The following is a 57,671-nucleotide window of genomic DNA, read 5'->3' on the forward strand; positions in this document are numbered from 1 at the left end:
CACCCCAGCCCATCCGCTCGTCCCGCTGGGGGCAGTCGGTTGGCACCCCCATGAGGTTGGACTTGATCGACCACAGGACGATCCTGTGGATGTCGTTGACGAGCTCGCACGATGTCGCCAGCCCTCCTGCAGGCTCCACGTCGCTGTGCACCACTACCGCCTCTACATCGTCAAGCGAGGGGACACCGGGGTAGCCCGTCACTTCGACGTAGCGGAAGCCATGGTAGGTGAAGCGGGGCTCGTAGACCTCAACCCCCTCCCCCTTCAGCACGTAGACGTCCGTAGCCTTAGCGCCCCTCAGGTTCCTAGTGTCCAGGTTTCCCCTCTCATCGATGAGCTCCGCGTAACGCAGCTGGACCCTCACCCCTCTAGGCCCTCTCACCCTGATTCTCGCCCAGCCGGCCATGTTCTGGCCGAAGTCGAACACGTAGACGCCGGGCGCGGGGTTCAGTACCCTCCTCGCCTTGAGGTAGCCGACCCTCCTGATCGGGGGGATAGGCCCGCTGGGGACCAGCCTACCCGGGTGGTCGACGGTCTGAACGGGCCTCCAGCCCGAGTCGTCGAAGCCGGGCTGATCCCAGCCCTCCTGCTCCCTCGTCGCGTCGTAGACTTCTCCTCCGTAGACGTCGTCCTCCACGATTGGTCCGTCGGAGGCCCTCCAGGACTCGTCGGTCACCACCCGTATGCGGCGGCCATCAGCGAGCTCGATCTCGAGCTGGAGGATCGCCTTCAGCACCTCGTCGTAACCGTAGGCCTTGATGTACCTCCCCCTGCCGAGCATGATCCCGATCGCGTTCCCACCGGGCCGCAGCAGGTCGGTGACGTCGTACGTGGCGTAGAGGACCCGCTTGTTGTAGTCGGTCCAGAGTGGATCGAGTACCCTATCGCCAACCTTCCTCCCGTTGATCCGCAGCTCGTAGTAGCCAAGCCCAGTCACGTGGGCGAAAGCCTTCCTCACGGGAGCCGGCAGCTCGAATTCCCTCCTCAGCAGCTTACCACCAGTGATCCACTTGGCCCTCCAGTCGCCCGGTCGAAGGGCTGTAACGAAACTGGCCACGCGGCTCCACGGGCTCATGTTACCATCCTGGTCCCACCACATCACTCGCCAGTAGTACTCCCTGCTGCTCTCCAGCGGCGGCCCACCGTACACGGCGAAGTTCTCATCGCTGCTCACAACGCCGCTGTCCCAAACGTCTCCAACACCCCTCTCCGCCAGCTCCCGGCTGCTCGACACGATGACGCGGTAGGCCTTCTGCCTAGCCCCCCGCTTCGGGTGGTGGAGGAGCCAAGTGAACCGCAGCCTCGTATCGGGATCGACTCCGACGGGGTCTACGGCGTACTCGCACCTGAGATCGAACGGAGGTGGAACATCCATTCCCACCACCTACAAGCCAAGTTCACCGATCAACCTCTCGAGGAAGGCTCTCCCCCTCCTTAGAGAATCAACAACGTTGCGCCCCGTTTCATCCTCGAGCGCTAGCCAGCCGGTGAAGCCAGCGTTCCCGAGGGCGAGGAGGTAGTCGCGCCACGGCACAAGCCCCTCGCCCACTGTCGCGCTCCCCGTCTGGGGGTTGTGGTCCTTCGCGTGGGTGTGGACAATCCACGGGCCGAGGAGCTCGACACCCCTCACAACCTCCTCCGCACCGAAGCGCAGGAGGTTCGCTGGATCGTAGTTCACCCTGACAGCTGGGCTTCCCAGATCCTCGAGGAACCGCCTCAGGGCGTGGGCTGGCTCCATGCCGGTCTCGATGCAGAAGAAGGACCCTACATTCTCGGCGCACTTCGCGACCTCGAGCACGGCGTTCTTCACCAGCTTGTACGTTGGGTCGGTTCGGTCCTCGGGTATGACGCCCGGATGCGTCGTGACGATGGGGGCTCCCATCTCCGCAGCCATCTCGAGGACCCTGCAGGTCTTCTTCACGCGCTCCTCAAGGCCGTCGGGATCGTCGAAGCCGCCGAACCTCCGCTTGCTGCTCAGCTGCGCGCAGAAGCCGGTGATTTTCAGCCCGTAAGACTCGACGAGCTCGACCACTCTCTTCCTGCACTCCCTGCCGCAGCGGTCCGGGTCGAGAAGGCAGGGCCTCCGCTGCCACCAGCTGCTGGGCCAGGGGCCGTAATCGACGGCCCACAACTGGACACCCTCGACGCCAATCTCCCTAGCGGTGGCGAGCTGCTTCTCGAGAGAGCCCCAATCGGACGTGAGGCCCAGCGACCAGATCGTTACCCCGATCCTCAAGCGCGCCACTGATTGACGTCGAAAGGGGCGTAAAAATAGCTGCTCCCGCAGCCACACTGGGCTAGATCAGCTCCGATGGGATGTTGTCGGGCGAGTAGGCCACTTTCGGCCAGATGCCAGCCCTCCTCAGCTGTGCGACGACGTGCGGGTAGAGGAAGACGTACTCCTCCTCGAACTCCCGCACCAGGCTCTCGTCGATCTCCGCGAGCCTAGCCTTCAACCGCTCAACCGACTGGGGTTCGGAGAACGAGAGCATCGCGGCGGGGTGGGCTGAGACGCCGTAGTCGAGGAGGTGCTCCAGCGCCTTGAGCTGCAGCTCGAAGGCCTCCGGCTTGGCCCCCGTGAGCCGGTGGAACTCCTCAGCGCTCGCCCCCTTGATGGAAACCCTCACGTGCACGTTCGAGAAACGCGAGAGGTCCCTCGCGTAGCTCGAGTCGTGCCCGATCAGGATCCCGTTCGTCTCCAGGATGAAGAGGAGGCGCGAACCCTCGAGCAGCCCTAGGACCTCCAGCAGGTGCTCTCTGCAGAGCGTCGGCTCGTTCCCGCTGATGCGCACCTGGCTGTACCCCCTCCGCTCCGCGATGCCCCTCAACCTACCCGCTACCTCCTCCGGAGTGCACCAAAAGCCAGCGCCGCGCGGGTTGTCCCGCACCTGCCAACCCCAGCAGAAGACGCAGCGCAGGTTGCAGCCCACGCAGTCCGCCGTCGCGATACCCCCGTACCACCTACCGCCGCGGAACCTGTAGTACTTGCGCATGTTTCCCTTGCAGACTACACCCTTCAACCCCTCGGCCAGCTTCACGGGATCGTAGCCAGGCCCCTCCAAGGTTCTCTCACTTCAACCGTGGGGGTGCTTAACAACTTCTCGCTAAGCACTGGGACAAAGTATATTGGTCTTTAGACAGTATTATTGATCAATGGATTGGGATGTGTTGCTCCAGGAAACGCCTTGTTAAGGTAGCGCGGGCTTCGGACATCGCGAAGCTCATCGCTCCCCCTACTCCAGCTGACGAAGTAATGCTGAAGTTCGGGAAGATATTTGAAGAGGAGTACTCGTTCGCGAACTACATTTACCGCAACGCCTATAACCTGAAAAGAGTTCCCCACCTCTTCATCAGAAAGGTCGCGGCGCGGCTGAGGGAGGAGGGAATCTACTCCCGCGAGCTAGTAGTGAAGGCGTACAAGGCCTACTCAGCTTTAATTGCGGCGGGCGTTGTGGGGCTGAAGCCGAAAACGAGGTTCAGAGCCTACAGTTCCATCCGCATTGCGGCTCAACCGGACCTACGATCTTTCGGAGGGGGGACCCTTTATGAGTTTAAGCTCTGCCCGATCGATGCCTACGCTCGAGTTCAGTCCAGCATCTTCGCCTACGTCTGGGAAAGCCCCATAAAGCTGGTCGGATTGGTCGAGGAGGCGGGTCGCTACAGGGTCGAGATGGAGACAATCCCACCCCCTCGAAGCTTGAAGGACTTGGGCATCACGCCGGAGCTCGTCGCGATGGTTGCGCAAGAGCAGCTCTGGTGCACGAAGTGGAACGAGCCGGTATACTACGAGCGCTGCTGCGAGTGCGAATCGGAGTGGATCTTCGAAGAGGACTGGGAAGAAGAGTGGGAAGAGGAAGAGGATTGGGAGGAGTGGGAAGAAGAGGACTGGGAGGAAGAGTAAGCTTCGGGTATCAGCACTGCTTAGCTCGGAGTGCTGACTGCAGCTTCGAGAGTCGCCCTTCTCTCCGCCCCCCTTCCCGAAGCCGGCAATAGGCGCTGAACCAGCAGCTCTCGCACAGCCCCTTGGAGCAGTACTGGGTGTCGTGGACATAGAAGGCTGTCTGCACCCAGCCGGCTACCTCGCCGTAAAGATTGAAGAGCCTGGCCCGCAGGCACAGCGGTGAGCGGGGGCAGCTCTCACAGCTGTACACAGTGCACAGCTCCTTTCTCGGTGGGTAACCCTCGATTCCCAGCCTAGCTGACATTCTGATCGCGTGCCTGTCGATTGGGGCAGCGCTCGAGTCGATGCCGGCGAAGAGCAGGTAGGCGTCGGCGAGCTTGGGGCCCACGTTGGCGATCCTGAGGAGGGCTCTGCGCAGCTCCCACGGGTCTTTCAAGTCGGCGACCTCCGCGTAGCCGCGCAGGGCGCTTCCCAGCTGGCGAAGCTGGAAGCTCTTACCGATGCTGGCGTAGTCCAGCTCCATCAGCTCGTCCAGAGACTCGGCCCTCGCGAAGATCTCCCTGCACCATCTCAGCACGTTCGTTTCCCAGCTCGTGGCCCTGCTCAGGAAAACCGCGACGAAGATCAGGTGGCGGTCGTAGGGGTCGACTGAGAGCCCCAGGTCCCTGTGGGCAGCAGCCAGCAGGGGGGCCCGCTCCTCCACGGCGAGCCTATCGAGCCAGAGCCCGCTCCAGTGCAGCAGCTCCTCCGCGCTGCAGCCCTCGCCCACCACCCACTCACCCTCCTGGTAGACGATGGCCCCCCGGCTCTGCCCCGCCAGCTTGACGTAGGCTGAGCCGCGCCTCTCGAAGAGGGCTCGAACGAAAGAGGGTTTCAGGGTGAGGTCCAGGCTGTAGCCCTTCCAGGCCCTCAACCGGGGCATCAGGGGCCGAGGTACCTCTCGATGCCCAGCCTCTTCAGCCAAGCGCCGACCAGCTCCTCGGCGCGATCCACGTCCCCCTCGTAGACGACCAGCGGGTCGAGCACGGTGGACCTGGGGCAGAGCTGCTTGACGGCTGTGAGCATCCGCTGCAACCCGCCGCCGCCGTGGCTGAAGAAGGGCGCAACCACTTTGCCGGAGAAGTCGTACATGCTCAGGAAGCTGGCGACGGGCGGCGCGATCGTCCCCCACCAGTTGGGCGACCCGACGAAGACGACCTTGAAGGGTTCGATCGTCTCCAGCCTGGACTTGAGCTGGGGCTTGTAGCCGCGCCGTATCTCCTCCCTAGCCTGCCTAACCGTCTCGTCGTAGTCCGCGGGGTACGGCGTGGCCGGAACGATCTCAAATAGGGTTCCGCCAGTGAGCCTGTAAATCGCCTCTGCGAGCCTGCGCGTGTTACCGGACCACGAGTAGTACGCGATTAAGACGCTTCCCGCCATGCAGGCTATGCATGAGCCGCGTATATATGGCTTGCCCGATCAGTCCGCTGAAGTTCGGCCACGGCTAGCCACGGCCTCTCTCATCACCGGACCTCCTCCATGGGTGAGCGAATTTATACCCTTGGCGCGGAGCGAAAGCGATGAAGGCCTACGTTTCGGTCGACATGGAGGGCATGCCCTTTATCGTATCCAGGGACCACTTGTCGCCGGGTAGGCCCCTCTTCGACGAGGCTAGGAGGATTGCAACGTCGGTCGTCTCAACCCTCGCCGAGGCGCTCTACGACTTGGGGTTCGGGGAGGTGATGGTCGCGGACAGCCACGGCGAAATGGTGAACCTGGACGTTGAGAAGCTGCCCGAGTACGTGGAGGTGATCAGGGGCTTCCCACGACCAGCGAGCATGGTGGCCTGCGTCGAGGAAGCAGATGTTGCGGTTTTCGTGGGCTACCACGCGAAGTTCGGGACGGAGAGGGCAGCGTTCGACCACACTTACAGTGGCCGGGTCTACAGGTCGATCCTCGTAAACGGCGTTGAAGCCAGCGAGTTCCTCCTCAACGCGTACGTCGCCGGCTTCTACGGGAAGCCCGTCGTGCTCGTGGCGGGGGACGAGAGGCTGCTGGAGGAGGACGTGGCGAAGCTAGCGCCTTGGGCCGTCCGCGTCCCGCTGAAGAGGAGCTTGGGGAGGTTCTCGGCGAGGAGCTTCAGCCTCGAGCGAGTTAAGCGTAGGCTGCGGGAGGGCGCGGTGGAAGCTGTGAGGAGGTTCAAATCGGGAGAGGCGAAGCCCCTGCGCGCGGCGGAGCCGGTGGAGCTGAAGGCCACCTTCAACTCGACGGCGTACGCCGAGGTAGCCTGCCTCGTGCCCGGGGCGAGGCGGTCAAGCCCCCTCACCGTCGAGTACACGGCGAGGAACATCCTGGAAGCCTACAAGCTCATCGAGCTGTGGGCGCTAGCGGCGTCAGCGCTCGAGCGCTGAAACATCGGCGAAACCGCCTTGAGCGGCGAAACACCGCTCGGGGTTTAGACGCCGGCCCGCGAGAGGGCTTCGAGCAGCGCGGTGAACCTGCGGTAGAGCGCATCGTACTCTGCCCTTCGCGAGGGCTCGTAGCTCCTCAAGCCGAAGGCAGTCCTCCTCAACCCCTCCTCCATGCTGCTGTAGACGCCGGCGCCCTTGAAGGCCGCTATCGCCGCGCCCAGCACTGTGGCTTCGCTCTGCCGCGGCACGGTGACGGGTTTGCCCAGCACGTCGGCTCTGATCTGGTTCCACAGCTCGTTCTTCGAGCCGCCCCCCACGACCCTGACCCCCTTCGCCCTGAAGCCGTAAGCGCGCTCCAGCGACTCGAGCGCCAAGCGGAGCTGCAGCGAGAGGCCCTCGAGAGCCGCGCGGTACAGCTGCCCCCGGCTACTCCCCAGCCTCAGGCCGACGATGGCTCCCGCCACCCCGTACTTCGCCAGGGGGCCCGAGTCGGGGACGAAGCTGGGGATAAACAGGAGACCCCCGGACCCCGGCGCCACGCAGGACGCCTCCTCCACCATCCTCGCGTACTCCCCCGGCCCGAGCTCCGGGTAGGCTAGGCGCTTCAGCCACTCGAGCACCGCGGAAGCGATCATGAGGAGCTGCGGGTTCCACTTGCCCCTCTCGACGTCCGCTTCGATCAGGACGCCCAGCTCGAGCGCCTCATCGTTCGGGTCGAAGCGGTCCATGCGAAGAGCCAGGATCTCCCACGTCCCGCTCGAGAGCACAGCTTCGTCAGCGCTCGCGCCGGCCGCGAAGATCGCGAACTGCGTGTCATGCCCGGCCGCGACCACGGGGACCCCCTCGGGTATGCCAGCGGCCTTCGAGGCCTCGCCGGTCACGTGGCCGATGACCTCCCCCGGCTCAACCCACTCGGGGAAGAAGCCGGGGTCGAGCCCGACGAGCGAGAGCATCTCGCTGCTCCAATCCCTCTTGGCCAGGTCCATCGCCATGGCCGTCGAGGCGCTGGTCGGATCTACGTGGAACTCGCCGCAGAGCCTGTGGGCGATGAGGCCCGGCATCATCAGCCAGGTGTGAGCGCGCTCGAAGGCTTCCGGCTCGTTCCGCCTGATCCAGAGCCACTTGAACAGCGTGTTGAAGTGGATCACCTGGTAGCCCGTCACCCTGAAGATCTCCCTCGGGCTCACCAGCTCGAGCAGAAGCGGCACCACCTCCCGCGTCCTGTTGCACTGCCACGAGATCGCAGGGTAGGCGAGGCTCCCATCCCTCTCTACGAGCGCCCCGTCCGCCCCCCACGTCGTCACGGACACCGCAGCTATGCGCACACCTTCGAGCTGCTCGACGACCCTGCGTGAAAGCTTGCACAGCTTCAACCAGATCGCGTCAACGTCCCAGATGAGCCAGTCCGCGCGCCCCGGCTGGGGGACGGGCCCGTTCGGCTCGCTCGCCTGAGCAACGATCTCCCCGCTCTCGCTGACCGCTGCCACCCTGAGGTTCGTTGAGCCGCAGTCGAAGACGAGGGCTACGCTCACGCCCTCAGCTTTCACCCTCAGGTAAAAGTCGCTTTCGCGGGGGTACCCCCAATCGCGTGGCCAGCTCCTCGAGCTTCCGGATCTGCTCGCGCCGGAAGCCAATGAAGATCCCGCCCTCCTTCCCCCCGACGTACACCACGTCCCGAACAGGTCCCAGGGCTTGGGCGAGCTCGGGGCACTCGACGGCGATCTCCCTCACGGGGCCGAAGCCGAACTCCAGCGGCTCCCGGAACCTCACGCGGAGAGCGCCAGCTTGAGTGTAGGCGGTCGCGTACATCGAAGCGCGAGGCGGGATAGCCTCGTTCAGAACGTCGCTTTCCACATCGAGGTGCGTGACCCTGGCGAGCGAGTACCCCTTGACGTGCAGGTAGACGTCGCAGTCCACCCTCCTCGAACCCAAGTACACTTTGGCCTTGAGAGCGATCTTACCCTCGCCGGGCCCCGTCATCGCGGCAGTAGACCTATGGACGCTATATATGCGAGCGGCCCCCTCCACAGCATCTTAGCGGCCGCCTAGCGCTTCGGCGGGCGTTGCTCGGATCTCACCAGCCGGGCTTGGACTCGGTTCACGCCAACTATCATGATCAGCTTCGCCAGCGCCCTCTCGCTGAGCTCCCCCTCGAGCACGCCTCTCCCCCCGCTGCGCCTCCAGACGAACCTGGTGAGCCCGCTCCTGCTCCTCCACTCGAGCTCCTCGAGCCTATCGACGGCGACCAGCGCCACAAGCTCGCGACGGGTCTCGTAGGTGTCGATGATCCGGTAGCTTCCCTTGATCCGAGCCCTATCGAGGGGTATGGTCCAGAAGATCCCAGCCGGCTTCTGGTGGAGGAGGGAGAGCACGTACTCCTTCAACTCGTACTCGCTGAGGGGGGCCTTAACTCGGAAGATCAACGCCTCCCGCCGCCCGCTCTCTCCGCTCACGCTCTCTCCACCTTAAACCTCTTCTCGATTAAAGCGTTTTCTCGCGCGCTCAGACGGGCCTAAGGGGGCCGATGCGGATGCGAAGCGCTTGACAAAGGGTTAAGAACTGGCTGACGCTTTTATCGACTGTGAGAGAGGAGGCTAAAGCCTGGTACGATGGTTCGCTCGTGGATCTGGAAGAAGCGAAATCCGCTTTTAGGGAGGGGAGGTACAACTGGGCGGTTTTCGCAGCCCACCAGGCAGTCGAGAAGGCGCTGAAGTCGGCCATCATGGTTCTCAGGAGGGAGCCGCCGCCCAAAACCCACGATTTGTCGCGCCTGCTATCGGCGCTCGGAGTGGAGCTGCCGGAGGACCTCAGGGTGGGGGTGCTGGAGCTGTCACCCTACTACACTGTGGCTAGGTACCCCAACGCCGGGCTGGAGAGGCCGTGGGAGAGCATCGATAGAGCGCTAGCCAGCAGGCTGTTGAGGATAGCCGAGGAGGTGGTGGAGTACGTCGGCAGGGCAGCGGGGCTCAGGTAGCACCGGCATTCCTCCCGAGCTCGAGGAGATCCTGAAGAGCTTCGTGGAAAGGGTGGTGGAGCAGCTGGGCTCAGCTCAAGTGTACCTGTTTGGGAGCTACGCGCGGGGCGATTGGCTCAGGGACAGCGATGTGGACCTCATCGTGGTTTCCCCAGCCTTCCGGGGGCTGAACTTGGGCGAGAGGTACCTTCTCGTGAGGAGGCTGCTGCCCGACACGATCTCGGTGGAGCTCCTGCTCTACACTCCTGAGGAGTTCGAGAGGCTCAGGGGGAGGAGCGTGATCCTAAGGGATGCGGAGAAGTACTGGGTGAGGTTGCTTTAGCTGACCGCGCCACATACAGGACCGTTTCTCCTAGACCGCTGGAGCCCCGAACCCCTTAGCGGCGTTACACATTTTACGATGCTTCCCGCAGAGTTGCGCGTGCCCCGGCGCTACCTGCCTCCGGGAGCGGAGTCTGTCGGCATCTACCGCGACGGTTGGATCGACTTCAACAAGAACGGTGTGATGGACCCCTACGAGGACCCCACCAGGCCGGTAGAGGAGCGCGTCGAGGACCTGTTGAGCAGGATGACTCTCGAGGAGAAGCTGGAGCAGCTGAGGTCGGGCTTCGAGTTCGGCCCCTACGGCAATCTCTCCATCATCCTGAGGGGCCTGCCGCCGAGGGAGGGGGCTCAGCTCGCCAACGAGGTTCAGCGCAAGCTGATCGAGGGGACGAGGCTGGGGATCCCCGCCATCATCCACGACGAGTGCTTGCACGGCTGCATGGCGATGCACTCCACCCAGTTCCCCCAGGCGATCGCGCTGGCCGCTACGTGGGACCCCGAGCTCGTCTACAGGGTTGCGAAGGCGATCGCGAGGGAGGCGAGAGCTAGGGGGATCCGCCAGTGCCTCGCCCCCGTGGTCAACCTAGCCCGCGACGTGAGAGCCGGTAGGACGGAGGAGACGTACGGCGAAGACCCATACCTCGCCTCCGTCATGGGGGCTGCCTACTGCAGGGCCCTGCGAGAGGAGGGCGTTATCGCGACGCCGAAGCACTTCGTCGCGAACTTCGAGGCTGACGGCGGAAGGGACAGCCACGAAGCCCACTTCTCCGAGAGGATCCTGCGGGAGGTGTTCCTACCCCCGTTCAGAGCCTGCGTAAAGGCGGGAGCCCTGTCCGTGATGGCGGCCTACAACTCCCTCGACGGTGTCCCCTGCTCCTGCAACAGGTGGCTGCTGACCGACGTTCTACGGAAGGAGTGGGGGTTCGAGGGCTTCGTCGTCTCCGACTACGGCTCAGTCACTGGGATAATCACGCACCACCGCGTCACGGATTCGAGGGAGCTCGCCGCGAAGCTGGCGCTGGAGGCGGGCCTCGAGGTTGAGCTACCCCGAGTGGACGTTTACGGCGACGCTCTGGAGAAGGCTGTGAAGGAGGGTCTCATCCCGATGGAGGTTGTGGATGAAGCGGTACGGAGGGTTTTGAGGGCGAAGTTTTTGATCGGCCTGTTTGACGAGCCCTTCGTCGATCCCGAGGAGGCGGAGAGGGTTGTCGGCTGCGAGGAGCATAGGCGGCTCGCCCTCGAGGCCGCGAGGAAGGCTATCGTCCTCCTCAAGAACGAGGGTGTGCTGCCGATCGATAAAGGCAGGATCAGGAAGCTCCTCATCGTGGGAGGAGCCGCCAAAAACCTGAAGCTGGGCGGCTACAGCGGAACGCCTAAAGCCGTAACGACGCCGCTCCAAGCCATAGCCGAGAAGCTAGAAGGGTCCGCGGCGCGGCTCGAGTACATCGAAGCGATACCCATCGATGTGGGCTTCATCGCGCGCTTCGTAGCACCACCGAAAGGGATGCAGGGCTGGGGGGTGAGGATTCAGATCTTCAACAACCCCAACTTCGAAGGGGTACCGGTTGCCGACTACGTGGGCATGTACTGGGGCGGCTTCAGGTTCGAGTGGGGCTACCGCAGGCCGCACGGCGGCGTTGAAACCGATACCTACTCCGTGCGCTTCACGGGCCGACTGCTGCCTCCAAAGCCTGGAAAGTATGCGCTCTGCCTGGGTGTTTCTGGCGGTAGGGCTAGGCTAATCCTAGACTCGAAAGTATTAGCTGAGGTGGACGCGACGGGGGTCAGCACGTACAAGACTGTTGAAGTCGATTTAAGCGGAGAGCACGACTTCTCCATCGAGTTCTCAAGAACCAGCGGCTACGCAGCTGTAAGGCTCGGCTGGGACCTCGTCAACTCCGAAGAAATCAGTAAAGCCTTGGAAGCGGCGAAGGACGCCGACGCTGTCGTTACCTTCGTAGACATCGTGGAGGGCGAGGAGAGGGATAGAGCAATCCTCAGGCTCACGAGATCTTGGGAGCAGCTGCTCGAACGCTTGTTAGAAGTGAATCCTAGGGTTGTGGTGGTTCTTGTAGCAGGCAGCGCGGTGGTTGGCGAGTGGTTGTACAAGGTTCCTGCTGTCGTCTTAGCTTGGTACCCAGGGCAGGAAGGGGGGCGCGCTATCGCAGACGTGCTCTTCGGTGACTACAACCCCGGTGGTAGGCTGCCTTTCACCTGGCCCCACAATGAGGGCCAGCTACCCCTCTACTACAACCCGAAGCCGTCGGGCAGGGTCTACGACTACGTCGACACGACCGGTGCACCGCTGTTCCCCTTCGGACACGGCCTCAGCTACACCAAGTTCGAGTACAGCAGCCTGAGCATACGCGTGAGCGAGGACGAGAAGCGGGTTGAGATCTCGGTTAAAGTCAAGAACGTTGGCGACAGGGAGGGGGACGAAGTCGTCCAGCTGTACGTGAGGGACCCTGTTTCGAGCGTTGCGAGCCCCCTCAAGCTGCTGAGGGGGTTCAAGCGGGTAACGCTGAAGCCGGGTGAAGAGGCGGAGGTCCGGTTCACGCTCACGCCCGACGACCTAGCGATTTACGACGAGGGGATGCGGAGGGTTGTTGAGCCGGGAGAGTTCGTGGTGATGGTCGGGTCCTCGTCGGAGGACATCAGGCTGACAGGGTCGTTCAAAATCGCGGGGAAGCATGAGGCGAAGTTCGTGCTCGAGAGCTTTGAAGTGAAGCGCTGTGACGGCGCGCTCGCCGTTAGAGCGCGCGTAGCTAACGCGGGCGACGTGACTGACGTGGCTAGGATCGCTGTGCGCGTCGACGGAAGGTGCGCTTGCGTCTACCCAGTGGAGCTGGCACCCGGCGAGCGACGCGATGCCACCATCCTCCTGGAGGGGGTTGAGGGGAAGAGCGTCGAAGCAGTGATCGACGGGAGCGCCTGCTCTACTTGAGGCTCTCGATCAGCTTGACGAGGGCTCCAACCGCGATATTGAAAACCTTTTCCCCCTTTTCTCTCGTCGCGGTTCTAGCAACTCCGAAGACGCCGCTGCCCGTTCGATCGTGCGTGTACTCGGGGAAGTAGGCGACGCCGTCTGTCGGCAGCTTCTTCGGTTCCTCATCGACGGCCGCCTCCATCTTCACGGCTTCCCCGTGCAGGTACAGGTTCAACGACGTTTCCACTGCCGCGGCGTGCCCCAACTCCTCGCTCGGGAAGTACTTCTCCAGCTCGGGCAGCGTCCACCACTGGTACACAACAACGAGAACGCCTTTCTCCCTCAGCTCCCTAGCCAGGGACAAGAGGGCGTGCAGGTTGCCGCCGTGACCGTTCACCACAACGACCTTCCTGACGCCGTGGCTCGCGAGCGAGGCGATCACGTCGCGCACGTACTCCTTGAAAACCTCCTCCCTAACCCAAACAGTCCCGGGGAAACGGGAGTGGTGCACGCTCACTCCAAAGGGGATCGGGGGTAGGACGAGTGTGCTAGTCCTCTTGCCAGCTTCAAGCGCCAAAGCGTAGGCGATCAGATGGTCGGTCCCGAGAGGGTTCTGGGGGCCGTGCTGCTCCGTCGAACCGACGGGGAGGATCGCTACGTCGCTACGCGAGAAATAGGATTCAGCCTCCCTCCACGTTAGGTTCGAGAGGCGGATCTCGCTCACGGTGCGGGGATGCGGGGCCGGATTATTTAAGATGTTAGCTTATCGATGAAGTCCTTCAGCTTCCTCAGCTTCTCGGCGGCCGTATCGAGGTACGCGGCGCCCTCCTCGGTGATCCTGTAGATCCTCCGAGCGGGGCCCGGCCCCGTTGTGTCCCAAGTGGCCACAACGAGGCCGAAGGCTTCGAGCTTCTTCAAAGCCCCGTAGACGGCGGGCCCCGAAACCTCGAGGCCGTACCGCTCCTTCAAGAGCCGCTGTATCTCGCTGCCGTGCAGGGGTTGCTCCTTCAAGATCTTGAGTATGGCCAGGTGCAGCAGACCCCTGACGTGGAGCCCCGGCGGCGGCCAGAAGCCCGGCGGCCCGAAGCCCGGGGGTATGAAGGGCGGGGGTCCGCAGAAGTGCTTATGCCCACATTCGTGCTTGTGCTCCCACTCGTGCTCGTGCATCAAGTTTCTAAGCTAACTTAGTTATTTAAGCATTGTGGTAAACGAGAGCGAAATAAGGCTAACGGCGGGGGGCACGCGTGCTCGCAGCCTCCTACCACGACTTCGGCGTTAAAGCTGTCGAAGCCGCGCGCCGAAAGCTGCTCGAGGGAGGATCGGCCCTCGACGCCGTGGAAGAGGGCGTCAAAATGGTAGAGCTGGACCCGGCGAATCGCACCGTAGGGCTCGGCGGCTACCCCAACTGGGCGGGGGATGTGGAGCTGGACGCCGGTATCATGGACGGGGACTCCCTGAGGGCTTGCGGTGTCGCAGCGGTGAAGCGGGTTCGCAACCCGATCAGCCTGGCGAGGAGGTGCCTTGACCTTCTACCGCACGCCCTCATCGTCGGCGAGTCCGCGACGAGGCTCGCAGAGGCATTGAAGCTCGAAACCGCCCCCGGCTCGAGAGCGGCCCCCGAGCTGCTGGCTGAGAGGGAGAAGCTGGAGGAGAGGGTTGCGCGGGGCGCCGGGGATCTCGCAGCCTACTACTCGAAGCTGTTCAAGGCCGCCGCCCAAGTCTACCACGACACGATAGGCGTCATCGCCGTGGACGCCAAGGGGAGCGTAGCGGCCGGCACTTCAACGAGCGGGATAGCCTTCAAGTTCCCTGGCCGGGTGGCGGACTCAGCCGTCGTTGGCGCGGGCTTCTACGCCGACAGCCGTTGGGGGGCTGCGGTACTGACCGGAGTAGGTGAAGTTGCCTTGCGCACCAGCGCGGCCTTCCGGGCCGTTTTCCTCCTATCCAAGGGCTACACGCCACAGGAGGCGGCCGAGGCAGTCATCGAGGCTGCCGCGGAGGTCGCGCGGCTCGACGGGGAGGCCTACAGGCTGGGAGTAGTCGTAGCATCAAAGAGGGAGATCGGCGCTGCAGCGTTGAACTGGCGCGGTTTCAAGTACGTCTACTGGCTCGGAGGCGAAGTCGAGGTCAGGGAAGCCCGATGGTGGAACGTCTAAGCTCAGAGAGTGCGGAGTACCCACCTCTATTCCCCGCGATTTGCTGCCCAGCTAGTCGATGAGCTCGATCCCCTGCGCTGGGGGCGGCGGTGGGGGAGGCGGTGGCGGAGGGGGTAGAGGCGTTCTCCTCCCGATCCTCACTTTCGTCGCGAGCAGCACCGCTAGCGCCAGGGCAATGGTCACGGCAACGGCTAGAGCCAGCTTCAAGCTCGTTACCTCGGAGAGGAGGCGCTCGTTCTCCTGCTTTATCCTGCCGACCTCAGCTAAGAGTGCGTTGTAGCTGCTTTCGATGTTGACGAGCCTCGACGAGAGACCCCCCTTCTCCTCCCTGACGGCGAGGAGCTCGTTCCTCAAGGCCGCGTTCTCGGCGGTTAGCTGAGCGACTCTGGCGCTCAAGCTGGCGTTCGCGGCTTGCAGCGCTCCGAGCTGCAGCTTCAAAGCGTTGTTCTCCGCGCTCAGCTTCTTCACCTGCTCGCTCAGAACAGCGCAGACCCCCGACGCGTTGGCGAGCTTCAACTCCAACTCGCGGACCTGCTGAGCGAGCTTATCGGCCAGCTGGGCCTTCTGCTGGGCTTCAGCCAGCGCGGCTGTCAGCTCGCTGTACGTCATGCGGGTCACGATCGAGATGGAGGCCTTGTGCTCGAAGAACCGGGGGGTGCCGTCGACCGTGTAGTTGACGATTATGAGCATCTCGAGGAAGGGGTCCACCGGCGGCCTCGGTGCGGGTATTGAAGCTTGGAACTCGATTGCTTGCTGGACCTGGTGGCCGGGCGGCATGTACTTGTCTTTGATGAGCAGAGCGTCGTAGAGCGTGGCAGCGCCCCCTTCGTGGACAAGGGTGATCCTCACCCTAAGCTCCCGCACCGTCAGGTTGGCAGTTGAAGTGACGTCGAAAACCATCCTGACTCTGCTGCTATACTTGACCTCGAGCGGGTAGCTCGCGATGATCTTCAGCTCCCTATTAACGTTCAAGGTGAGGGGGGTGAGCGTCTGAGCAGCAGCGAGCGCGGCTACGAGGGCGATGAGGGGTACAGTGATCAGGCTGCTCCGCATAGCGGGTAGAAGGTGCCTAAGGGCTAAAATGCTTTGCCTTGTTCACTCGCCTAAACTACTACAGGCTCGCGACAAAGCTGAGGCGAGCGCTTCGAGGAAGAGGAAGCCCTCTCTCACCGAGGGCTCGATGTACGACCCTTCGAAGAAGTCGTTCCACGTGTCGATGCGAACCTCACCGCATTCAGCCGCGACCTGCAGGGCAGCCTCGAGCATCGAGGCGAAGCGCGTAGGGTCGCGCGGGATGGGCCACGGCTGACCGAAGCCCGCATCGTGAGTCCTGTCGAAGCCCGGGCTAACGGTGGGGATCAGACACTTCCCCCGAGCCTTCGAGAAGCTCCACCAGGAGTGGAGGTGCTCCCTGTAGAGGCTCTGGTACTCCGCCAGCTCGCTTGGCGAGAGAGCGCGCTGTCCCTGCACGGAGTAGAAGCCGATCCACGACGTGTAGGCGTCCACGTACGCGTCCGCCCCGTCTCCGCGGAGGAGCAGGTTGTCGATGTACCAACGACCCCCCGGCGTCCCGGGAACGAGCTTCTCACCCCGCTGGATTCTCGGAAGAGCATCCGCGATGAGGTAGGGCTCCACGCCCAGCTCCCCCTTGACAAGCTCCCTGAGCGCCCTGTAGGCGTCCCGCCTGTTGTAGAAGGCGGCCTCGTTCCAAACCAGGAGCGCGGGGCGACCTTCAACCCTGTAGTAGTTAGGGTGCTTCATCAGCGGTAGGGCTCTTCGCACGAGGTCGAGAAGGATCCTTGCGTTCAGCTGGTCGCCGAGGTCGATGGAGGGGTAGCCGCTCCCCCAGCGCATGTTCACCTGCGGGCCAATCATGATTCCCACGACCATCCCCTTCTCCAGCAGCCCCCTCGTGACCTGGAAGATTCTCTCGCCGGCTTCAGTGCTGGCGTACATCGTCCAGTCGACCCAGAACACGTGCACGCCGTACCCCCTGGCCAAGTCGATGTGGCGCCACTGCGCGTAATCGTCGGATGCATCGTAGAGGCCGAGCAGCGGCTGATCACCGCGCCAGTCTGATCCCAAGACCTCCCCCATCCTCCAAGGCATGTAAGCGGCGCTAACCACGACTCCCCTCTCCCACAGCCTTGAGGCTAGATCCTCAAACTCCCTCACGTAAGGGACAGTGATCGTAGCCCTCCCCTCGCCTGCTTCCACCGTCACGCTGTAACCCCTACCTCCCGCCACCTCCACGATTGCTGTACAACGGCCACCGCACTCCAGCTCAACCACCCTCTCCCCCTCGCTGGGCGGCTTAGGGTAGCCCGACGGAGGATCGAGGGGCCGGACTGCGATCCTGACCCTCCCACTGGCGTTCAATTCGACGGTGAGGCTTCTAACCCCCGCTACCGCCTTAACGTCTAGAGGCGCCGGCCGCTCGCTCTCACTGGGGGATCGGAGCAGAACGAGCAGCGTTAATGCCAGCGCGAGTAGCGCTGATGCCAGCAGAGCGTAGCGGTACTGCATCGTCTGGCACCCGAAGCCGCACTAGCGGGAAACCTGCTTATTTCAAGGTTGCTGAACGAGCGGCATCAGCGACCAGAAACACGATCACAGTTCACGCGGGGAGTTCACTCATCATCTGCGCGCGGTCAAGCAGCTTACCCTCTCAATCACCTTTCAGTCTGCCATCGGCCGATCATCCCGCAACTCTCCATCCACCCGCGGCTTAAAAGCGAATCGGCGCGATCGCGGAGCCCACCGCTTTGCAGAAGGAATTTCTACGAGTTTTCGGCGACTCCACCCATGAGCAAGAAGGCGCTCATCGCGGCTCTGGGCGTTGTAGCGCTGCTCCTCATTGTTCTGCTCCGCGTCGCGCCCCGAGGCGTAGAGCGTCGGGCTCCTCCGCAGGAGCGCTTGGAGCTGCCGGGACTGCTCGTCGAGGGTAGGGAGCTGGCCAGGAGGGTGGCGGAGGAGGGCGTGGTCCTCCTCAAGAACGATGGGGTCCTGCCGTTGAACCCTAAAGCGAGGATCGCGGTCTTCGGGACTGGGCAGAACGTCACGTGGTGGTACCACGCGGGAGGGTCGTCCTTTGTCCCGCTGGATTCGCGGAGGGTGGTGACCCTTCTCGAAGCTCTCCTCGAGTACGGCCTAGCGGTGGACGAGGAGGTTTCAAGGGCTTACAGCGCTACCAGTCTGCCGGCTAGGACGAACGAGATGCCCTTCACGGAGGATGATGTGAGGAGGTTCGCCGAGAGGAACGATGTGGCCCTAATCGTGCTGAGCCGCTACACCAGCGAGGACTTCGACCTGCCCAGGAGGGGTGGGTGGTTCAGCGCCGGGTGGTGGTTCCAGTACTACACTGAGCAGCTGTCGGGCTCTTACTACTTCAGGGGCTACGAGCTGGAGGATGACGAGCTGCAGCTCATAAAGACCGTCGCAAGGTACTTCGAGAGGGTGGTTCTGATCCTCAACACGCCCCACGCTCTCGGCATAGCGCCGGTCGTGGACGACGTCGATGCGATCCTCTGGGTTGGCTACCCGGGCGAAATGGGTGGTTACGCGGTGGCGAACGTGCTTCTGGGCAGGGTCTCGCCATCGGGTAAGCTGCCCTTCACCTGGGCGAGGAGCTGGGAGGACTACCCCTCGTCCAGGTGCTGGGGGTCGGTGGACGTGGTCTACTGCGAGGGCATCTACGTCGGGTACCGGTACTTCGACACCTTCAACGTCGACCCGCTCTTCCCCTTCGGGTTCGGCCTCTCCTACACGAGCTTCAGGATAGACGTGGAGCGAGTCGAGCTCCGTGGAACAAGGGTCGCTTTAACCGTCAAGGTCGCCAACGTTGGGGGGTACGACGGGAAGGAGGTCGTCCAGGTCTACGTTACTCCACCTGCTGGCAGGCTCGAGAAGGAGCACCAGAGGCTGGTGGCTTTCGCAAAGACCGACTTGCTCAAGCCCGGCGAGTCCCAGACACTCAGGATCTCCTTCGATATGACGAGCGCGGCTTCCTTCGACGAGGAGGAGGGGGCTTGGATCCTCGAGGAGGGGGTGTACCTGGTCAGGGTCGGGAACTCGTCGAGGAGCACCCAGGTCGTCGCGAAGGTCGTCCTGCCCAGGAGGGTCGTCGTTGAGAGGGCTTCGATCAAGCTGGGCTCGGACTACTTCCACCGGAGAGCGAGGGAGCTGGGCGTCGAAGTACTGCGCAGGGGGCCAGACGTTAAGCCGTGGAGCTACCCTGGCGAGCGCGCGGAAATCGAGGGAGCGCCCACGCTCACCCTGGACCCAGGGCTGATCAGGGAGAGGGTGGGCACGCTTCCCCCCTACTTCCCGCCCGAGCTCAGCAGGCCGGACGTGGGGGAGACGATAACCATGAGGCACGTCGTTGAGGGCTCCTACACGCTCGAGGAGCTGGTGGGGCAGATGAGCGTGGAGGAGCTGATAGACGTGACCATAGGCCTCCGCGGTAGCGCGGCGCCTTCCCTCGCCGCCCGCCGCATACCCGAGCTCAGGCAGACCGACGGCCCGAACGGAGCGAAGCTATGGCTACCGGGCAACCTACACGGGACAGCCTTCCCAGGGGCGTCGAGTAGGGCGGCCACGTGGAACTTGGCTCTCGAGTACGAGGTGGGCCGGCAGATCGGGAGGGAGCTGCTCTGGGCTGGGATCAGCCTCTGGCTGGCTCCCGGCCTAAACCTCCACAGGAACCCGCGCTGCGGCAGGAACGCCGAGTACTACTCGGAGGACCCACTCCTCGCGGGCACAATGGCGGCCGCAGCCGTAAAGGGCCTGCAGGGCAACCAGGGGGTGGGGGCGACGCTGAAGCACTTCGTCGCCAACGACCAGGAGGCGTACAGGTACGTCTCCGACTCGATAGTCTCGGAGAGAGCGCTCAGGGAGATCTACCTCAAGGCCTTCGAGATCGCCGTTAGGACGGCCAGGCCCTGGGCCGTGATGACCTCCTACAACAAGCTCAACGGGGTCTACACCGGCAACTACTTCGAGCTCTGCACGGTGGTGTTGAGGGGGGAGTGGGGCTTCGACGGCCTCGTGATGACCGACTGGTGGTCGGCCAGCTACAACTACAAGGCCTACGCGGCGGGGAACGACGCCCTGATGCCTTACACGGAGTACGTACCTTGGGCGCCCCACACCGCCTACAACCTCGTGGTGGGGCAGGTGAAGGAGGCCCTGTGGAACGGGACGCTGACCCTGGGCCAGCTGCAGAGGAGCGCCTACAACATTCTGAGGGTGGCGTTGAGAAGCCGGGCGCTAGCGAACATGCTGAGGATCAGGCAGGAGGAGATCTACGTCTACGAGCCTCCTCCCGACTACTTCGAGGTGGAGCGGATCCAAGGCTGAAGGTGGCCCAGCCCGCCGGCAGCCATCGGTGCTAATCGGCACCCCTCAGCTCTCGCAGGAGCACTCGGGCTGCGACGATCAGCGGGTCCCAGACCGGCGCGAAGGGCGGGGCGTAGCCCAGGTCGGCGAAGAAGAGGTCCTCGACCGTGGCCCCCCGCATCAGGAGGGCGGCGAGCGTGTTGACCCTGGCGAGCACGCCCTCCCGCCCGATGAATTGGCCCCCCAGCAGCCTCCCCGTCTCCCTATCCGCGATCAGCTTCACCGTGATCTCCGCTGCACCTGGGTAGTACGACGACCTTGTGCCAGCCCTGATCTTCGCGGAGACGGGTTTGAACCCCTCCCTCTCGGCGCGGGCCTCCGTCAAACCGGTCCTACCGATCTCCAGGTCGAACACCTTTGTAACAGCCGTGCCCACCGCCCCCGGGAACTCCGCGTAACCCCCGGCAGCGTTCGCGCCGGCCACGTAGCCCATCTTGTTGGCTACCGGAGCGAGGGGGAACCAGTCGGGCTTGCCGGTGACGAGGTTGACCGCTTCAGCAGCGTCTCCGGCCGCGTAGATGCCCTCCACGCTCGTCTCCATCCGCCGGTTGACAGCGATTGCCCCTGTCGGGCCCAGCTTGACGCCCAGCCTCCCGGCCAGCTGAACCTCCGGTGCAACCCCCGTGGCTACGAACACTGCGTCAACCTCGTAAGCGCCCCTGTCGGTGATGACCCGCCTCACCCTACCGTCGCCCTCCAGTTCCCTCACCCCCTCGCTCAAGTGCAGGTCGACACCGTTCCTCCTCAGCTCACCCTCGACGAGGGAGGCCATGTCCCCGTCCAGGGTGGGCATCACGTGGGGGAGGATCTCCAGGATCAGAACCTCCTTGCCGAGCCTGCGCAGGTTCTCCGCAACCTCAAGCCCGATGTAGCCGGCGCCGATCACAGCCACCCTGCGGGCCTCCAGGACGTGCCTCCTCGCCCTCTCCGCGTCCTCCAAGGTTCGTAGGGTCAAGACCCCCTCCAGGTCCAACCCCCTCACCGGGGGTAGGCGGGGCCTGGCGCCGGTCGCGAGGATCAGCTTGCCCCACTCGTATACCCTCTCGCCGTCGTTGAAGCGGACTCTAACGAAGCCCTGGCCCGCCTCCACGACCTCGGCATTCGTGTACACGTCTATCCCCCGCCGCCTGAACTCGTCGACTGTGTAGTGGACGAGCTTCCCCAAGCTGTCGACGAGCCCACCGATGTAGTAGGGGGTGCCACAGGGGGCGTAACTGACGAAGCCGCTCCTCTCGAAGACTGCGACGCGGGCGTTGGGCTTCAACCTCTTGATGCGCGAGGCAGCGGTCATCCCCGCGGGCCCACCGCCGACAACGACGTAGTCGTACCTCTCTGTCACTGTCATACCGCTACCTTTACGGCGGCCTTAAATAGCTTTCCCATCTTTAGATCGAGCATAGAATAACAAATTCCTTAACAATTTAAGCTTAAACCCTCTACTTCAGCTCAATGGAGCCGAGCTGGTAGAAGACGAGAGGTTTCTCGTCCCTCAGCTTCTGGGCGCAGACTACGCGGCCCACGGCGAGGATGTGGTCGCCAACCTCCACCAGCTTCTCCAGCTTGCACTCCAGCGCCACGATGGCGTCGGCGAGCACGGGAGCTGTAACGCACTTGGCCTTGGCTAGTTTAACCTTGCTACTCTCGAACTTGTCGGTCGTCCTTCCAGAAACTGAGCCGAAAACCCCGAACGCCTCTTTCTCGAGGCTCTTGCCAATAACGTTCACCACGAACTCCCCCCTCTCCTTGATGAGCTCCAGGGTGTACCTGGCCGGTGCCATCGCGACTGCTAGCAGGGGCGGGTCCCACGATACTCGCGAAACCCAAGCCGCCGTCATGCCTCCCCTACGTCCAGCCCTCTCCGGGTCTCCCGCTGTGACGATCACGAGCGGTTGGGGTAGGTAGTCGAGAGCCTCAAACGGATCTAGCTCCACGCGGGCTCAGCCCGTGGAAGTTAAAAAGGGTATCCTCGATCAAGCATCGAATGATCGTTGACGCAGCCCTGTACTTCGCAACGGTGGGGTTGAGGCGCTTTCCTCAGGCCGCGCTGAGCTTAGGGGCGGCATTGTGCTTGAGGTCTGCACGGTCGAAGAGCCTCGTCAGGCTCCCCGCGCCAGCGGGACTGACGGTTTACGCAACCACCGACATCGTCGACTCGGTGGTCAGGAACATGCTGCACATATTCTACTTCAGGGATTACGAGGCGTTCCCGGGCTTCGAGCCGAAGCGTGACTGGGTTGTCGTTGACGCCGGTGCCTACGTGGGGCTCTACACCCTCAGGGCGGCTAAGCTCGTAGGCCTTGGGGGGCGGGTGGTGGCGATCGAGCCGCAGCCCGAGGCGTACCGCCTCCTCAGGCTCAACGTGGCTGCGAATCGCCTTTGCAACGTGAGCACGCTGGGCGCCTGCCTGGCGGGCCGCTGGGGCGTCGCGGAGCTCCTCGTACCACCCTCACCGATCAACGCCACCCTCTACAAGGAGTACGCTGAAGCCTACGGGGGGCCTTTGAGGAGGGTTAGGGTGCGCTCAGTCCCTCTCGATGCTGTGCTGAGCAAGCTTGGGCGCGTTGATCTGCTGAAGCTGGACATCGAGGGGGCTGAGCTGGAGGTCGTGGAGGGGTCCAGGCTCCTGCAGCCCAGCGCCGTGGGACGCGTGATCATTGAAGCTCACCCGCCCTTAACTGAGCCGGGCGAGCTCGCGAGCCTCCTCGAGGAGAGGGGTTACAGCGCGGCCGTGTACCTCCCCGACGAACCTCTACACCAAGCCTTCGTCTACGCATTTTAAGTGAAAATTGACCATAGAGAAATCTTAAAAAGTGAGCGGACGTTGGGTTTGCCGTGCCTGTGGAAGCTGAGGACTACCTGGCGCTCCTGTACCGGCTTCAGGAGCTGGGTATTGAGCCGCGGTTAAGCATGGTAGCGCGCGAGCTCGGTGTCAGACCCGTCACCGCCGCGAAGGGGTTGGCGAGGCTGAGCGCGAAGGGCTTGGTCGAGAAGAGCGGCTTGGGGTACGAGCTGACGCCGCTCGGCTTCGAGAGGGCTATGCGCGTCGTGAGGAACCACAGGATCATCGAAAGGTTCCTGGCCGACGTGATGCAGGTGGACTCCTGCAGCGTCCATGAACTGGCCCACTCGCTGGAGCACGTGGAGGGCTTCGCAGAGATCGTGGACGATAGGCTCGGAAGGCCCACTCTCTGCCCCCACGGCAACCCGGTGCCCGGGCGCGCCTCCGTCGAAGCCCTCCCACTGAGCAGGGTGTGCTCAGGCGTTTACCGGGTGGCCCGCATCGGCGAGCTCGGGGGCTCTCTACGGTGGGCGTGCGCAGTCGGTTTGAGGCTCAACGACCGGATCGAGGTGGAGGGCTTCTCCGGCCGCAGCGTGGTAGTGCGATACGGCGGCGCCAGGTACGACCTACCGTTGAGTGTTACGAGCTTCATCTTCGTCCGGAGGGTGTGACCAGCATGGTGACACTTCTCGACGTACCCGAGGGGGGTAGGGCGGTAGTAAGGGGGATAGCTGGGGATGGGTACGGGCTGAGGAGGAGGCTGCTCGAGATGGGCCTCGTACCCGGCACCGAGGTCGAGGTACTGAGCAGCGGGTGGGGCCGCGTGGTCGTGCGGTTCCGCGGCTCCACGGTCGCGGTCGGCCGCGGGTTGGCTCGGAGGATCATCGTAGAGGTGGTCAACCATGCCGGCTCTCCCCCACCGGATTAAGCGGCTGCTTGCTGCGGCCTGCCACAAGCGTTCGCGGGAGGAGGACCGCTTGAGGAGGGGTTTGAAGGTTGCGATCGTGGGTAGCCCTAACGTTGGGAAGTCGACGCTCTTCACGCGCTTGACGAAGCAGATAGCGCACATAGCGAACTGGCCGGGCACAACCGTGGAGAGGAAGGAGGGTTTGCTGCACGCTGAGGGTCGCACTCTGATCCTGGTTGACACCCCGGGCGTCTACTCGCTCTCCGGCGTCAGCGTCGAGGAGAGGGTTACGAGGGACTACCTCCTGGAGGGCGATTGGGACGCCGTCATCGTCCTCGTCGACTCTCTCGCCCCCGAGAAGACGCTCTACCTGGCGCTCCACGTGCTCGAGATAACGGGTCGGGTTGTGGTGGCTCTAACGAAGTGGGATGCCGCACACGCAAGGGGGGTCCACATCCACGTAGACGAGCTTGAGCGCGCCCTGGGCGTACCGGTGGTTCCGGTCTCCGCGGTTACCGGTGAAGGGCTGGACAGGCTAGTGAGGGAGGCCCTCAGGGTGGCTGAAGGGGGGCCGGATAAGCCCCTCAAGCTCGACTACGGGCCGCTGGAGAGCTCGATAGTCGAGCTTGAGGGGTTGCTGGAGGGGGCAAGGCTCAACCTCAGGGCGCCGCCCCGCTGGATCGCTGTGAAGCTCCTCGAGGGCGACGCCCACGTGGCGGAGCTGGTGAGAAGAGCGGGTGCTACTCGCGCCGTGGAGCGCGCTGAGGAGCTGAGGGATGCCGCCCGAGCGCGCGGGTGGGATGCGGAGGAGATGCTGGTTTCCGCCCGCTACCGTTTCGTCGACGCCCTCAGCAGGAGGGCTGTCGTGAGGCTCGCGGTGGCGGAGGGGAGGGGGTTGCTGGAGAGCGTCCTCCTCTCCCCCCTGCTAGGTCCGGTGCTGTCCATACTGATTCTCCTCTCCCTGTACTTCCTGGTCTTCACGCTCAACACGGGCTTCCCGCTGAACGTCGTGTTCGAGGTTCTCGGTTTAACCTGGGCTGCCGAAGTGCTCGAGAGGTACACCCTGGCGGGCGCGATCTCCAGCCTCTTTGAGTCGCTGGCCGCCTGGGTGGGCTCTCTGGGCCTGCCTGAACCCCTGGCCCTGGTTGCGACAGAGGGGGTCATTCCGGCGCTCGCGCTGGTAGCCTCCTTCCTCCCCCTGATCTTCACCGCGCTGCTGGTCCTATCCTTCCTCGAGGACAGCGGACTCGGCCCTTACGCCGCTGCGTCTCTGCACCGGATGCTGCAGAAGCTGGGGGTTTCGGGGCGCGCGGTGTACCCGATGCTGATCGGGCTGGGCTGCAACGTTCCAGCCGTCATGTCGGTTCGCGCGGTCCCTGAGGAGGCGGAGAGGAAGCAGCTGTACGCGGCTGTCCCCTTCATACCCTGCCAGGCCCGCCTCGTCGTGCTCCTCGCCTTCGCCTCAGCCTACTTCACCGGAGCGCCGCTGCTGGCCGTGGGCGCTTTCTTGCTCGTCTACGGTGCGGAACTGGCTCTCTTCGCGCTCACCTCGAGGACCCTCAGGAGGCTATCCGGGGTTGAGGAACCCCCCGCGCTCATCATCGAGTTGCCGCCCATCCACCTGCCGGCACCGAGGGTGTTGTGGTGGATCAGCTGGGAGTACACTGCGCACTACCTGAAGAGGGCGGGCATCGTAATCTTCAGCCTAGCGATCCTCCTCTGGCTTTCGACGCACTTCGGCCCTGCAGGCCCCGTCGGGGCCGTCGAGCAGAGCTTCGCTGCTGCTATAGGTAGAGCCCTAGCACCCCTCATGGCCCCCTTCGGCCTCAGCGGATCCAGGGCGGAGGTGCTTGCCTTCGCGGCGGTGGCCGGCCTGGTAGCCAAGGAGACTGTAGTGCTCGCCGTGGCTGTGTACATGGGCGCGCACGACCCTCTCGAGGCCCTCGCGTCCCTCGAGCTCAGCAGGGCGCAGGCTCTCTCACTGATGGTCTTCTTCACGGCCTACATGCCCTGCATCGCCACTGCGGCTACGGTGTACAGGGAGACAGGGAGCGTTAAGTTCGCGCTGGGTGCTACAGCCTGGTCTATTGCCTCCGCCCTACTGCTGAGCTCAGCCATCTACAGCCTAGCCAGCTTTCTCTAAAAGGGTTCGCGCTCCCCCTCCCCGCGTTCAGCGCGTGCTCCGTGCCCCACTCAAGTTTTTACCGGAACGGGGTTTGAGGGGTTTAAAAATTACTAGGAGTAATCCTTATAGAGTTTATGGGCGTCTTTAAAGAGGGAATCGGTGAAAGCTGATCGTTACCTCTCGAGGAGAGCATCGCTGATGCGAGCCTCGCAAGTCAGGGAGCTGCTCAAGTGGATCGGCCGAGACGTCATATCGCTCGGCGGAGGGATTCCGGATCCAGCCAGCTTCCCCCTCGAGGAGCTCAAACAGATCATCTGCGAGGTCATCGACACGAAGGGCTCCATCTCGCTCCAGTACGCTCCCACGGAGGGCATTGATGAGCTTCGCCGCGAGCTGGCCGCTTTCATGGTGAAGCGCGGCATCAGGGCGAGGGCGGAGAACGTGATGGTCACCGCTGGGAGCCAGGAGGCGCTCGAGCTGATCGGCCGGGTGTTCATAGACCCCGGAGACGTGGTGGTCTCTGAGAATCCGACGTACTTGGGGGCTCTGCAGGCGTTTGCAGTCTACGAGCCGCGCTTCGTGGGCGTGGAGATGGACGAGGAGGGGCTGATAGTCGAGAGGCTCCAACAGCGGTTGAGGGAGCTGAAGAGCCGCGGTGAGCGCGTGAAGCTCTGCTACCTCGTGCCAACCTGCCAGAACCCGACTGGGAGGTGCTTGAGCGTGGAGAGGAGGAAGGCCCTGCTCGAGCTGGCTGAGGACTACGACTTCCTGATCGTTGAGGACGACCCGTACAGCTACTTCTACCTCGACGGCGTGGAGCCGCCCTCGATGAAGGCTCTCGACCGGAGCGGGCGCGTGATCTACGTGTCAACGATCAGTAAGGTGCTCGCTCCCGGCCTCAGGCTGGGCTGGATCGTTGCCGAGGAGGAGTTCGTGGATAAGCTGGCGGTGGCCAAGCAGGGTGTCACTCTTCAGTCACCCACGCTCAGCATGCACGTGCTGTACGAAGCCCTGCGTAGGGGGCTCGTAGAGAGGCAGCTGCCGAAGCTCAAGGAGATCTACGGCGTGAGGAGAGATGCCATGCTGAAGGCTCTGGAGGACTACATGCCGCAAGGCGTGAAGTGGACACGCCCGAGCGGTGGCATGTTCGTCTGGATCGAAGTTCCACCCCACATCGACATGGACGCCCTTCTGCCAATCGCCTTGAACGTCTACAAGGTTGCCTACGTGCCCGGCAGCGGCTTCCACGTCGATGGGGGCGGCAGGAACACGGCCAGGCTGAGCTTCTCCTACCCGCCGCTCGACAAGATGCGGGAGGGCGTAGCTAGGCTGGCGAAAATGATCGCCGAGCACGCCCCCGCGATGAGCGCGCTGGCGGTTACGGCTTAGAGTATCCTCCCGCCCCTCTCCAGGGCGCTTCGGATAGCCTCCCAGTTTTCTTGGATGTCCATCTTCAGGAGCTCCAGCAGCTGCTCGTTCTCGGGGCGGAAGAGGTGCGCGAACCTCCCCTGCCTCTTCAAGTACTCCTCGAGCGGCTTCCTCCGCGCGGGGTCGAGCAGGGATGCACTCCTCCCGGTCAACCTCAGCACGCCGTCCTCGATCTCGTAGAGCACCCACGCCCCCGTCTCGACCGCAAGCCTGCCGATCTCGACGGTCTCGCTGGGCGGGAAGCGCCAGCCGGTAGGGCAGGGAGCGTGCAGGTGGATGTACTTGAAGCCCCTCTTTGAGACCGCCTTGCGAACCTTCTCCACGAAATCGAGCGGGTAGGCGATGGAAGCTGTAGCCACGTAGGGCACCCTATGGGCTGCCACGATCAGTGGAGCAACCTTCCTCCGCTCGCGCTTACCCAGGGGCGTCGTGGTGGTCCAAGCGCCGGGCGGCGTAGCCCCGCTCCTCTGGATGCCCGTGTTCTGGTAGGCCTCGTTGTCGTAGCAGATGTAGAGTATGTCCTCGTTCCTTTCCGCTGCACCGCTCAACGCCTGAAGACCGATGTCCACCGTCCCACCGTCGCCGGCCCACACTACGACCGGCACGTCAATCCCTCTCAACTCCAGCGCCGCCCTCAGCCCCGTGGCCGCTGCGGCGCTAGCGGCGAACGCGATGTTGAGCAGGGGCACGCGGGAGGGCGTCTTAGGGTACATGCCCTGGATCACCGTTGTGCAGCCCGCGGGTACGACGAGGACGAAGCGCCCCTCGAGCGCTTTGCCCAGCATCCTCAGCCCCAGCGAGGCGGGGCAGCCGGGGCAAGCGGCGTGACCGGGCAGCCAGTACTCCTCCCTCGGTAGCTGCTTTACCGTTACCATGGCGTCACCCCCCTCAAGCCGATCCAAGTCACTTCTTCCGGCCCCTCTTTGAGCGAGCATTCGACGATCCGCTCGAAATCCTTGGGCGAGACGTCTCGACCGCCCAACCCCGCTATGAAGCTTCTGACAACCGGCCTCCGCTTCGCGTTGAAGAGCGCGGATTTCACCTCAGCCGCGAGGACGCTCGGCAGGCCGGGCGACAGGCTGCGGTCGACGACGGCTACAGCGCTCATTCCCTCGACCGCATCTCTCAGCTCACGGGCGGGGAAGGGCCTTGTCACTCGGAGCCTTACAACGCCCGCTCGAACCCCTCTGCTCCTCAGCCTATCGACGGCCTCCTTCGCGTCGCCGGCCCACGAGCCGATGAGGACTATACCCACATCGGCGTCGTCGCACCGGTAGGCTTCGAGAAGACCGCCCCAGCTTCTCCCCGTTAGCCTCCCCCACTCCTCGTCGACCTCCCTGATTACTCGGGCAGCCTCGTCCATCGCCCTTTGCATCTTCCAGCGGAACTCCATGTAGTAATCGGGGTTGGCGATCGTCCCGTATGACATCGGCTTGTCCACATCGATCCGGTAGGGTGCAGGCGTCTTCTCGGGTAGGAATCGGTCGACGGTCTGCTGCTCGGGCACTTCGACTGGCTCGTACGCGTGGGACAGGTAGAAGCCGTCGAGGTTCACCATGGCGGGGAGCAGCACCCCCTCGTCCTCGGCCACCCGGTAAGCTTGTATCACCATGTCCATTGCTTCTTGCGCGCTCTCAGCCCAAAACTGTATCCAGCCGGCGTCCCTCACGGCGAAGGCGTCGTTGTGGTCGCACCAGATGCTCCATGGAGGGGCGATCGAGCGGTTCACAACGGCCATCACTATCGGTAGGCGCGCGCCGCCCGCCCAGAACACCATCTCACTCATGTAGAGAAGGCCCTGCGACGAGGTAGCCGTGAACGTTCTGGCGCCACCCGCAGCCGCACCGATGCAGGCAGCCATCGCGCTGTGCTCGGACTCAACGTTGATGAACCGGGCTTTCAGCTCCCCCTTCTCGACGAGCTCGGCTATCTTCTCAACGATAGTCGTCTGCGGCGTGATCGGGTACGCTGCGACCACCTGCACCCTGGCCAGCTTGACGGCGAAAGCGACAGCCTCGTTGCCCGAGACCACTACGCGCGGCACAATCTCACCCCTCCTCCACCATCGTGATGGCCTTGGTGGGGCACTCGCGGGCGCAGATACCGCAACCCTTGCAATAGTCGTAGTCGATGGCGACGCTGTCGTCCTCGCCCCTCACCACGGCCGCCTCGGGGCAGTAGAGCCAGCAGAGCAGGCACTTGACGCACCGGCTCTGATCCAGCACCGGCCGCTCCGTCCTCCACGAGCCCGTGAGGCCGGCTGAGCCCTTCACGGGCGAAGCTATCGAAGTCAGAGGTAGGCTAGCCAACTCCCCTCACCTCCTCGTGCGCCCTCTCTGCCGCCTCCGCGTTGAGCTCACCGAGCCTCCCGCCCCACGTGCTCTTTATGGCCTCCTTCACCGATTCCAGGGAGATTAGAGGCCACACCCTGGTCAAAGCCCCCAGCATGGCCGTGTTAACGACGGGCCAGCCGGCCACTACCAGCCCCAATCCCTTCGCAATCGCGGTTGCGTCCACCCAGTAGACGCGTTTAACGGGGACCTCGGGCCTTGAGGGCGCGTTCGCGAGGAGCATACCATCGTCCTTGACCTTAAACGGGATCGACCTGAGGAGCGCCCTATCGAGGACGACGAGGATGTCCGGCTCGCTAATCTGGCTCCTCAACCGGACGGGTTTATCGGAGATCCTGGCGAAGGAGTAGACCGGCGCCCCCCTCCTCTCCCCGCCGAAGAGCGGAACAGCCTGCCCGTGTAAGCCCTCTGCTGCCGCCGCGTGGACTAGCAGGCGCGCCGCTACGACGGCGCCTTGCCCTCCCCGGGCGTAGAAGCAGATCTCCTGAAGCATCATGCTCGAGAGGAGAGCCAGACTTAATAAGGTAAACTAGTGGCATTTGTTTAACGTGGCAAGCGGAGGTTTAGCTGCATTCCTTAAGCCCGGCAGCGTAGCTGTTGTAGGTGCTTCTAGAGAACCCTCGAAGATAGGGCACAGAGTTCTACGCAACATCCTTTCCTCCGGTTTCCGGGGTCGGGTTTACGCGGTGAATCCTAATGCTTCGGAGATTCTGGGTGTGAAGTGTTACCCGAGTATCCTGGATGTCCCGGAGCCTGTCGACCTCGCTGTGGTTACTGTGCCGGCGAAGCTCGTACCCCAGGTGGTCGAGGAGTGCGGGAGGAAGGGTGTGAAAGCGGTAGCCGTCATCTCCAGCGGATTCAAGGAGGTGGGGAACATCGAGCTCGAGAAACAACTCGTCGAAACAGCAAGGAAACACGGAATCCGAATCCTCGGACCCAACATCGTCGGCGTCTGGGATACCTCCACGCCCATAAACTACAGCTTCATCGACGCGTCCCCGCTCCCCGGTTGCATAGCCTTCCTCTCGCAGAGTGGTGCTCTGATAACGTCGTTAATCTGGTGGACGAGGGAGAGAGGTATCGGATTCTCCAGCCTCGTTAGCTTGGGGAACAAAGCGGACGTGGGGGAGAGCGACCTCCTCGCCCTACTGAGGGAGGATCCGCGGACCAAGGTGATCGCAATCTACATGGAGGGGTTGAACCCCGGAGAGGGGAGGCGCTTCCTCGAGGAAGCGGCGAAGACCGCCTCCGTTAAACCCATCGTGGTTTTAAAGGCCGGAAGGACGGAGGCAGCGGCCGAAGCGATAAGGTCCCACACAGGCTCCCTGGCGGGCTCCGATGAAGTCTACGACGCGGCTTTCCGGCAGGCGCGCGTGCTCAGGGCTGGAAGCCTAGCCGAGCTGTTCAACTGGGCCCTAGCTCTAGCCCTCTCCCCTCCGCCCACCGACGGCACGGTGGTCGTGCTCACCCACGGCGGTGGCGCGGGTGTGCTGGCGGCTGACGAGCTCGGCGAAGCGGGAATCGAGCTGGAACCGCTGCCGCCCGACCTGCAGGAGAGGGTGAGGAAGTTCATGCCCCCCTTCGGCAGCTCACGCAACCCGGTCGACCTCACTGGCATGATGACGGGTGAGAGTTTGAGGGGGGCTCTCACCGAGCTGCTCAAGGACGACAGGGTTGGGAGCGTGCTCGTCTGGGCGGGCCAGGGCGCGCTACCCACCCCCGGGGAGCTTCGAGACGCCGTGCTCTCAGCCGTTAGGGAGGCGGGGTTGAAGAAGCCGCTCGTCGTGTCGCTCACGGGAGGAGCTGAGTGCGATGCGGCGCTCAAAGACCTCATAGCTGCGGGCGTGCCAAGCTACGAGTCGCCCGAGATCGCCGCTCGCTCCCTAGCGGCCGTCCTGAGGTACTACAGGTTCAAGGCTCCGCCGGCCGGGAAGTTTGAGGTGAAGGGGGATAGGAGCGCAGCGGGCGAGATCATCGCTAGGGCGGTCAGCGAGGGGCGGAGGCTCCTAACGCCGATGGAGGCTTTCCGCGTGGCTAGAGCTTTCGGGATCCCGGTCGTGGAGGCGAGGTTCGCCCGAAGCGTTGAAGAAGCCATCGAAGCTGCGAGAACCATCGGCTACCCCGTTGCGCTCGCCGTCGAGACGCCCGACGTAGCTCACAAGACGGAGGTCGGCGGCATACTCTTGAACATAGGCTCGGACGAGGAGCTGCGCGAAGCTTACGCGAGGGTGCTCCGGACCTTCGCTGAGAGAGCCCACGGAGCCCGGCTGCTGGGGGTTTCGGTCAGAAAGATGATGCCCCCAGGGGTTGAGGTCTTCATCGGGGCGAAGCGCGACCCGATCTTCGGGACGGTCGTAGCCTTCGGCTGGGGCGGCATCGCCGTGGAGCTCATCAGGGACGTGTCGATCCGCGTTGCTCCGCTAAGCGTGAGAGAGGCGGAGGAGATGGTGCTCGAAACGAAGGTTGGGAAGCTCCTCCGCGGCTACAGGGGGGCGCCCCTGGACGCCGGCACCGTAATTGGGCTGATACCGAGCGTAGCGGGGATTCTCGAGGCTTTCGACGCCGTGGAAGCCGTCGACGTTAACCCGATCTACGTTTACGAGAGGGGGGCTGTTGCGGTTGACGTAAAAATCTACCTCAGGGCTTCACCCTGAAGTTTCTAGCGTCTTTTTCACAGCGATCCGAAAGCGTTCGCGAGCGCCAGGATTGCCAGCGAGACGAGGGGTACAGTTATGTTGTCGTCTAGGGGTTTCAGCTCAAAGTGCTCAACGACGCTCGACGCAAGCCCGGCCAGCGCCCCCCAGAGGCCAGCATAAACGTAGCCAATGGGGATGCAGACAGCAGCCATCGCAGCGTTGCCGGCCCAAGCCTTCGTCCTCCTCCTGTAAATCATGTTTCTCACGACGCCTGTGACGGAGTCGCCGAAGGACATGAAGGCTGTTGGAACAACTGCGTAAATCAGCGTGCCGAACAGCAGCCAGCTGAGAAGTAGGCTGAGGCCCCAAGTGATGCAGAAGTGAACCTCGTAGATGTTCTCCGGGTCCTGGAACCAGTAGAGCAGCTTACCAGTCCTATGCGGTAGGTAGGTGAAAACGGCCAGTATCATCGCGAACACGAAGGGCACGAAGGGCGTCTGAAACAGGTACGGCGCGAGCAGGGCTACAACGCCGCCCGCGCCGACGTGAATGATCTTCCTGTTGTAGTAGATCGCGACGTTGTGGGTCAACCCCTTCGAGCGCATCGCATCGTACGTTTTCTTCGTGAGGAGGGTCACGAGGAGAACTATCCAGATGAACAGCACGGCGGCGTACATCAGCTCCACAGGTCTGAATAGCTCGGCTGTCACGATTGGCTCTGTTTTTAGCCGTAAAAAAGGGATGCGATCGCCTTAACGGTCAGCTCGTTTGATCAAGAGCGAGAATAGATCCTTAGGATCGGTGACCGTTGGGAGAAGATCGAGGTCGCGGCCGGCACCCCGCCTCTCGGCGAGCTCGTAGAGGAGGGTGAGAGCAGCCCAGTCCTCGACAGCTACTCCGACGGAGTCGAAGACCGTCACCTCCCCCTCGCTTGTTCGGCCCGGCTTAAGGCCGGAAACCACCTCCCAGAGCTCGGCGTAGACGAACTCTCTTCCAACGTTCTGCACCTCGCCCTCGATAAGGGCCTGCTCGAGGAGCTCGACGACGACCTTAGCCCCCTTGAGGATCTCCGGGTCCAGCTCCGTCTTGCCCGGAGCATCTCCCCCCACGGCGTTGATGTGGACTCCCGGCTTCAGCCACTCCCTCTTCACCACCTGCCGCCTACCTCTCGCCGCTGTAGCAGTCACGAGGATATCCGCACTCTCCGCCACCTCCCGGCCGCTTGAGGCTGCCGCGAGCTCGAACCCGAAGCCCTCCATGTTCCTCCTGAACTTCTCCATCGCCCTCGAGTCAATGTCGAAGTAGGTGATCCGCTCGACGGGTGCGACGCGGCTGATCGCCAGGCAGAGGAACTCCGATTGCGCACCGGTCCCGATGATTCCCAGCACCCTGCTCCCCCTCCTAGCCAGGTGCTTCGTCGCGACGGCGCTCGCCGCACCCGTGCGGAGGGCGGTGAGGAGGGTGGCGTCCGCGACCATCACCGGGTAACCGGTGTCGGCATCGGCGAGAACGGCTACAGCCGCCACCGTCAGCAGCCCCCGCTTCGGGTTGCCGGGGTGGCCGTTCACGATCTTCACAGCATACCACCTTTGATCGCTCGCAGGCATCACCTCCATCACACCGTTCGGGTAGCTGAAGCTGACGCGGGGGACCACAGTGAGCTCCCTCCACCTTCTGAAGGCATCCTCAACGCGGTGGATGAGCTGGTCCAAGAACCGGTCCAACCCTTCAGCCCTAACCACCTCTGCCACGTCAGACCAGGTGATGACGCGGACTGGCATCGGAAGCCCCGGCCTGCGCCAGCTTAAACCTTGGTGGTGAACAAGCATTTTTACCTCCCCGATTAGATCAAGCCGTGAGCGTAAACCGTAGGATCCTGCACGAGTTTGAGAACCCCCTTGTGGTCGGGGTGAACCGCGAACCCCCTCGCGCGGCCTTCCTCCCCTGCCCCGATCGCGAGTCGGCCCTGCGCAGCGGCTTCCTCGAGTCCCCGTGGAAGCTCTCGCTCAACGGAAAGTGGCGCTTCAAGCTCGTCGAGAACCCCGGTCGAGCGCCGGAGGGCTTCTACGAGCCGGCGTACGACGATTCCGGCTGGGACGAGATCGAGGTGCCCAGCTGCTGGCAGCTTCTCGGCTACGACAGGCCGATCTACCTGAACGTCCGCTACCCATTCGAGCCGAACCCGCCGTACGTGCCGCAGGATTGGAACCCAACGGGCCTCTACCGGCGACGCTTCACGCTGGACGCCGACCTAACCGGTAGGAGGGTCTTCCTCGTCTTCGAGGGGGCCGGTTCGGCCTTCTACGTGTGGGTGAACGGGCGTTTCGTGGGCTTCAGCAAGGACTCCAGGACGCCGGCCGAGTTCGACATCACACCTTACGTCAAGCGGGGCGAGAACCTGGTAGCGGTTGAAGTCCTGAGGTGGAGCGACGGCACCTACCTGGAAGACCAGGACTTTTGGCGGTTGAGCGGCATCTTCAGGGACGTCTACGTCTACACCGCGCCCGAAGTGAGGGTGCGCGACTTCTTCGTGAGGACGAGGTTCGACGAGAGGTACGTGGACGCGACGCTGGAGGTGCTCGTCAAAGTGAGGAACTACTCGCTGGAGGAGAAGCGGGGCCTCGCGGTAGAGCTGGAGCTCCTCGACGCCGACGGTAACCGCGTGCTCGGCCCCCTGAGCCAGCCAGTTGACGGGGTGAAGCCGGGCGGGGAAGTCTACCTCAACTTCCGCGCCGAAGTGAAATCCCCCCGCAAGTGGTGCGCCGAGGACCCCTACCTTTACAACCTCCTCATCACGCTGAAGGGACCCGACGGCCGCGTGCTGGAGGTAATCAGGGAGTTCATCGGTTTCCGCCAAGTCGAGGTGAAGGACGGGAGGATCCTCGTCAATGGCCGACCGGTGTACCTTAGGGGTGTAAACAGGCACGAAATCGACCCGGTTCGCGGCTACGCTGTCACGAGGGAGCTGATGGAGCTGGACGCTCGCTTGATGAAGCAGCTCAACATCAACACAGTTCGCACGTCGCACTACCCGAACCACCCGTACTGGTACCACCTCTGTGACAGGTACGGCATCTACGTGATCGACGAGGCCAACATCGAGTGCCACGGCCTCGCCAACATAGGGAGGGCGGGCCTCATACTCTGGAACGAGCCTGCCAACAACCCCGAGTGGCTGCCGGCCATCATGGACCGCGTTGTGAGGATGGTGGAGCGCGACAAGAACAGGCCTTGCGTCGTGATGTGGTCGCTGGGCAACGAGTCGGGCTACGGGTTCAACTTCGAGGCGGCGGCTGCCTGGATTAGGGGCTACGACCCGACGCGCCCCGTCCACTACGAGGGCGCGACCCACGTTCTCTGGAACAAGGGGTACGTGCCGAGGAGCGTCGACGTCATCAGCGTGATGTACCCGACGCTCGAGTTCCTCGAGTGGCTCGCAACCGAGCTCCAGGACGATCGGCCGGTGATCATGTGCGAGTACGCCCACTCGATGGGGAACAGCACGGGTAACCTGAAGGAGTACTGGGACGTCATACGGAAGCACCGCAGGCTGTGCGGCGGCTGCATCTGGGACTGGGTAGACCAGGGCTTGCTGAAGGAGGAGAAGGGCGTGAAGTTCTTCGCTTACGGCGGGGACTTCGGAGAGGAGATTCACGACGGAAACTTCTGCATCAACGGCATCGTCTTCCCCGACCGCACGCTCCAGCCGGCTTGCTGGGAGGTGAAGAAGGTCTACCAGCCGGTTGAAGCGGAACCGGAGGACCTCAGCGCCGGGCTCGTCAGGATCGAGAATCGGTTCGACCACCTGAGGCTTGACGAAGCCGTGGAGATCCACTGGGAGGTGCAAGCCGACGGGGTTGTGCTCCAGAGGGGCCGCGTCGAGACGCCGGCTCTCGAGCCCCGCCAGAAGGCCACCGTGAGGATCCCCTACGAGCTCCCGAAGCCCGAGCCGGGCAGGGAGTACTGGCTCGTACTTCGGTACAAGCTCGCGCGCGACTTCCGCTGGGCGAGCAGGGGCTTCGAGGTCGGCTGGACCCAGATGAAGCTGCCGGTGAGAGCCCCTGAGCCGCCCCCGCTCAGAGTCGGCGACATGCCGCCTCTCGCGGTGGAGGACGTGGGGGACTACGTCAGGGTTACCGGCAAGAACTTCGAGCTGGTGTTCGATAAGGGCTCTTGCAGCTTCACCTTCAACTTCCAGGGTAGGGTGCTGGTGAAGGGCTTCAACCCGCTCGAAGTCTGGAGGGCGCCCACCGATAACGACGAGGGGGGCTGGATGGCGAGGAAGGCCGTCCTCTGGCGGGACGCGGGTCTCAACAGGGTTATGCACCGGCCCCTCTGGGTCCGCGCCTACCAGGCGATGCCGCAGGTGGCGGTCATCGAGGCCGGCGTGAGGACGGAGGCTCCCGACACCAAGCTCGGCTTCACGTCAACGCTGAGGATCACAGTCTACGGCAACGGTGACGTTAGGCTGGCGATCGACGTGAAACCCGACGAGCAGCTCCCGCCCCTGCCGAGGGCCGGCTTCACCCTCCAGCTGCCGAAGGAGCTCTCGAGGGTGGTGTACTACGGGCGCGGGCCTCACGAGAACTACGTCGACCGTAAGTTCGGCGCCATGGTCGGCGTCTACGAGACGACGGTGGACGAGATGTTCGTGCCGTACTTGAAGCCTCAGGAGAACGGGAACCGGTGCGACGTTGGGTGGGTCGCGCTCCGAGATGAGGAGGGCTTCGGCCTGCTGGCCATTGCGGAGAACCTGATGGAGTTCAGCGCGCACCGCTGCACGCCTCACGACCTCGAGGCGGCGAAGCACCCACCAGAGATAAGGTGGAGGGATGAGATCTACCTCCACCTGGACTACAGGCAGCGCGGACTGGGGGGTGCTAGCTGCGGCCCCGACACGCTGCCGCAGTACGAGTTCTACCCGGAGCCCTTCCACTTCGAGGTCGTGCTCAGGCCCGTCAAGCCCGGCGACGATCCCGTGCAGCTGGGGAAGCTCAAGCGCCACGCGCTGTAGCCTCCAGCTCGTCCAAGTGCCTGAAGTTCTCCCTTTTTATCGGGTATTTGCCCACCCTCTTCGCGTACTCAACCTCGTACTTCAGCAGCTCTGACGGCACACCAGCGTACGTCTCGCCGCCGTTATCGAAGATGTAGCCTCCACCGGGGGCCGCGTAGTAGATGCACCTCTCTACCTCCACCTCGATGAGCGTTCTGGAGCCTGAGAGGAGGGCCCGCCAGTTGGCGTTCCCGTTGAAAGACACCCTCCCCTTGAACTCCCTCGCGATCAGGCGGATGTCGCTCTCGACGCCCAGGTCGGCGTGGTTCACCCTGTACACGTCCCTCACGATGTCCGCGATGTGGTGCATCGGCGAATCCATGTGCAGGTAGCGGTAGCGGGTTCCGAACCTCTCGAAGAGTCGCAGGTTGTAGGGGAGGGCGAACTCCTCGTACATGCGCCGGTTGAGGTAGCCCGAGTGGTCGTCAGCCAGGTAGAGGCTGCCCGGCTCCGAGCCGGTTACCTCGCAGTGGTACTCGTGCAGCGCGACGAAGGCCTCCTCCAGCTTCCTGAACAGCTTGTGCATCTCGCCAGGGTAGCGGTATAGCCAGGAGTACAGGCGCTCCGGCCCCATCAGCGAGCCGGCCGCGGAGACGGGCGGGTGGATCTGGAGCCCGCCCCAAACCGGGATGTCCCCGTAGCGGTCCCTGACCAGCCTCCTCAACTCCTCGAGCCTCCTGTACACGTCGCGAACAGCGGGGAGGTCGCGGGGATCCGGGACTTCGAGCCGGTCGATGTCGTCGAGGCTCTTTATCTTCGGCACGATCCACGGGCTCCGCCAGGGGTCGCTATAGTCCGGCATAACGATCCTACAGCCGAAGACCACGCCCTCGGCGACGGCTCCCAGGTCGAGGGTGATCGCAACCGACGTTACATCGTCGCGCAGCCAGCTCAACCTCCACTCCAACCCCTTCAACTGCACTTCAGCCATCAGCTTCAAGTCCGTGTAGTAGTCCCTTAGCGGAACCCCGAACAGCCAAGCGTAGTAGGCGCCCTGCACGTTGATCTGGACGGGCACCCTATCAGGCTCCTCAAAACTGAGAGCAGCCTCAACCCTCCTCCTATTCTCCTCCAGCACTCTCTCGTACTTTTCCAGATTCAGAGTCACGTCTCAGCGGGGCACAAGAGGCAAAAAAAGCGTTTACACTCAAGCCTTCCACACTAGTCCCTACGCCTGGGTAAATCGAATGGATAGACTAGCAGCCTCGCCCGCTGAAACCCACGATGGAACTAAGACTTCAACCCCCAGTACCGCGCACTCCCCGGGCTCCAGATCGAGCGGCCTACTCGAGGTTAAGAGGGGAAGCGAGAGCACAAGGCTGCTTTCCCCTGCCCTCCTAGCCAGCCGTAAATTGAACACGCTGGGCCACCCATCCCCTGGCACATCAGCTACTTCGAGCCTAAGGGTGAGCTTTCGATTGCCGATGTTGCAGACGCGCAGCAGATCGCTGTAGCTCGTGGGAGATCCGATGAAGCCGGTGAGCGAGACTGACGTCCCGTTGGCTGCCTCGGTGACAGAAGCGTAGACTCCATCAGCGTCTTCACCTGCCACTATGGCGAGGAAGCTCGCCAGCTCTTCCCGCGTCAATCCCTCTACCCGTCCCACGATGAGCAGAGCGGAGGCTAACACCGTTATGATGAGAAACGCAACGACCGCTGGCCTCCGCCTAGGATTCTCCATAATTCCACGCAATCAACTTGTTTTCTAACCTTAAAAACGGTGTAGTTCTACGGGGCTTCAAGTGCCGTTCACCTCTACGCGGTACACTTCCTCGACTTTCCACTCGAGCTGCCGGTGGTAGCTCGGGTGGGGCTGGAACTTCCTAGCTCTCGACAGCCAGTCCGGTAGCCCTACGGCCTTTATCCTGGCTGGGTCGATGCAGCCGTACCCCCACTCCGACAGGAGGTGAAGGTAGCCGATGTTTCGCGGATCGAACCCCATGAGGGCGGCTGCAGCCGCGTCAACCGTGACAGCGTTTCTCCCGCCGACCGATACGCCGAGTTTCACCGGGGTTCCATTGGTGGGGCCGGCCCCCTCCATCCCCACGGCTCCATCGATGAGAGCCAGCTTCGGCATCATCTTCGTCGCCAGGTAGGCGATGTTGAGGTTGATCGCCGGGTAACCCTGGTGGATCTTGTGCCTGTCACCGGGCATGATCGCTCCGACAACGACGTTCTTGATCGAGAGCGTGACGATGACCGTGTCGTGAGTCTTCGGCCTCACCACTGAGACGAGGTACCTGCTCTTCAGCACGGTCTCCGAAACCCTGACCCGGACCCTCCGCTCCAAGTTCCGGTCCCAGACGTAGAACTCCTCGTAGCTGTCGCCCGAAAGGTCGACCAGCTCGACGCCGTAGTCGAGGAGCCTGTCGTACCCGAAGTTCCTGATTGCGTCCTTGAAGCTACCTATCGTAGGGGCTTCGGCAACTAAAACCCTGCACCTTCCGGCAAGCTTCTTCGCAATCTCCTCCACCGCTTCCACTGGTGTGGCGGAGAGCTCGCGGTAGGCGGAGACGAAGTTGACTTTGACGAGGATCTCACCGGCCTTCAGCGCATCCTCAAGCCCCATCAGGTCGAGCACGCGCCTAACTCCTACGCCTGGCTCCCCACCCTCCGCAGCGTAGATCTCACATGACACAGTCATTGGAGCGGCGCGCCCCCTTTTAACCCTTTAGGGGGGCTACGATTACCGGTGCCCCGTCAACCTCCAGCTCGAGCTCGCCCCCGATCGCTTCGACGACCTCCCGGAGGCCGAAGGTTCGTATGACGAGCGCGCGCTGGCTGCCCAAGCTCAGCTTCACAGTCCTCGCGGGACCCGAAGTCCAGACCACCAGCCTCATCTCCTCCCCCCTCTGGAGCACGAGCAGGTATGCTCCCTCACCCAGCGCGCGGCCCTCCTTGGGCGCGTAGCCGGCAAGCTCCCGGTTGAAGTTGTAGATGGCGTAGTAGGCAGGCTTGATGAAGAACCACTCGGGCCCCCTCACGTGGTGGGCTACGAGGCCGAAGTTGTGCTCCGAGTCGGCGAGCGAGAGCCCGTCGTCCTTCCAGTCGTAGATTATCGTTAAAGGGACGCCCGCCATCAAGTTGGTGAGGTAGATCCTCAGCGAGTAGTGGGCCTGCGTAACCACGTCGACCCGGTTCGCGTAGGCCCCACCCGTCGTGTAGCCCCACTCGCTGCAAATGATCGTTTTATCCCCTACGACGCTCCGGAGCCTCTCGTAGTCGGTCAAAACGGTCTCCGGGGGCCCACCCCTGTAGGGGTGCACCGAGACCGCGTCGACGAGCTCGAGCGCACCCCTCACCGCTAGGGCTCTGACGAACTCCACGTCAACGCCGGAGGTCGCCGGCGCCAGGACGAGGCAGCTGGGGCAGGACTCCTTAATCGCTCTCGAAACTGCCGCGAGCAGCCGGGCGTAATCCGGTGCGCTGGGTTGAGGCTTCCAGAAGACATCGATGTTGGGCTCGTTCCAAACCTCCCAGAGCGCGTAAGCACCGTACCTAGAGGCGGCAGCCCCAGCGTAGCTCGCGTAAGCGGACCTAGCCTCCTCGCTGCGCGGCGGCTGCCCACCATCGTAGAGCGGGTTCCCGTAGCAGAGGATGTAGAGGGGCCGCAGCCCCCGCTCCTTGAGAGCAGAGGTTAGAGCGTCGTAGCCGGAGAAGTCGTAAGCACCCCTCTCCCTCTCCACGGTGCTCCAGAAGAGGTCCATCCTGATCAGCTTGAAGCCGGCGTAGGCGATCATGTCGAGGTCCCTCAGCTCGAAGGGCGAAGGCGCGATGAAGTGGATGTTGACGCCGAGCCCCTCCGGGACGATGAGGCGGGGTAGGCCGCCCTCGGGCGCTTCCCACCGGACGGGTTCGTCGAGCACTGCCAGCAGCCAGGGGTAAGAATCCAGGTTTGTCCGCCTGAAGGGCTCCGTGTTTGAATCGAACTCTCCGACCCCCACCACCCTCAGCGCAGCGCGGTAGAGAGCTGGCTCGAGGCTTGCGGTGTCAACTTCGAACCAGAGCCGCGTCACCCGCCGGGCTGGAGCAGCACCCTCGCCAACCTTCAGCAGCTGTTGAGGCTTGTCGAGCGGGGCCAGGAGGAGCTCCACTTTCAAGTCGCTATCGTTGGGGTTGCTAACCTCAAACTCGAAGGCTGCTAGCTCGCCTCGTCGGAAGAAGTTCCTCTTCATCAACGGGTCGGGGTAGAGCTGGAAGTTGCCCGCGCAACCTTCATGAGTGATCCTGACGTAAAACCTCTGCTCACCCACTCCCTTCGCCCGCTGCTCCGGGCGGAAAAGCATCATCGCTGCTAGAGCTGCCGCAGCTACAAGCAGAGCAAAGGCGATTACGGCTAGCCGCCTACTGTGAAGCACAAGAAAAAGAAAGTAGGAATGGATAAATTTTAATGGATAAATTTTTAGGATAAATTTAGAGGCTGCCTTTGAGCGACCTCAGGAATGCGATTCTCTTCGGTATCGGCGGGTGGGTTGCGAAGAGCTCTTCGAGGCTGACGAAGGGGTCTGCTAGGGCGTAGATGAAGAGCATCTTCATCTTGCTGCTGTCCACTCTCGCCTTTGCGGTTCTGTACCTGCTGTAGAACGAGTCGAGAGCCTGGAGGGCTCCGATCATCGCGTCCGGTGACGTCACTTTTGCCCCGTGGGCGTCAGCGTAGTGCTCTCTCAGCCTCGAGAGCGCTAGAACGACCAGCTGCATGATGACGCTGACCGCCATCAGCGCGATGCCAGCGAGAACCAGGATGAAGCCCCCTCCCTCACTCTTCCTGTTGCCGTCGTAGCGGTAGCGCGACGCGTAGAAGCCCGCGTAAGTCAGATAGCGGCCGAGGAAGTAGATGACGGAGGGCACGAGGCCGAAGAGCAGCATGACCACGTTGTCCCTGTGCTTGTGGTGGCCCAGCTCGTGTCCGATGACCGCCTCGAGCTCCGGCCCCCTAGCGATCTGAAGCAGCCCCTCGGTCACCGCCACGTACCTGCCGAAGAGTGGAGAGGAGTAGGCGAAGGCGTTCGGCTCCTTCATCCTGGTCGCGATCATCGCCTTCGGCGGCTTCATGCCCGACTGGGCGGCGAGCCTATCCACGATCTGCTGGAGGACCGGGTCGGGCTTGCACCCGTAGATCAGGTTGATGAGAGCCGGCGACAGGAGCCAGGAGAAGAGGGAGGGGATGAGCGCGAAGAGGAGCGCCACGGTCATCAGCTGCATCGTGAGCTCTTCACCCAGCAGCGAGGAGAGCCCGGCGAAGACGAGCAGGGCACCCCCGAGTACTCCGGCCATCGTGGCGAGCATAGCTGCCCTCAGCGCGTCAAGGCTTGGGGGCGTCGGGGTGAGGTACCTGCCGAAAAGGCCCGCAGCCGCGATGAGGATGGTCATCGAGATCGCGTAGGCCACCAAGTCGACCAGCCACCAGCCCGCGTAGGGGGTGTAGAAGGCCGGTGCGAACCACGAGAGAGCGACCTGCAATATCAGCATCACGATCGCTGCCACAGCGAACAGCGCGAGCAGGAGCAAGAGTTTCTCCCTCATACCATCACTCCGTAACACCCGTTCCCACAAGGGAGGTAAAAAGTTTCTGTACGAAGGGTTCGCTACCCCCTAAACCAAAAGGGGGCTCCGCTCGAGCGTACCCCCGGCTCCGCCGGCGCGCGGCGCTTAAATGGCTCCACTGCCTGCTCGTACCGATGGCCTCAGCGCCTGCGAGTTTAATCGTCACGTGCAAGCTTGGGATGGAGAGGGTCGTCGCTTCATACGTCAGGGAGCTGGACCCAAACGCCACTGTTACGCCGGCGCCCGAAGGCTTCCTCGGACTAGTACTCGTGGAGGATGCGAGCGACCCCGCGAGGCTGTACGATGAGATCAAGCGGAGCGTACCTGAGGCTGAGAGGGTCTATCTGGCTGAGTGCGCGTGCGAAGCGTCCGTAGCTTCGATCGTGGAGTGCGCGAAGCAGTTGGCCGGGAAAATTCGAGCCGAGGAAAGCTTCGCCGTCTCCACGGTGAGGAGGGGGGATCACAGCTTCACGTCGCTGGACGTGAACGTCGCGGTGGGCAGCGCTGTGAAGGAGCTGACGGGTGCGAGGGTGGACCTCGAGAACCCCGACAAGGTTCTCGTCGTCCAAATCATCAAGGATCGAGCCTACCTATCACTAGTCCCCGGCAGCGAGTTCCACAGGAAGATGGGGCCGGGCAAATACCCGATGTACCGTGTCTTTAGGAAGCTCGTCGTCGCCCACGAGCCCTACCTCGGGCCGCCGGACGCGGCGTACGTGATGGGGACGAGGATCGGGAGGGAGGTGCAGGTCTTCGAGGTGGGGAAGCTGTACGTCACGCCGATCGGGCCCGTCGAGGCCCAACCCCTCTACCACTTCCTGAGGGGCCTCTTCGAGGGGTTGAGGAGCCGGTACGAGCTGCAGAAGAGGAGCTACGGCCGCGAGGTGCACCGCACTCAAGTCTACGTGCAGGACCTGTACCAGTTCCTCCGGTCGAGGATGGGAACCCCTCTCATCATCTGCGAGCCTGAGGGCGAGCCCGTGTCCAGGGTAGCGGATGAGCTAGCGGACTTCTTGCTGGGCAACGTGAAGAGGGGGAGGGAGGTAGCCTTGATGGTTGGAGCAAGGGAGGGCATCCCGACTGGCCTCTTCCGCTACGCCGACTACGTTGTCGACCTGGCCCCGGGCGTAGTCATCTCGACGGAGTACGCCCTGTCTTCGGCCCTCATCGCCCTCGCAACGATCACGCACGAGAAGCTGGTGAGCGAAGCAACCGAGGAGCCGCAGAGCTGAGTCGGGCGGCTAAATCAGGGCATCTTGTGGTCGAAAGATACATTTTAAAGCTGGAAAGCCTCTCATCAAGACAATGGGAGCCGCTTGGGTGCCCCGGCTAATCGCATTGTTGGGGCTGCTAGCTCTCGTCCACTCGCTCACGAGGCCTTGGGCCTCGGTGAGGGTCATCGCCTTGAGGCTCGACTACAAGCCCTGGGAGCTGCTCGAGCAGATGGCGCGGGGCAAGTGGGACCTCGTAAACGAGCTGCTCCGGGTTGCTGAGGAGATCCCGGAAGGCGCGCGCTTCGTCTCGCTCTTCACCCTGCACCTCGCCTTCCTAGTGATCGCCCTCCTTCTCGGCTTCCTCTCCATCATCGGGAACTCAGCTGGCGGCTACGCTTCAACGGCCGTTTTCTCCACACTCTCTGTCGCTGTTCTCGTCTACACTCTCGAGCAGGCGCAGCTGCTCAGCTTCTCGATCGGTTCAGGGGCTCTCCTCTCGATAGGCGCCGCCTTCGTGTACGTCTTGTCCGCGCTGGCGGCGAGGAGCTTCAAGTAGGCTGATTAGTTCTCCGAAATCTTATCGAGGAGGTGCAGGACCAGCCCCAGCCTGGGCTTCGGCTTTGTTATGGCGCAGACCACCCTCCCCCTTACGGGTTTAACAACCATCAACCTGCCATCGGATAGGGCGACGGTCACCCTCTCCACTCCGACGCTAAAGTAGACCCGGAAGGCCTCATCGACGCCCGCCGCTAATGCTGCACCGAGCGCCGCCAGCATGTCGGAGAACCCGTTCGCACCGTTCTCCTCCAGCAGGATCCCGTCCTCGCTCGCGGACACTGCAACCTCAATCTCCCCCCTGCTCTCCTCAACCAGCTTCTTCACACCGTCCTGCCGCAAATACTGGCTGCTCATCGCGCAACCGAAGACTGTCACCTCGAGCCATCGTTAAAAAACATTTAGTTCAGTATCGCCTAAAGCCATCGTAGCTACAGGCTGTAATGTCCAAGACATGCTAAAAATCTCGGTGAGCGCATTCTGTAATGTCATTGACATGATGAATCGCGCTGCCCTCGAGCCGGAGCCGAGGAAATACTGTCAGAGACATTACATCGCCTAACTTCCCGAACTACGAAGTTCTGGGCGAAAAATGGAGAATCCGAGATATTTCATCTGAGATGGGGGAACATTGACAGTTCAAGCCTTTGAACCCCCATTGCTTTGACGGTAGAGAAGCCTCTCCACTCCGACCCGAGAAGCGCTGGGCTGCTCTAGGCAATGAGCGGCCGTGCTTGACGCCGGTTTTCTCCATGGAGCATAGACATCCTTGAACAGCCGGAGCAGATTCGCGGGCAGCATTTGCGGATAGATAAATTCCTCCCTTCAGGCGAAGTATCTGTCAACTAAGATGTGAGAAGCTCCTGGAATGTTTCACATCCATGGGTTAGCTAGCTAGGACGATGATTATCGTGATCGTCCTTTCAGACGGGGCCTGCCTCACGTACACGCAGATTCTACTGAACCTGCCTATAATGTCCTTTCCATTCCTGAACATTTCATTTAGCCATGCTTCAGCAAAATCCACGCTAAGAGTTGCAGGGTGCAGTCTGAGAGTAATAGTGTAATAGTAGTACAATAATGATGGATCTTCTGTCAACGCCGTTCTAACAATAGATTCGAGAACGCTATCCCACTGCAAGCGTGGGTTCAAGCTCCGCAGGGCGCGGTAAACAGCGCTACTGATTTCAGCATCAGTCATCCTCTCACCTTTAGGAAGTTGCGCTGGATCGATAACCTCTACAAGAGGCTCTCCCGCTCGATCAAGAGTAACCTTGTATACAGTTTCTATGCGCCACACATTTTGTTCATTTCTAGAAAAATAGCTCTCGTACTCCTCGTACCTTAAGGGGGGCATTTTCTGATCTAGAACGTAAGTTCTTCCGTTCACTACCACTGCCGTAGCTACGTGTCCGGTAAAGTTTGAGCTTAGATCTAAGATGTATGCTTCACTTAAACCCGACTCAAGTAGAAGCGCAGCAGTGAGCAATGAGTAATCTACACAAATGCCTTTCCTCATTTTTACAGTTTCAGGCGGAGAATAGTAATAGTAAGGTATAGATCTTTTGGCTTTTTCATAATCATAGTTTATATTTTCATCCAACCATTTAAGCACATTCCACACAGTTTCCGCGGGCGTTTTTCCCCTTAGCGTGAACGCTAGCTGGGATACTCCCATTCTGAAGAACTTACTCAGAGCAGATTTAATGGTATCTTCGTCGAAAAACATCCTCCAGTTCCGTAGAGGGTTGGTTCCTATTTTGTGCTCGTATCCATCGAGCAATCCGTCCTTGTCGGTATCGTTGTTCAGGGGGTCGGTTCCTATTCTCAACTCAACCCCGTCCAACAAACCGTCTGCGTCAGTGTCGTTTAGGAAGGGTTTCGTCCCTCGCCTCAATTCTTCTCCATCACTAAGCCCATCGTCATCAGTGTCCCAGCTTAACGGGTTAGTTCCTATTCCAAGTTCAAATCCATCGAGTAGTCCGTCCCCATCGGTATCTGCCTTCAACGGATCGGTAGCTAGCTTTAGCTCCATTGAATCGCTTAACCCGTCCCCATCGGTATCCGCCTTGATTGGATTGGTTCCTATTTTGTGCTCGTATCCATCGAGCAATCCGTCCTTGTCGGTATCGTTGTTCAGGGGGTCGGTTCCTATTCTCAACTCTAATGCATCAATAAGCTCATCCCTATCAGTATCTGCATCTAACGGATTGGTGCTTATTAAAAACTCATAGTCATCGGTGAGCCCGTCATCGTCGGTGTCCACTTTTGAAGGGCTTGTGCCGTGTACCACCTCGTACCAGTCGCTTAATCCGTCGCCATCGGTGTCTTTAGCTAAGGGGTTTGTTCCGAGCCTAAGCTCGTATTCGTCGTCCAAAAAGTCTTTATCGGTGTCTACGTCTAAAAAGTTCAAGCCTCGCTTGATTTCAACCCAGTTCGTGAGTCCATCGCCGTCAAAGTCTGAGTTTAAAAATATAAGAAACAGGATAGACAAGATAATGAGCGCGATAAGGATGGTTATTTTTTTAACCTTTTTTCTCTCAGCTAGAACAGTTTTTTCTGGGGTGCGGCTCTTCAGCGCAACAGACGTTACCTCTGCAGTACGTTCTTCTCTTCCTCTCTCACTCAACTTTGTTCTACTTCTGCTCTCATTATATGTTCTCCAGAACCATACGGTGTACGCGATACAAGGGTGTCCATTCGTGCTCGTCCAATGCGCCCTCACAATTGGGGCTAGATCACGGTAGCGTTCGGGGTTGGCTATGTACTGGCTGAAAGTCGCAATAAGCCTTGGTGTTACGTGCCTTTCGCAGTAGAGCTCACCGCAGAACCCGCACGCCATGAGGACTTTCTCAGAGCAATCACCCATGATGCTGCAACGGGGACATACACCCAGTGAGTTCTTATCGGCGAGAGAGGCGCTTTCCCGCTTAGCCTCAGTTTTCTTCTTAACGGCTTCTACGGATCGTAAAGCGGGCAAAGATTGCCCCGTTAGAGCCTCATACAAATCGCGAACTATTTGTACCACTTCGGGGGGTAGATCGTGCTGCTGTTTTGTTAGCGCTAGCAGACTATCGGCGAACTCTTTCTTGGAAATTCTACCAAATGCTAGTTCTTTTTGAAGCTTTTCGATCTGCGCGTAAAGGTACACATCATTGTATGAGATGAACCGTGATTTTAAGTTGAGAACGTCCACACCGTACTTCTCAATGAGGTACGAGCGGTACTTAGTTAGAAATGGGTTTACAACTTGTGTTGCGAGGATAAACCTGTCCCTCTCCATCTTCACTTTGTAAATCTAATCTTCTTCTTAAATAAATTTTTGCACATTTTCATAATCTCTTTGTGAAGCTTGCGGAGCATTCAAGCATCACCCCTCCCGGTTGTGTACGAGTATGAGATCCGATGGTGGAAGCCCAACTTACTTCACAATGATAACGCATGTATCGCAATGCATCTTTATCAGCCGTATACGTCACAGAGTTTTCGTAGCACCTCCTTTTTTAAATCGACAGCTTGCTCATAACGAACTGTAAGAGGGTTGTAGCAGAAACTCGGTAGAGGGGAATAGAAAGGACAGAACCGGCTTTGAGGAGGCGGAGAGGAGGATGACCCATATGCTGGATTCAGGCTACTCCAACGTAGTTAGACTCGAGAGGCTAAGCAAACTTACGGCATTGGAGGGGGCAATGCTTAAAACGGCTCGCGCGCAGAGAGCGGAGGCTTCGCGTGCTTGAAGCGCGTGATGTTGTGCGCTTCCTCGAGCGGCTTGGGTTGGAGCACCAGCTCGTTAGCCCTCCCAGCATTCCTCCGTTAGGGGGTTTAAGCGGCATCGTGCCGCCCGACCCTCCGCGGGGGCGTATCGCGTTAGCGGTGCCCGATCACACCCGGCCCCTACCCCTCCGCGACGTGCTGAGGGTGCTGGAGCCCCTCCTCAACCGCGCGACTCTCATCTTCGCGACGGGCACCCACAGCATGACCGTTGAGGAAGCCGTGCGGCTGCTCGGCCCTTACGCCGGTAGGGTTAGCTTTAAGGTGCACGACTGCCGGGGCATCCACAAGTACGTGGGAGCGACGAGTCGTGGGCTCCAAGTCGAAGTGGATAGCACCTTCGTTGAGGCGGATTTCAGGGTCACCGTGGGCCTGGTGGCGCCCCACCCGTGGGCGGGCTTCTCCGGGGGCAGCAAGGTTGTGCTCCCGGGGCTCTCCAGCCAGAGGACGATCGTTGAGCACCACGTCAGGTGGTACGAAGAGGGTAGGCCGGCCGTGGTGGAGGGCAACCCCTTCCGAGAGGAGATCGATGAGGCTGGGAGGCTGGCGGGGGTTGACTGGGCCCTCAACCTGGTCCTGGACGGGGATGGCAGAGTTGTTTACGCCGCGGCGGGCGAGCCTCAGAGCTCGTTCAGAGCCTGCGTCGAGGTTGCCGAGAGGCTCTACGTGAGGGACGTCGACGGGCCCTTCGACTCCGCGGTGGTGTTCGCCGACCCTCTCGACATCGATTTCTACCAGGCGACGAAAGCCCTGGAGCACGCAGCACCGGTGGTTGCTGAGGGGGGCTCGATCGTGCTCGTAGCGGGCTGCAGGCAGGGCGTCGGGGACGGCGAGTTCCAGAGGTACCTGGAGATGGGTAGGGAGGAGCTCCTGGAGCACGTGCGGGGAGGGCGTGCCGGCAACATCGTCCCGGCCATTGTCGCTTTGAAGCTGAAGGAGATCGCTGAAGCCTACAACGTTACCCTGCTGACCCGGGCTGAGGTCAGCATACCGCAGGTCAGCCTGACCAGAGACCCCCTCACAGCCCTCAGCCGGCTTAAAGGTAGGGTGCTGGTTTTGGCTAGGGGAGGCTTCACGGTGCCCCGCCTCAGGCATGGCGAGTGAAGCGCGAGCGCTGCGGCTCCCGGCAGCACAGGGCGCGAAAGCTTTAAGCCCCCATCTTCCAGTGCGATTACGGGCCGGTAGCTCAGACTGGGAGAGCGCCCGCTTGGCATGCGGGAGAACGGAAGACCCGTCCCGACGTCCCGGGTTCAAGTCCCGGCCGGTCCACCACCTGGCTTTTCTGGCCCCTGCTCAGCGGCTGAGGCCAAACACTATTCAATCAAGCGCGATTTTTCCCACGATACCTCGTTGCTTAACGCGGCAGGAGCGACGAAGAGGGCGCTGTGCGGTTAAGAACCGATGAAGACCGTGCCGTACCAGAGCGCCATGTCTCCAGCCCGCTGCGGGGGTCTGTATGGATCTTTTAAAGCGGGCGCCGAAGATCCGCCTTCAAGACCTTGTCGCATGATACCATCGCTGGGAGAAGCGTTTCAATCAATGCGGGTGGGGATCGAGCGAGCAATCTGGGGTTACGCTCGCGCGACCCATCCGGGGAACTCATTTTAACGAGGCTTCGCCCGAGGATCGGGCGCCGACTTATGGCTTACCTTGGTGTGGATTACTACCCAGAGCATTGGCCGAGAGAGAGGTGGGATCTCGATATCAGGTTGATGAGGGAGGCTGGAATAAACGTTGTTAGGCTTGCGGAGTTCGCCTGGTGCCGGCTTGAGCCTCAGCCGGGGAAGTACGATTTCTCCTGGCTCGACGAAGTCGTAGATAAGATGTCGAAAGCGGGCTTGAAGGTCATCCTCGGTACACCGACCGCGGCGCCACCGCCTTGGCTCGTCAAGCTGTACCCGGACGTTCTACCGGTCGACCACCAGGGTCACAGGATGCCGCCCGTGATGAGGAGGCACTACTGCCCTAACAACCCGAACTACGTTCGGCTGAGCGTCAGGATCGTGAAGGCGATCGCGGAGCACTACAGGGACAACCCGACCGTGGTAGGCTACCAGGTGGACAACGAGTTCGGCTTTTACGGCGACTACTGCTACTGCGAGCACTGCGTGCGCGGCTTCAGGGAGTGGTTGGAGTCCAAGTACGGGAGCGTGGATAACCTGAACAGGGCTTACGGGACCATCTTCTGGAGCCAGGAGTACAGGGACTGGTCGGAGATCCACCCGCCGACGCCGCCCTACGACGGCTGCAACCGCTCTCTCGCTCTCGACTGGTTCAGATTCAGATCCGAGTCCTTCGTCCGGTACTTGAAGAGGCAGGTGGATGTCATAAAGTCTGTAAGCCCTGAGAAGAGGGTTACCACAAACCTGCCCGGCGCTTTCCCGGCGGACGTCGACTCCTACGCCTTGAGCAGCGAGCTCGACTTCGCCTCCCTCGACTGCTACCCAGCCTTCGGTAGGCTGGACAAGGAGGATCCAGCTTGGACGGCGCTGGAGCATGATGCGTCGAGGGTCATGGGGCGTGGAGTCTACTGGGTTATGGAGCTTCAAGCGGGGTCAACGGACGGATACTTCAACCACCCGATCGGTCGCATGCCTGAGCCGGGTGAGTTGAGGAGGTGGGCGTACCAGGCTATCGCGCACGGCGCTGAGGGTGTCGTGTACTTCAGGTGGAGGACCGCCTGCTTCGGCAAGGAGCAGTACTGGCACGGGATCCTCAACCACGATGGTGAAGTGAACAGGAGGTACCTTGAAGTGAAGAAGCTCGGGGGAGAGTTGAGCAGGCTGCGCGAGGTGCTTGCGGGATCGCGGTTCGAGAGCAGAGTGGCGGTGCTGTTCTCCTACGACTCCTACTGGTCGCTGCAGATCGAAAAAGGCTACTACACGCGGAGCTACACCGATCAAGTGCTGGCCGTGTACAGGGCGCTCTGGCTCCGCAGCATCAACGTGGACGTAATCCCGCCGGACTGGAACCTGTCCAGGTACAGGGTTGTCTTCGCGCCGTTCCTCTACCTCACGGATGAGCAGCTTACAGGCAGGCTGGAGAGCTTCGTGCGAGAAGGAGGCGTGCTGGTCGCATCAGCTAGAACCTCGGTGAAGGACTCGTGCAACAACGTGTACCCAACGGGTTTGCCCGGTAGGCTCGTGGACGTCTTCGGCGCAAGGGTGATCGATTACACGCCTCTGCCTCCAAACGCTCAAGCCCACATCGCAATCGGAGGTGAGAAGCACCCTGCGGCAGGCTGGCTGGAGGAGCTCGCTCCAACCACAGCGAAGGCTATGGGGGTCCACGACTACAAGTGGCTCAGCGGCAAACCTGCTGTAACCGTCAACGAGCTCGGTAGAGGGAGAGCCATCTACGTTGGCTCCTTCCTAACGCCCGAGCTCGCTGAAGCGATTGTCGACCTCGCCCTAGGGAAGGAGGTGGCGCCCCCCGTTCTGAGAAGAGGCGATTTCGCGGAGGTCACAGTGAAAGAGAAGGATGACGGGTCTAGGCTGGTATTCGTAATCAACCACGAGTCGGAGATGAAGAAGGTGGAGCTATTGCTACCAGAAGAGCATGCAATCACCTTCCTACTGCGGGGCGCGAAGCTACGAAGCGATAGATGCACACTCGAGCTGGGCCCATACGACGTGGAGGTACTGCTACTGGAGAAGTGAGCTGACCCGACGCTAAGCTTGAAGAACGCTGGGGCTCCAGACCAGCTGTTCACCGTGAACAAAGCTGGCTACCGCTTGCCGTAGCGATCGCCAACCACCTTCATCCAAGCTTTATCGACCGTTTTCCGTGAAAACCTAACGTACGGGAAGCACTCGGGAATGTGCGAATCCCACACATAGTTCCGCGCCTGGTGCACATCTCCCCCTTCGTGGTTTTCCTCGAGGGGCCCGCCCCCGGCCTCCCCGGCTTTTAGCCGTGGACGGCCGGAGCGGGTCATGGGGCCGGCCACCGCCTCATGGCGGCAGCCTACTCGCCCGCCTCCCGGCACCCCGTCGCCGGTGCGCTTCCCGGCTGCTCACCCCCTCGTCGAGCGCGCGGGCCCCCTGGAGCGCCCCGGGCGGGTTGAGCACGCCAATCGTCATCGAGCTGCCTCGGCAGGATGGAGGTGGAGTCCGCTGAAATCAGGGACGGTAAACTCGTGATCCGGTCTAAGGGGGGAGAGGAGGTAGCTTTAGGTAAGCCGACGGACATGAGGTGGAATCCTCCGAGGGCTGAGAGGTGGTACGGTTTCCCGCTTGAATCCTTCAAGGAGGTTCTCAGGTTCGAGGGGTTGAGGGGGAGGGGGCTGCTGGAGGGGTACGCGAGCCTCGACGTAAAAGGGGAGAAGCTGCACATCGGCGCGTGCGGCCGCGTGTTCTTCGCGCTATTGAGGGGCTGCTCAGAAGAGTTCAGGGTGAGCGTGAAGCTGAGCTATCTAGCGGAGGCGCTGGAGGCCTTCGAAATTGCGGGTTGAAGCTGGGGGGCATAGCGTTCACGCGCAGGGAGCGGCGCGCAGTCTTAATCCAGCTGAGGGGAGGCTTGTTGAAAGCCTACATAGCCGCAGCCCTCGAGTGAGAGGAAGCGGGGTGCTTCATTCCATTTCTAATCTTCTTTCCCCGCTTGACCCCCAAAGGCGGGGGAGCGGTGGGGCACGGCAAGGGGTGAAGAGGGACGAAGATCCTTGAGTTTGACGGGATGTGCTAACTAGTGGGCAATAATTGTTCTCGTTGGATGCAGTGGGCAAGCACTAGGGTTTACGGCTGCAACGATGTGGTGCTCCGTCCGCGCATCTGTTCGAAAAGCGTGCTCTTCCACGCTTGGACAGTATCGGCTAAAGCCGATCTGTAGATGCTGGTTAACCGCTTCAGGTTTTGACCCCTAACGTGCTTTTTACAGGCCTTCTTGAACTTCCACGCTTGGACTGTGGGGTACGTGATAAGACGTAGATAGAGGGGGAGGAGCAAGGCGGCTACTCTGGTTATTAGAATTATCAACAAAAAGAGAATGTAAATAACGGATGCTATTTTCTTAATCTTCATGCTTAAGCTCTACTCCTCCTTCTCCCCTTTTTTCTCGATTACTTCAACCTCCTTCTTCTGGGGTGCTTCTAGCTTCATCTCGCTGATCAGCTTCGGAATCACGTTGAGTATCTCCATCTTCCTCTTGAGAAACTCCTCCGCGTACCTCGCAGCGATGTCCTCCTTAATCCCCGCTTCGATAAGACTCTTATAGAACTTAGCGACCTCCTCGCCGAGAACATCCCCTCTTAACCCGCTCATGAAGGTCTCGATTAGCTCCTTCAGCGTCGGTACCAGCTCCTTGAAGAACTCTCCCATGACCTTCAGTACCTCTCTCAGCTCCTCTACGTCACGGCCTTCCTCCACTCTTTCCTCTCCGCTCATCAGGGTACACGGTGTTGTTCACGAAGCTAAACTTTAAGCTCGTTGAGTGAGCAGAACCAGCCGGATCTATTCGGGGAGGTCGACCACCTTCTCTCTCCCCTTCTCGACCACTTTGAGGAGCCCACTCCTACTCATCTGCTTCACTCTCGAGGCCACGATCCTCCTAGAGGCCGTCCCCCTGTACTTCCTCACTTCTCCTGTCAAGGCGGTGATGCTCATCGGGCCTTTAAGCGCGATGATCTCCAGGATCGCCCTTGAGATCTCGTCGCCGGCTTTCAAGAGGAGCGGTTGAAGCTTGGCAAGCCTGCTTGCCGCCCACGCCAAGTCTACAGCAGCACCACCAGCTTTCACGAGCTTCAACGCTAGCGCTAGGGTGCGGGCTGCGAGAGAATCGCTGCCTGGCTGCTGGGGCTTTGAGACGATTTCCTCGAGCTGGTTCAACCTACTCTCGATCCTCTCCAGCCTTTCGAGTACCCTCTTCAGCAGCTCCTCTACTTTCTCATCCTTCTGGCTCTCCACTCCGTTTAAACTCATCAGGCTCGCGCTTGCAGCTCGTTTACGAGCGCGTCGATATCCCGCTTCAATCCCCTAACGGCTTCGGCGAAGCGCGGCGCCTCCTCAGCGCTCTTCAATACGGATTCGTCAACCTGCATGAAGGAGGAGGCCATGCGGATCTTGCTGGGGATTGTGAGGAGGTAGTCGGCGTAGCGCTCCAGGTGGCTGGAGAGCTTGCTGCAGTCGCTGGCGAGCTCTCTCGCGGCTTCACCTGTGGGTAGCGAAGGCGCTTGCAGCTTCCCTATGACCTTGTCCAGCAGTTTGAGCCAGTCATCGTACCCCATGCCCGTCCCGCCCGCGAAATCCTGCTCAGCGAAGCTCCTGGCGAAAAAGGGTAGGCCGTTGACGAACGTCTTTGAAGCGATTATCGCCTCCTTGACGGCCAGCAACCGTTCTACAATGCTCCCAACTTCCACAAGCCCCGTTAGGGAGCCGGTTAAAATCGGTACCGGTCTCGGGCGGCAGCCTTAAGTGAGGATACCGGCACTGTAAAACGTGCGTGCGCTCAAGCTTCTAGTTGATGAGGCCCGGCTCCGCAGCCGCAGTGACGTGAGCGGCTTGAAGAAGGCTCTCGGAGACCGCTTCTTCTTCATCGGTTTAGCGAGCTTGATCTGGTTCCTGCTGAGGACTGGGACCAAGCCCAGCAGGATCGCCTACCCGTGCCAGAGAGCGGCTCTGGCGAACGCCAGCTTGTGGCTCGCTCTGTACGTCCTCCCCCTAGCCGGCCTGATCAAGCCGAGCAGGCGCCTTCTGGCCCTCTCGCTCGCCGCGCTGGCTGTTGCGGCCGTCGCCGTCTACTTCATGCTCCCCAGGCGTGCGCCGAGCGAGGAGATACAGCTGGAGGTCAGGGAGCGCGTGGCCACTCTCGAGCCGAGCTCGAAGATCTTCGTTGTGACGAACGCGCGCGGCCGCTACCAGGACGTCGTGACGCTGGTGAGGCTCATGGGGGAGCACGGGTTGAAGTTCTACAAGTCGGAGAAGGTCACGGATGTTTCGGGGCCGGACGGCTTGATAGCCAGGGACGACGTGATCATAATCAAGGTGAACAGCCAGTGGGACCAGCGCGGCGGGACGAACACAGACCTGGTGAAGGCCCTGATACAGGTCATCCTCGAGCACCCCGACGGCTTCGAGGGGGAGATCGTGATCGCCGACAACGGGCAAGCCCAGTACGGCAGCCGGGGGACCGGGGGCAGCTTGAACTGGGAGAGGAACAACGCCGAGGATACGACGCAGTCGATGGAGAAGGTGGCCCAGTACTTCGCCGAGCGGGGCTACAGGGTTTCAACCTACCTGTGGGATACGATCACCCTGAAGAGGGTGCGGGAGTACAGCGAGGGTGACATGGAGGACGGCTACATCGTCTACGACAGCCCGGATCCGGACACAGGTGTCATCGTATCGTACCCGAAGTTCAGGACGAAGTTCGGCACATACATCAGCTTCAAGCTCGGCGTCTGGGATCCCGATTCGAGAACCTACGACAGCGCGAGGCTCAAGGTGATCAACGTCCCCGTCCTCAAGTCCCACTCGATCTACGGTGTGACAGCCTGCGTGAAGCACTACATGGGTGTGGTGAGCGACCGCTTGACGAACCACAACCCGCACAACAGCGTGGGCCGCGGGGGGATGGGTACCGTAATGGTGGAGACGAGGATGCCGGTCCTGAACATAATAGACGCGATCTGGATCAACCCGCACCCGCGCATGGGTCCAGCCACCCCCTACGGGGTTGCGGTGCGCACGAACATAATCGCAGCGAGCGTCGACCCTGTGGCCCTCGACTACTGGGCTGCAAAGTACATCCTGATGCGCGCCGCGGCTGAGCTAGGCTACAAGGATCTCTCATCGATGGATCCGGACAACACGCTCTCGGGCTCCTTCGGGCACTGGCTCCGCCTCTCGATGAACCAGCTGGTGAAGGCTGGCTACTTCTCGACGGTCGACGAGGCTAGGATGAGCGTGTACGTGAGAACCTCGGGGGGTTAAAGAAGGCAGCTACTGGAGCCCGTCCTTCGAGAGATCGTTCGGCAGCAGTTCAGCAACCCCGTTTCTCTCCGCCCTTTCTTGCAGCCTTCTAATCAGGAGACGGTAGTGCTCCTTGCAGACGGCCATCCTCTTGCTGTCCAGCTCGATTATGAAGACCGCAGGTTCACCGCAGTTCTTGTAGCCGCAGACGTCAGCCCTAGATCTCGACACGCGCGAGACGTGGAGTAACGGTCTTTAAGCTTCACGCCCCCCCGAAAGCCTCCGCGCGAGCTCAACGACGCGCCTCCTGAAGGCCAGGTAGGCCTCGGTGAACTCGTTCAGCGTTTTCGCGCAAGGCCCGTAGCTCGGCCATTCGTGGGGCCGCACCCCCCTCGATCCGTAGTGGCCGTCGATCCCCGCCTCCTTCAGCAGATCGTTGACCTCCGGCGAAGCCTCGTAGGCCTTCACGAAATCCTCGATCGCCATCAGCTTGCTGAGGAGGCTCCCGTCGTTGGGCCGCTCAATCGTGTCGCGCAGGGACTCCACGCCCTCGAGGCTGCACTGCTGGATTACGCTCAGCTGCTGGTCGGGGAACTCGGTGTTTGTCACGTTCCTCGAGGAGAGGGTGAGGAGAGTGTCGAGGGGCTTCCGCTTCGAGGCTGGGAGCAGGTCGATCCTGTCGAGGACCAGCTCGGCCTGCTCTCTCGTCACCCCCACCCTCCTAACCAGGTACTCGATCCACCTCTCCCTGTTGACCGGCGAGAACAGTATCTCGTAGACGCGCCTCGCCACGAACGTGCCTGCCATCCTGATCGCCTCCTCCAGCTCCGAAACAGCCCGCTCCGCCTCCTCCCACGGGATAGCCCCCATCGCGGCGAGAGCGTCGATGAAGGGCTTGCGGCGCATGTCCCTTCCGAGGACCCGGACGCTGCAGAGGAACTCCACCGCGCTCCTCAACCCCCCGCTCCTCGCCTTGCGCCACTCATCCCAGCTCACACCCAGCTCTACGGCCAGCCTGTCAAGGTGCTCCCAAGCACCCTCCCTCCCCTCGGCGAACCTCAGTAGCAGGCTGGAGGCCGCGACCTCCCTGAGGTGGTCCTCCAGCCTCCCGCCCATGTTCGTGTCGTAGGTCTGGGTGGGGATGATGCCCTTCTTGAGGGCCCTGGCCATCCCCCTCATGGCTGCGACCCCCAGCAGCACCTCCTGGCTGACGGTGTAGCTGAGGGTGATGTTCTGACCGACGCCCATCTCGTTGATGCGCTCCACGATCTCGAGGGAGGCCGGGAAGGCCGCTGCCACCTTGATCACGACGTTCGGCCTCCCCTTCTCAGGCACC

Annotated in this window: 52 protein-coding genes and 1 tRNA gene (1 of these 53 running past the window's edge); 21 read left to right on the forward strand and 32 right to left on the reverse strand. The window is 61.8% G+C overall.

Annotated features, from left to right (window positions below; genetic code table 11):
- The 3 genes from QXF46_05125 to QXF46_05135 form a co-directional block, all read right to left on the reverse strand.
- Positions 1-1,375 (reverse strand): family 78 glycoside hydrolase catalytic domain (locus tag QXF46_05125; GenBank protein ID MEM0226237.1); only part of this gene is annotated, 1,375 nt, incomplete at its 3' end.
- 9 nt (positions 1,376-1,384) lie between these two features.
- On the reverse strand, positions 1,385-2,245 hold the full coding sequence (locus QXF46_05130; protein MEM0226238.1) for a sugar phosphate isomerase/epimerase family protein: 861 nt from the start codon (positions 2,243-2,245) through the stop codon (positions 1,385-1,387).
- A gap of 52 nt (positions 2,246-2,297) precedes the next feature.
- The gene (locus tag QXF46_05135; protein ID MEM0226239.1) at positions 2,298-3,062 is read right to left on the reverse strand and encodes a radical SAM protein; all 765 of its coding nucleotides are present in this window, start codon (positions 3,060-3,062) and stop codon (positions 2,298-2,300) included.
- 191 nt (positions 3,063-3,253) lie between these two features.
- On the opposite strand from QXF46_05135, the gene QXF46_05140 reads away from it, so the two are divergent.
- On the forward strand, positions 3,254-3,901 hold the full coding sequence (locus QXF46_05140; GenBank protein ID MEM0226240.1) for a hypothetical protein: 648 nt from the start codon (positions 3,254-3,256) through the stop codon (positions 3,899-3,901).
- A 10-nt stretch (positions 3,902-3,911) separates the two neighbouring features.
- Here the strand turns inward: QXF46_05140 and QXF46_05145 are convergent, their stop codons facing one another.
- Positions 3,912-4,865, reverse strand: coding sequence for a hypothetical protein (locus QXF46_05145; protein MEM0226241.1), 954 nt, complete (start codon positions 4,863-4,865; stop codon positions 3,912-3,914).
- On the reverse strand, positions 4,823-5,320 hold the full coding sequence (locus QXF46_05150) for a flavodoxin (GenBank protein MEM0226242.1): 498 nt from the start codon (positions 5,318-5,320) through the stop codon (positions 4,823-4,825). Before QXF46_05150 ends, QXF46_05145 begins: the two co-directional genes overlap by 43 nt.
- Before the next feature lie 140 nt (positions 5,321-5,460).
- Here QXF46_05150 and QXF46_05155 point away from each other — a divergent pair, with 140 nt between their 5' ends.
- On the forward strand, positions 5,461-6,291 hold the full coding sequence (locus tag QXF46_05155) for a M55 family metallopeptidase (GenBank protein MEM0226243.1): 831 nt from the start codon (positions 5,461-5,463) through the stop codon (positions 6,289-6,291).
- Between the two features lie 44 nt (positions 6,292-6,335).
- On the opposite strand, the gene QXF46_05160 is transcribed toward QXF46_05155, so the two are convergent.
- From QXF46_05160 to QXF46_05170, 3 genes are all read right to left on the reverse strand, one after another.
- Positions 6,336-7,823, reverse strand: coding sequence for an FGGY family carbohydrate kinase (locus tag QXF46_05160; GenBank protein ID MEM0226244.1), 1,488 nt, complete (start codon positions 7,821-7,823; stop codon positions 6,336-6,338).
- Positions 7,824-7,827: 4 nt separating this feature from the next.
- Positions 7,828-8,271, reverse strand: a complete 444-nt coding sequence (locus tag QXF46_05165; protein MEM0226245.1) for a hypothetical protein — start codon at positions 8,269-8,271, stop codon at positions 7,828-7,830.
- Positions 8,272-8,336: 65 nt separating this feature from the next.
- The gene (locus QXF46_05170; protein ID MEM0226246.1) at positions 8,337-8,744 is read right to left on the reverse strand and encodes a hypothetical protein; all 408 of its coding nucleotides are present in this window, start codon (positions 8,742-8,744) and stop codon (positions 8,337-8,339) included.
- A 128-nt stretch (positions 8,745-8,872) separates the two neighbouring features.
- Here QXF46_05170 and QXF46_05175 point away from each other — a divergent pair, with 128 nt between their 5' ends.
- The 3 genes from QXF46_05175 (at position 8,873) to QXF46_05185 (ending at position 12,533) form a co-directional block, all read left to right on the forward strand.
- Complete coding sequence (locus QXF46_05175; GenBank protein ID MEM0226247.1) at positions 8,873-9,265, forward strand: HEPN domain-containing protein; 393 nt, start codon at positions 8,873-8,875, stop codon at positions 9,263-9,265.
- 43 nt (positions 9,266-9,308) lie between these two features.
- Complete coding sequence (locus QXF46_05180) at positions 9,309-9,587, forward strand: nucleotidyltransferase domain-containing protein (protein ID MEM0226248.1); 279 nt, start codon at positions 9,309-9,311, stop codon at positions 9,585-9,587.
- Between the two features lie 99 nt (positions 9,588-9,686).
- Complete coding sequence (locus tag QXF46_05185; protein ID MEM0226249.1) at positions 9,687-12,533, forward strand: glycoside hydrolase family 3 N-terminal domain-containing protein; 2,847 nt, start codon at positions 9,687-9,689, stop codon at positions 12,531-12,533.
- Here QXF46_05185 and QXF46_05190 read toward each other — a convergent pair.
- Both QXF46_05190 and QXF46_05195 read right to left on the reverse strand, forming a co-directional pair.
- On the reverse strand, positions 12,526-13,239 hold the full coding sequence (locus tag QXF46_05190) for a creatininase family protein (GenBank protein MEM0226250.1): 714 nt from the start codon (positions 13,237-13,239) through the stop codon (positions 12,526-12,528). The genes QXF46_05185 and QXF46_05190 overlap by 8 nt on opposite strands.
- Before the next feature lie 26 nt (positions 13,240-13,265).
- Positions 13,266-13,682, reverse strand: a complete 417-nt coding sequence (locus QXF46_05195; GenBank protein ID MEM0226251.1) for a PadR family transcriptional regulator — start codon at positions 13,680-13,682, stop codon at positions 13,266-13,268.
- Positions 13,683-13,759: 77 nt separating this feature from the next.
- Here QXF46_05195 and QXF46_05200 point away from each other — a divergent pair, with 77 nt between their 5' ends.
- A complete protein-coding gene (locus tag QXF46_05200; protein ID MEM0226252.1) occupies positions 13,760-14,671 on the forward strand; it encodes an isoaspartyl peptidase/L-asparaginase in 912 nt (303 codons plus the stop codon).
- A 51-nt stretch (positions 14,672-14,722) separates the two neighbouring features.
- Here QXF46_05200 and QXF46_05205 read toward each other — a convergent pair whose 3' ends face one another.
- Together QXF46_05205 and QXF46_05210 are read right to left on the reverse strand one after the other, a co-directional pair.
- Positions 14,723-15,724 carry a hypothetical protein gene (locus tag QXF46_05205; protein ID MEM0226253.1) on the reverse strand — a complete coding sequence of 334 codons (1,002 nt, stop codon included), beginning with the start codon at positions 15,722-15,724 and terminating at the stop codon, positions 14,723-14,725.
- Positions 15,725-15,766: 42 nt separating this feature from the next.
- A complete protein-coding gene (locus QXF46_05210; GenBank protein ID MEM0226254.1) occupies positions 15,767-17,197 on the reverse strand; it encodes a glycoside hydrolase family 99-like domain-containing protein in 1,431 nt (476 codons plus the stop codon).
- A 279-nt stretch (positions 17,198-17,476) separates the two neighbouring features.
- Between QXF46_05210 and QXF46_05215 the strand changes: the two genes are divergently transcribed.
- Positions 17,477-20,029 (forward strand): glycoside hydrolase family 3 C-terminal domain-containing protein, encoded by a 2,553-nt coding sequence (locus QXF46_05215; GenBank protein ID MEM0226255.1) that lies wholly within the window; start codon positions 17,477-17,479, stop codon positions 20,027-20,029.
- 31 nt (positions 20,030-20,060) lie between these two features.
- Here QXF46_05215 and QXF46_05220 read toward each other — a convergent pair whose 3' ends face one another.
- On the reverse strand, positions 20,061-21,413 hold the full coding sequence (locus QXF46_05220; protein MEM0226256.1) for an FAD-dependent oxidoreductase: 1,353 nt from the start codon (positions 21,411-21,413) through the stop codon (positions 20,061-20,063).
- Positions 21,414-21,504: 91 nt separating this feature from the next.
- Positions 21,505-21,999, reverse strand: coding sequence for a flavin reductase family protein (locus QXF46_05225; protein ID MEM0226257.1), 495 nt, complete (start codon positions 21,997-21,999; stop codon positions 21,505-21,507).
- Positions 22,000-22,049: 50 nt separating this feature from the next.
- Between QXF46_05225 and QXF46_05230 the strand changes: the two genes are divergently transcribed.
- The 5 genes from QXF46_05230 (at position 22,050) to QXF46_05250 (ending at position 27,268) form a co-directional block, all read left to right on the forward strand.
- Complete coding sequence (locus tag QXF46_05230; GenBank protein ID MEM0226258.1) at positions 22,050-22,847, forward strand: FkbM family methyltransferase; 798 nt, start codon at positions 22,050-22,052, stop codon at positions 22,845-22,847.
- Positions 22,848-22,900: 53 nt separating this feature from the next.
- Complete coding sequence (locus QXF46_05235; protein MEM0226259.1) at positions 22,901-23,518, forward strand: metal-dependent transcriptional regulator; 618 nt, start codon at positions 22,901-22,903, stop codon at positions 23,516-23,518.
- Positions 23,519-23,523: 5 nt separating this feature from the next.
- Positions 23,524-23,775 (forward strand): FeoA family protein, encoded by a 252-nt coding sequence (locus QXF46_05240; protein ID MEM0226260.1) that lies wholly within the window; start codon positions 23,524-23,526, stop codon positions 23,773-23,775.
- Entirely contained in the window at positions 23,750-25,897 is a 2,148-nt protein-coding gene (gene feoB, locus QXF46_05245; protein MEM0226261.1) for a ferrous iron transport protein B, read from the forward strand. The genes QXF46_05240 and feoB overlap by 26 nt, the downstream gene beginning before the upstream one ends.
- Positions 25,898-26,038: 141 nt before the next feature.
- Positions 26,039-27,268 (forward strand): PLP-dependent aminotransferase family protein, encoded by a 1,230-nt coding sequence (locus tag QXF46_05250; protein MEM0226262.1) that lies wholly within the window; start codon positions 26,039-26,041, stop codon positions 27,266-27,268.
- On the opposite strand, the gene QXF46_05255 is transcribed toward QXF46_05250, so the two are convergent.
- The 4 genes from QXF46_05255 to QXF46_05270 are packed head-to-tail and all read right to left on the reverse strand — an operon-like array spanning position 27,265 to position 30,154.
- Entirely contained in the window at positions 27,265-28,182 is a 918-nt protein-coding gene (locus QXF46_05255) for a 3-methyl-2-oxobutanoate dehydrogenase subunit beta (GenBank protein MEM0226263.1), read from the reverse strand. The genes QXF46_05250 and QXF46_05255 overlap by 4 nt on opposite strands.
- Positions 28,176-29,351 carry a transketolase C-terminal domain-containing protein gene (locus QXF46_05260; protein ID MEM0226264.1) on the reverse strand — a complete coding sequence of 392 codons (1,176 nt, stop codon included), beginning with the start codon at positions 29,349-29,351 and terminating at the stop codon, positions 28,176-28,178. The genes QXF46_05255 and QXF46_05260 overlap by 7 nt, the downstream gene beginning before the upstream one ends.
- A gap of 4 nt (positions 29,352-29,355) precedes the next feature.
- A complete protein-coding gene (locus QXF46_05265; protein ID MEM0226265.1) occupies positions 29,356-29,616 on the reverse strand; it encodes a 4Fe-4S binding protein in 261 nt (86 codons plus the stop codon).
- Positions 29,609-30,154, reverse strand: coding sequence for a 2-oxoacid:acceptor oxidoreductase family protein (locus tag QXF46_05270; GenBank protein MEM0226266.1), 546 nt, complete (start codon positions 30,152-30,154; stop codon positions 29,609-29,611). The genes QXF46_05265 and QXF46_05270 overlap by 8 nt, the downstream gene beginning before the upstream one ends.
- Positions 30,155-30,206: 52 nt before the next feature.
- On the opposite strand from QXF46_05270, the gene QXF46_05275 reads away from it, so the two are divergent.
- Positions 30,207-32,312, forward strand: a complete 2,106-nt coding sequence (locus QXF46_05275; GenBank protein MEM0226267.1) for an acetate--CoA ligase family protein — start codon at positions 30,207-30,209, stop codon at positions 32,310-32,312.
- Between the two features lie 17 nt (positions 32,313-32,329).
- On the opposite strand, the gene QXF46_05280 is transcribed toward QXF46_05275, so the two are convergent.
- Positions 32,330-33,004, reverse strand: coding sequence for a dolichol kinase (locus tag QXF46_05280; GenBank protein MEM0226268.1), 675 nt, complete (start codon positions 33,002-33,004; stop codon positions 32,330-32,332).
- A gap of 42 nt (positions 33,005-33,046) precedes the next feature.
- Positions 33,047-34,075: an ornithine cyclodeaminase gene (locus tag QXF46_05285; protein ID MEM0226269.1), complete on the reverse strand. Its 1,029-nt coding sequence runs from the start codon at positions 34,073-34,075 to the stop codon at positions 33,047-33,049.
- A gap of 74 nt (positions 34,076-34,149) precedes the next feature.
- Here QXF46_05285 and QXF46_05290 point away from each other — a divergent pair, with 74 nt between their 5' ends.
- On the forward strand, positions 34,150-37,308 hold the full coding sequence (locus tag QXF46_05290) for a glycoside hydrolase family 2 TIM barrel-domain containing protein (GenBank protein ID MEM0226270.1): 3,159 nt from the start codon (positions 34,150-34,152) through the stop codon (positions 37,306-37,308).
- Here the strand turns inward: QXF46_05290 and QXF46_05295 are convergent.
- The 5 genes from QXF46_05295 to QXF46_05315 are packed head-to-tail and all read right to left on the reverse strand — an operon-like array spanning position 37,289 to position 42,870.
- The gene (locus QXF46_05295; protein ID MEM0226271.1) at positions 37,289-38,455 is read right to left on the reverse strand and encodes a uroporphyrinogen decarboxylase family protein; all 1,167 of its coding nucleotides are present in this window, start codon (positions 38,453-38,455) and stop codon (positions 37,289-37,291) included. The two genes, QXF46_05290 and QXF46_05295, sit on opposite strands and share 20 nt — an antisense overlap.
- A gap of 60 nt (positions 38,456-38,515) precedes the next feature.
- Positions 38,516-39,028 carry a hypothetical protein gene (locus QXF46_05300; protein ID MEM0226272.1) on the reverse strand — a complete coding sequence of 171 codons (513 nt, stop codon included), beginning with the start codon at positions 39,026-39,028 and terminating at the stop codon, positions 38,516-38,518.
- A 57-nt stretch (positions 39,029-39,085) separates the two neighbouring features.
- Entirely contained in the window at positions 39,086-39,985 is a 900-nt protein-coding gene (locus QXF46_05305; GenBank protein ID MEM0226273.1) for a DUF362 domain-containing protein, read from the reverse strand.
- 25 nt (positions 39,986-40,010) lie between these two features.
- Entirely contained in the window at positions 40,011-41,705 is a 1,695-nt protein-coding gene (locus QXF46_05310; protein ID MEM0226274.1) for a hypothetical protein, read from the reverse strand.
- A gap of 55 nt (positions 41,706-41,760) precedes the next feature.
- Entirely contained in the window at positions 41,761-42,870 is a 1,110-nt protein-coding gene (locus QXF46_05315; GenBank protein ID MEM0226275.1) for a zinc metalloprotease HtpX, read from the reverse strand.
- A gap of 155 nt (positions 42,871-43,025) precedes the next feature.
- Between QXF46_05315 and QXF46_05320 the strand changes: the two genes are divergently transcribed.
- The gene (locus QXF46_05320) at positions 43,026-44,123 is read left to right on the forward strand and encodes an SPOUT family RNA methylase (GenBank protein MEM0226276.1); all 1,098 of its coding nucleotides are present in this window, start codon (positions 43,026-43,028) and stop codon (positions 44,121-44,123) included.
- Positions 44,124-44,196: 73 nt separating this feature from the next.
- Positions 44,197-44,661: a hypothetical protein gene (locus QXF46_05325; protein ID MEM0226277.1), complete on the forward strand. Its 465-nt coding sequence runs from the start codon at positions 44,197-44,199 to the stop codon at positions 44,659-44,661.
- A 5-nt stretch (positions 44,662-44,666) separates the two neighbouring features.
- On the opposite strand, the gene QXF46_05330 is transcribed toward QXF46_05325, so the two are convergent.
- Both QXF46_05330 and QXF46_05335 read right to left on the reverse strand, forming a co-directional pair.
- Positions 44,667-45,038, reverse strand: a complete 372-nt coding sequence (locus QXF46_05330) for a hypothetical protein (GenBank protein ID MEM0226278.1) — start codon at positions 45,036-45,038, stop codon at positions 44,667-44,669.
- A gap of 508 nt (positions 45,039-45,546) precedes the next feature.
- A complete protein-coding gene (locus QXF46_05335) occupies positions 45,547-47,943 on the reverse strand; it encodes a transglutaminase-like domain-containing protein (protein MEM0226279.1) in 2,397 nt (798 codons plus the stop codon).
- Positions 47,944-48,389: 446 nt separating this feature from the next.
- On the opposite strand from QXF46_05335, the gene QXF46_05340 reads away from it, so the two are divergent.
- The 4 genes from QXF46_05340 to QXF46_05355 all read left to right on the forward strand — a co-directional run bounded on the left by QXF46_05340 (position 48,390) and on the right by QXF46_05355 (position 52,884).
- Positions 48,390-49,535 carry a lactate racemase domain-containing protein gene (locus tag QXF46_05340; protein ID MEM0226280.1) on the forward strand — a complete coding sequence of 382 codons (1,146 nt, stop codon included), beginning with the start codon at positions 48,390-48,392 and terminating at the stop codon, positions 49,533-49,535.
- 71 nt (positions 49,536-49,606) lie between these two features.
- Positions 49,607-49,703 (forward strand) — tRNA-Ala (locus tag QXF46_05345).
- Positions 49,704-50,071: 368 nt separating this feature from the next.
- Positions 50,072-52,090, forward strand: a complete 2,019-nt coding sequence (locus QXF46_05350) for a beta-galactosidase (protein ID MEM0226281.1) — start codon at positions 50,072-50,074, stop codon at positions 52,088-52,090.
- A 446-nt stretch (positions 52,091-52,536) separates the two neighbouring features.
- Positions 52,537-52,884, forward strand: coding sequence for a hypothetical protein (locus QXF46_05355; protein ID MEM0226282.1), 348 nt, complete (start codon positions 52,537-52,539; stop codon positions 52,882-52,884).
- Positions 52,885-53,458: 574 nt separating this feature from the next.
- Here QXF46_05355 and QXF46_05360 read toward each other — a convergent pair.
- From QXF46_05360 to QXF46_05370, 3 genes are all read right to left on the reverse strand, one after another.
- The gene (locus QXF46_05360) at positions 53,459-53,812 is read right to left on the reverse strand and encodes a hypothetical protein (protein ID MEM0226283.1); all 354 of its coding nucleotides are present in this window, start codon (positions 53,810-53,812) and stop codon (positions 53,459-53,461) included.
- Between the two features lie 66 nt (positions 53,813-53,878).
- Positions 53,879-54,346, reverse strand: a complete 468-nt coding sequence (locus tag QXF46_05365; GenBank protein ID MEM0226284.1) for a hypothetical protein — start codon at positions 54,344-54,346, stop codon at positions 53,879-53,881.
- Positions 54,346-54,783 carry a hypothetical protein gene (locus QXF46_05370; GenBank protein ID MEM0226285.1) on the reverse strand — a complete coding sequence of 146 codons (438 nt, stop codon included), beginning with the start codon at positions 54,781-54,783 and terminating at the stop codon, positions 54,346-54,348. Before QXF46_05370 ends, QXF46_05365 begins: the two co-directional genes overlap by 1 nt.
- 79 nt (positions 54,784-54,862) lie before the next feature.
- Here QXF46_05370 and QXF46_05375 point away from each other — a divergent pair, with 79 nt between their 5' ends.
- Positions 54,863-56,356, forward strand: a complete 1,494-nt coding sequence (locus QXF46_05375) for a DUF362 domain-containing protein (GenBank protein ID MEM0226286.1) — start codon at positions 54,863-54,865, stop codon at positions 56,354-56,356.
- 9 nt (positions 56,357-56,365) lie between these two features.
- Here QXF46_05375 and QXF46_05380 read toward each other — a convergent pair whose 3' ends face one another.
- Both QXF46_05380 and QXF46_05385 read right to left on the reverse strand, forming a co-directional pair.
- Complete coding sequence (locus QXF46_05380) at positions 56,366-56,566, reverse strand: hypothetical protein (protein ID MEM0226287.1); 201 nt, start codon at positions 56,564-56,566, stop codon at positions 56,366-56,368.
- A 24-nt stretch (positions 56,567-56,590) separates the two neighbouring features.
- On the reverse strand, positions 56,591-57,671 hold the 3' portion of the coding sequence (locus tag QXF46_05385; protein MEM0226288.1) for a transaldolase family protein. The gene runs 1,052 nt beyond the window's last position; only the last 1,081 of its 2,133 coding nucleotides appear in the window; its start codon lies beyond the right edge, outside the window; it ends in the stop codon at positions 56,591-56,593.

The sequence above is a fragment of the Thermofilaceae archaeon genome (genome assembly GCA_038731975.1).
GTDB lineage: Archaea > Thermoproteota > Thermoprotei > Thermofilales > Thermofilaceae > JANXEW01.

Excerpts from the sequence above, each read along its gene's own strand:
- QXF46_05230 (MEM0226258.1), top strand. The coding sequence starts at position 22,050 with ATGATCGTTGACGCAGCCCTGTACTTCGCAACGGTGGGGTTGAGGCGC.
- QXF46_05270 (MEM0226266.1), bottom strand. The coding sequence starts at position 30,154 with ATGATGCTTCAGGAGATCTGCTTCTACGCCCGGGGAGGGCAAGGCGCC.
- QXF46_05315 (MEM0226275.1), bottom strand. The coding sequence starts at position 42,870 with ATGAGGGAGAAACTCTTGCTCCTGCTCGCGCTGTTCGCTGTGGCAGCG.
- QXF46_05205 (MEM0226253.1), bottom strand. The coding sequence starts at position 15,724 with ATGCGGAGCAGCCTGATCACTGTACCCCTCATCGCCCTCGTAGCCGCG.
- QXF46_05325 (MEM0226277.1), top strand. The coding sequence starts at position 44,197 with ATGGGAGCCGCTTGGGTGCCCCGGCTAATCGCATTGTTGGGGCTGCTA.
- QXF46_05360 (MEM0226283.1), bottom strand. The coding sequence starts at position 53,812 with ATGAGCGGAGAGGAAAGAGTGGAGGAAGGCCGTGACGTAGAGGAGCTG.
- QXF46_05155 (MEM0226243.1), top strand. The coding sequence starts at position 5,461 with ATGAAGGCCTACGTTTCGGTCGACATGGAGGGCATGCCCTTTATCGTA.
- QXF46_05140 (MEM0226240.1), top strand. The coding sequence starts at position 3,254 with ATGCTGAAGTTCGGGAAGATATTTGAAGAGGAGTACTCGTTCGCGAAC.
- QXF46_05220 (MEM0226256.1), bottom strand. The coding sequence starts at position 21,413 with ATGACAGTGACAGAGAGGTACGACTACGTCGTTGTCGGCGGTGGGCCC.
- QXF46_05165 (MEM0226245.1), bottom strand. The coding sequence starts at position 8,271 with ATGACGGGGCCCGGCGAGGGTAAGATCGCTCTCAAGGCCAAAGTGTAC.
- QXF46_05195 (MEM0226251.1), bottom strand. The coding sequence starts at position 13,682 with ATGCACGAGCACGAGTGGGAGCACAAGCACGAATGTGGGCATAAGCAC.
- QXF46_05215 (MEM0226255.1), top strand. The coding sequence starts at position 17,477 with ATGAGCAAGAAGGCGCTCATCGCGGCTCTGGGCGTTGTAGCGCTGCTC.
- QXF46_05210 (MEM0226254.1), bottom strand. The coding sequence starts at position 17,197 with ATGCAGTACCGCTACGCTCTGCTGGCATCAGCGCTACTCGCGCTGGCA.
- QXF46_05150 (MEM0226242.1), bottom strand. The coding sequence starts at position 5,320 with ATGGCGGGAAGCGTCTTAATCGCGTACTACTCGTGGTCCGGTAACACG.
- QXF46_05350 (MEM0226281.1), top strand. The coding sequence starts at position 50,072 with ATGGCTTACCTTGGTGTGGATTACTACCCAGAGCATTGGCCGAGAGAG.
- QXF46_05300 (MEM0226272.1), bottom strand. The coding sequence starts at position 39,028 with ATGGAGAATCCTAGGCGGAGGCCAGCGGTCGTTGCGTTTCTCATCATA.
- QXF46_05285 (MEM0226269.1), bottom strand. The coding sequence starts at position 34,075 with ATGCCAGTCCGCGTCATCACCTGGTCTGACGTGGCAGAGGTGGTTAGG.
- feoB (MEM0226261.1), top strand. The coding sequence starts at position 23,750 with ATGCCGGCTCTCCCCCACCGGATTAAGCGGCTGCTTGCTGCGGCCTGC.
- QXF46_05320 (MEM0226276.1), top strand. The coding sequence starts at position 43,026 with ATGGCCTCAGCGCCTGCGAGTTTAATCGTCACGTGCAAGCTTGGGATG.
- QXF46_05255 (MEM0226263.1), bottom strand. The coding sequence starts at position 28,182 with ATGGTAACGGTAAAGCAGCTACCGAGGGAGGAGTACTGGCTGCCCGGT.
- QXF46_05240 (MEM0226260.1), top strand. The coding sequence starts at position 23,524 with ATGGTGACACTTCTCGACGTACCCGAGGGGGGTAGGGCGGTAGTAAGG.
- QXF46_05335 (MEM0226279.1), bottom strand. The coding sequence starts at position 47,943 with ATGGAGAGGGACAGGTTTATCCTCGCAACACAAGTTGTAAACCCATTT.
- QXF46_05365 (MEM0226284.1), bottom strand. The coding sequence starts at position 54,346 with ATGAGTTTAAACGGAGTGGAGAGCCAGAAGGATGAGAAAGTAGAGGAG.